The 56612-nt window shown below is 73.1% G+C and carries 46 protein-coding genes and 1 tRNA gene (1 of these 47 cut by a window edge); 20 read left to right on the plus strand and 27 right to left on the minus strand.

Annotated elements, in window-relative coordinates:
• Window positions 1-54: 54 nt before the first annotated feature.
• Window positions 55-543, plus strand: a complete 489-nt coding sequence (locus tag ACFYU9_RS34370; protein ID WP_389215479.1) for a MarR family winged helix-turn-helix transcriptional regulator — start codon at window positions 55-57, stop codon at window positions 541-543.
• A 57-nt stretch (window positions 544-600) separates the two neighbouring features.
• Here the strand turns inward: ACFYU9_RS34370 and ACFYU9_RS34375 are convergent, their stop codons facing one another.
• Entirely contained in the window at window positions 601-2130 is a 1530-nt protein-coding gene (locus ACFYU9_RS34375; protein WP_389215476.1) for an MFS transporter, read from the minus strand.
• A 237-nt stretch (window positions 2131-2367) separates the two neighbouring features.
• Window positions 2368-2976: a TetR/AcrR family transcriptional regulator gene (locus tag ACFYU9_RS34380; RefSeq protein WP_389216043.1), complete on the minus strand. Its 609-nt coding sequence runs from the start codon at window positions 2974-2976 to the stop codon at window positions 2368-2370.
• 477 nt (window positions 2977-3453) lie between these two features.
• Between ACFYU9_RS34380 and ACFYU9_RS34385 the strand changes: the two genes are divergently transcribed.
• Complete coding sequence (locus ACFYU9_RS34385) at window positions 3454-4728, plus strand: M6 family metalloprotease domain-containing protein (RefSeq protein WP_389215473.1); 1275 nt, start codon at window positions 3454-3456, stop codon at window positions 4726-4728.
• Here the strand turns inward: ACFYU9_RS34385 and ACFYU9_RS34390 are convergent.
• From ACFYU9_RS34390 to ACFYU9_RS34410, 5 genes are all read right to left on the minus strand, one after another.
• Window positions 4701-4913, minus strand: a complete 213-nt coding sequence (locus tag ACFYU9_RS34390) for a hypothetical protein (RefSeq protein WP_389347459.1) — start codon at window positions 4911-4913, stop codon at window positions 4701-4703. The two genes, ACFYU9_RS34385 and ACFYU9_RS34390, sit on opposite strands and share 28 nt — an antisense overlap.
• 16 nt (window positions 4914-4929) lie before the next feature.
• Entirely contained in the window at window positions 4930-6618 is a 1689-nt protein-coding gene (locus tag ACFYU9_RS34395; RefSeq protein WP_389347576.1) for a class I adenylate-forming enzyme family protein, read from the minus strand.
• 340 nt (window positions 6619-6958) lie between these two features.
• Window positions 6959-7678 (minus strand): ScbR family autoregulator-binding transcription factor, encoded by a 720-nt coding sequence (locus tag ACFYU9_RS34400; RefSeq protein ID WP_389347461.1) that lies wholly within the window; start codon window positions 7676-7678, stop codon window positions 6959-6961.
• Window positions 7679-7965: 287 nt separating this feature from the next.
• Window positions 7966-8652 carry a ScbR family autoregulator-binding transcription factor gene (locus ACFYU9_RS34405; RefSeq protein ID WP_389215464.1) on the minus strand — a complete coding sequence of 229 codons (687 nt, stop codon included), beginning with the start codon at window positions 8650-8652 and terminating at the stop codon, window positions 7966-7968.
• A gap of 163 nt (window positions 8653-8815) precedes the next feature.
• Complete coding sequence (locus ACFYU9_RS34410) at window positions 8816-9001, minus strand: hypothetical protein (protein WP_389347463.1); 186 nt, start codon at window positions 8999-9001, stop codon at window positions 8816-8818.
• A gap of 105 nt (window positions 9002-9106) precedes the next feature.
• Here ACFYU9_RS34410 and ACFYU9_RS34415 point away from each other — a divergent pair.
• Window positions 9107-9179: transfer RNA gene (locus ACFYU9_RS34415), tRNA-Arg, on the plus strand.
• Between the two features lie 127 nt (window positions 9180-9306).
• Here the strand turns inward: ACFYU9_RS34415 and ACFYU9_RS34420 are convergent.
• Window positions 9307-10500 carry a Dyp-type peroxidase gene (locus ACFYU9_RS34420; protein ID WP_389347465.1) on the minus strand — a complete coding sequence of 398 codons (1194 nt, stop codon included), beginning with the start codon at window positions 10498-10500 and terminating at the stop codon, window positions 9307-9309.
• A gap of 90 nt (window positions 10501-10590) precedes the next feature.
• Between ACFYU9_RS34420 and ACFYU9_RS34425 the strand changes: the two genes are divergently transcribed.
• Complete coding sequence (locus ACFYU9_RS34425; RefSeq protein ID WP_389347467.1) at window positions 10591-11961, plus strand: right-handed parallel beta-helix repeat-containing protein; 1371 nt, start codon at window positions 10591-10593, stop codon at window positions 11959-11961.
• 83 nt (window positions 11962-12044) lie between these two features.
• Here ACFYU9_RS34425 and ACFYU9_RS34430 read toward each other — a convergent pair whose 3' ends face one another.
• Together ACFYU9_RS34430 and ACFYU9_RS34435 are read right to left on the minus strand one after the other, a co-directional pair.
• A complete protein-coding gene (locus tag ACFYU9_RS34430) occupies window positions 12045-12749 on the minus strand; it encodes a hypothetical protein (protein WP_389347578.1) in 705 nt (234 codons plus the stop codon).
• 280 nt (window positions 12750-13029) lie between these two features.
• The gene (locus tag ACFYU9_RS34435) at window positions 13030-15441 is read right to left on the minus strand and encodes an SdrD B-like domain-containing protein (RefSeq protein WP_389347580.1); all 2412 of its coding nucleotides are present in this window, start codon (window positions 15439-15441) and stop codon (window positions 13030-13032) included.
• Between the two features lie 601 nt (window positions 15442-16042).
• Between ACFYU9_RS34435 and ACFYU9_RS34440 the strand changes: the two genes are divergently transcribed.
• A complete protein-coding gene (locus tag ACFYU9_RS34440; RefSeq protein WP_389215404.1) occupies window positions 16043-16882 on the plus strand; it encodes an oxidoreductase in 840 nt (279 codons plus the stop codon).
• Window positions 16883-16963: 81 nt separating this feature from the next.
• Here the strand turns inward: ACFYU9_RS34440 and ACFYU9_RS34445 are convergent, their stop codons facing one another.
• Together ACFYU9_RS34445 and ACFYU9_RS34450 are read right to left on the minus strand one after the other, a co-directional pair.
• The gene (locus ACFYU9_RS34445; RefSeq protein ID WP_389215401.1) at window positions 16964-18775 is read right to left on the minus strand and encodes an MFS transporter; all 1812 of its coding nucleotides are present in this window, start codon (window positions 18773-18775) and stop codon (window positions 16964-16966) included.
• A gap of 158 nt (window positions 18776-18933) precedes the next feature.
• A complete protein-coding gene (locus tag ACFYU9_RS34450) occupies window positions 18934-21327 on the minus strand; it encodes a D-alanyl-D-alanine carboxypeptidase (protein ID WP_389347469.1) in 2394 nt (797 codons plus the stop codon).
• A gap of 188 nt (window positions 21328-21515) precedes the next feature.
• Between ACFYU9_RS34450 and ACFYU9_RS34455 the strand changes: the two genes are divergently transcribed.
• The 3 genes from ACFYU9_RS34455 (at window position 21516) to ACFYU9_RS34465 (ending at window position 23932) form a co-directional block, all read left to right on the plus strand.
• Window positions 21516-22259, plus strand: coding sequence for a GPP34 family phosphoprotein (locus tag ACFYU9_RS34455; RefSeq protein ID WP_389215395.1), 744 nt, complete (start codon window positions 21516-21518; stop codon window positions 22257-22259).
• Window positions 22260-22579: 320 nt separating this feature from the next.
• Complete coding sequence (locus ACFYU9_RS34460; protein WP_389215393.1) at window positions 22580-23464, plus strand: helix-turn-helix domain-containing protein; 885 nt, start codon at window positions 22580-22582, stop codon at window positions 23462-23464.
• A 267-nt stretch (window positions 23465-23731) separates the two neighbouring features.
• Window positions 23732-23932 carry a DUF397 domain-containing protein gene (locus ACFYU9_RS34465; RefSeq protein WP_389215391.1) on the plus strand — a complete coding sequence of 67 codons (201 nt, stop codon included), beginning with the start codon at window positions 23732-23734 and terminating at the stop codon, window positions 23930-23932.
• 159 nt (window positions 23933-24091) lie between these two features.
• On the opposite strand, the gene ACFYU9_RS34470 is transcribed toward ACFYU9_RS34465, so the two are convergent.
• The gene (locus ACFYU9_RS34470; protein WP_389215388.1) at window positions 24092-24925 is read right to left on the minus strand and encodes a hypothetical protein; all 834 of its coding nucleotides are present in this window, start codon (window positions 24923-24925) and stop codon (window positions 24092-24094) included.
• A 93-nt stretch (window positions 24926-25018) separates the two neighbouring features.
• Here ACFYU9_RS34470 and ACFYU9_RS34475 point away from each other — a divergent pair, with 93 nt between their 5' ends.
• Window positions 25019-25801: an SDR family oxidoreductase gene (locus tag ACFYU9_RS34475; RefSeq protein WP_389215385.1), complete on the plus strand. Its 783-nt coding sequence runs from the start codon at window positions 25019-25021 to the stop codon at window positions 25799-25801.
• A 100-nt stretch (window positions 25802-25901) separates the two neighbouring features.
• Here the strand turns inward: ACFYU9_RS34475 and ACFYU9_RS34480 are convergent, their stop codons facing one another.
• The 3 genes from ACFYU9_RS34480 to ACFYU9_RS34490 form a co-directional block, all read right to left on the minus strand.
• Window positions 25902-27020: an ADP-ribosylglycohydrolase family protein gene (locus ACFYU9_RS34480; protein WP_389347471.1), complete on the minus strand. Its 1119-nt coding sequence runs from the start codon at window positions 27018-27020 to the stop codon at window positions 25902-25904.
• A 253-nt stretch (window positions 27021-27273) separates the two neighbouring features.
• Window positions 27274-29865 (minus strand): bifunctional FO biosynthesis protein CofGH, encoded by a 2592-nt coding sequence (locus tag ACFYU9_RS34485; protein WP_389347473.1) that lies wholly within the window; start codon window positions 29863-29865, stop codon window positions 27274-27276.
• A 30-nt stretch (window positions 29866-29895) separates the two neighbouring features.
• On the minus strand, window positions 29896-30726 hold the full coding sequence (locus tag ACFYU9_RS34490; RefSeq protein WP_389347475.1) for a TIGR03619 family F420-dependent LLM class oxidoreductase: 831 nt from the start codon (window positions 30724-30726) through the stop codon (window positions 29896-29898).
• A gap of 93 nt (window positions 30727-30819) precedes the next feature.
• Here ACFYU9_RS34490 and ACFYU9_RS34495 point away from each other — a divergent pair, with 93 nt between their 5' ends.
• Together ACFYU9_RS34495 and ACFYU9_RS34500 are read left to right on the plus strand one after the other, a co-directional pair.
• Window positions 30820-32367: a CehA/McbA family metallohydrolase gene (locus ACFYU9_RS34495; protein WP_389347477.1), complete on the plus strand. Its 1548-nt coding sequence runs from the start codon at window positions 30820-30822 to the stop codon at window positions 32365-32367.
• A gap of 206 nt (window positions 32368-32573) precedes the next feature.
• Window positions 32574-33332 (plus strand): GNAT family N-acetyltransferase, encoded by a 759-nt coding sequence (locus ACFYU9_RS34500; protein WP_389347479.1) that lies wholly within the window; start codon window positions 32574-32576, stop codon window positions 33330-33332.
• A gap of 7 nt (window positions 33333-33339) precedes the next feature.
• Here ACFYU9_RS34500 and ACFYU9_RS34505 read toward each other — a convergent pair whose 3' ends face one another.
• Window positions 33340-33834: a GNAT family N-acetyltransferase gene (locus ACFYU9_RS34505; RefSeq protein WP_389347481.1), complete on the minus strand. Its 495-nt coding sequence runs from the start codon at window positions 33832-33834 to the stop codon at window positions 33340-33342.
• Between the two features lie 65 nt (window positions 33835-33899).
• On the opposite strand from ACFYU9_RS34505, the gene ACFYU9_RS34510 reads away from it, so the two are divergent.
• Window positions 33900-34118, plus strand: coding sequence for a hypothetical protein (locus ACFYU9_RS34510; RefSeq protein ID WP_389347483.1), 219 nt, complete (start codon window positions 33900-33902; stop codon window positions 34116-34118).
• Between the two features lie 70 nt (window positions 34119-34188).
• On the opposite strand, the gene ACFYU9_RS34515 is transcribed toward ACFYU9_RS34510, so the two are convergent.
• The 6 genes from ACFYU9_RS34515 to ACFYU9_RS34540 all read right to left on the minus strand — a co-directional run bounded on the left by ACFYU9_RS34515 (window position 34189) and on the right by ACFYU9_RS34540 (window position 42367).
• The gene (locus ACFYU9_RS34515; protein WP_389215362.1) at window positions 34189-35769 is read right to left on the minus strand and encodes an APC family permease; all 1581 of its coding nucleotides are present in this window, start codon (window positions 35767-35769) and stop codon (window positions 34189-34191) included.
• Between the two features lie 239 nt (window positions 35770-36008).
• Window positions 36009-37490, minus strand: a complete 1482-nt coding sequence (locus tag ACFYU9_RS34520; RefSeq protein WP_389347485.1) for an aldehyde dehydrogenase family protein — start codon at window positions 37488-37490, stop codon at window positions 36009-36011.
• Window positions 37487-39226: an amidohydrolase family protein gene (locus tag ACFYU9_RS34525; RefSeq protein ID WP_389347487.1), complete on the minus strand. Its 1740-nt coding sequence runs from the start codon at window positions 39224-39226 to the stop codon at window positions 37487-37489. Before ACFYU9_RS34525 ends, ACFYU9_RS34520 begins: the two co-directional genes overlap by 4 nt.
• Window positions 39227-39438: 212 nt before the next feature.
• Complete coding sequence (locus ACFYU9_RS34530; protein WP_389215353.1) at window positions 39439-40563, minus strand: LLM class flavin-dependent oxidoreductase; 1125 nt, start codon at window positions 40561-40563, stop codon at window positions 39439-39441.
• A gap of 96 nt (window positions 40564-40659) precedes the next feature.
• Window positions 40660-41421: an SDR family NAD(P)-dependent oxidoreductase gene (locus tag ACFYU9_RS34535; RefSeq protein WP_389215350.1), complete on the minus strand. Its 762-nt coding sequence runs from the start codon at window positions 41419-41421 to the stop codon at window positions 40660-40662.
• A gap of 22 nt (window positions 41422-41443) precedes the next feature.
• Window positions 41444-42367 carry a TIGR03619 family F420-dependent LLM class oxidoreductase gene (locus ACFYU9_RS34540; RefSeq protein ID WP_389347489.1) on the minus strand — a complete coding sequence of 308 codons (924 nt, stop codon included), beginning with the start codon at window positions 42365-42367 and terminating at the stop codon, window positions 41444-41446.
• A 237-nt stretch (window positions 42368-42604) separates the two neighbouring features.
• On the opposite strand from ACFYU9_RS34540, the gene ACFYU9_RS34545 reads away from it, so the two are divergent.
• Both ACFYU9_RS34545 and ACFYU9_RS34550 read left to right on the plus strand, forming a co-directional pair.
• Window positions 42605-43075: a DUF2690 domain-containing protein gene (locus ACFYU9_RS34545; RefSeq protein WP_389347491.1), complete on the plus strand. Its 471-nt coding sequence runs from the start codon at window positions 42605-42607 to the stop codon at window positions 43073-43075.
• A gap of 65 nt (window positions 43076-43140) precedes the next feature.
• Window positions 43141-43617, plus strand: coding sequence for a DUF2690 domain-containing protein (locus ACFYU9_RS34550; RefSeq protein WP_389215341.1), 477 nt, complete (start codon window positions 43141-43143; stop codon window positions 43615-43617).
• Between the two features lie 173 nt (window positions 43618-43790).
• Here the strand turns inward: ACFYU9_RS34550 and ACFYU9_RS34555 are convergent, their stop codons facing one another.
• Complete coding sequence (locus tag ACFYU9_RS34555) at window positions 43791-45008, minus strand: amidohydrolase family protein (protein WP_389215339.1); 1218 nt, start codon at window positions 45006-45008, stop codon at window positions 43791-43793.
• Between the two features lie 177 nt (window positions 45009-45185).
• Between ACFYU9_RS34555 and ACFYU9_RS34560 the strand changes: the two genes are divergently transcribed.
• Together ACFYU9_RS34560 and ACFYU9_RS34565 are read left to right on the plus strand one after the other, a co-directional pair.
• The gene (locus ACFYU9_RS34560) at window positions 45186-48359 is read left to right on the plus strand and encodes a BTAD domain-containing putative transcriptional regulator (RefSeq protein ID WP_389347493.1); all 3174 of its coding nucleotides are present in this window, start codon (window positions 45186-45188) and stop codon (window positions 48357-48359) included.
• A gap of 239 nt (window positions 48360-48598) precedes the next feature.
• Window positions 48599-48814 (plus strand): hypothetical protein, encoded by a 216-nt coding sequence (locus ACFYU9_RS34565; RefSeq protein WP_389347495.1) that lies wholly within the window; start codon window positions 48599-48601, stop codon window positions 48812-48814.
• Between the two features lie 393 nt (window positions 48815-49207).
• Here the strand turns inward: ACFYU9_RS34565 and ACFYU9_RS34570 are convergent, their stop codons facing one another.
• Window positions 49208-50743: a FadD3 family acyl-CoA ligase gene (locus ACFYU9_RS34570; protein ID WP_389347497.1), complete on the minus strand. Its 1536-nt coding sequence runs from the start codon at window positions 50741-50743 to the stop codon at window positions 49208-49210.
• Between the two features lie 95 nt (window positions 50744-50838).
• Between ACFYU9_RS34570 and ACFYU9_RS34575 the strand changes: the two genes are divergently transcribed.
• From ACFYU9_RS34575 to ACFYU9_RS34585, 3 genes are read left to right on the plus strand one after another with little or no spacing between them, the layout of a single operon-like run.
• Window positions 50839-51981 carry a lipid-transfer protein gene (locus tag ACFYU9_RS34575; RefSeq protein WP_389215331.1) on the plus strand — a complete coding sequence of 381 codons (1143 nt, stop codon included), beginning with the start codon at window positions 50839-50841 and terminating at the stop codon, window positions 51979-51981.
• Between the two features lie 9 nt (window positions 51982-51990).
• Window positions 51991-52422, plus strand: coding sequence for a Zn-ribbon domain-containing OB-fold protein (locus ACFYU9_RS34580; protein WP_389215328.1), 432 nt, complete (start codon window positions 51991-51993; stop codon window positions 52420-52422).
• A complete protein-coding gene (locus tag ACFYU9_RS34585; RefSeq protein WP_389347499.1) occupies window positions 52419-53195 on the plus strand; it encodes an enoyl-CoA hydratase/isomerase family protein in 777 nt (258 codons plus the stop codon). Before ACFYU9_RS34580 ends, ACFYU9_RS34585 begins: the two co-directional genes overlap by 4 nt.
• On the opposite strand, the gene ACFYU9_RS34590 is transcribed toward ACFYU9_RS34585, so the two are convergent.
• A complete protein-coding gene (locus ACFYU9_RS34590; protein ID WP_389347501.1) occupies window positions 53182-53781 on the minus strand; it encodes a hypothetical protein in 600 nt (199 codons plus the stop codon). The two genes, ACFYU9_RS34585 and ACFYU9_RS34590, sit on opposite strands and share 14 nt — an antisense overlap.
• A 143-nt stretch (window positions 53782-53924) precedes the next feature.
• Here ACFYU9_RS34590 and ACFYU9_RS34595 point away from each other — a divergent pair, with 143 nt between their 5' ends.
• Window positions 53925-54512, plus strand: coding sequence for a hypothetical protein (locus ACFYU9_RS34595; protein ID WP_389215320.1), 588 nt, complete (start codon window positions 53925-53927; stop codon window positions 54510-54512).
• Between the two features lie 55 nt (window positions 54513-54567).
• Here the strand turns inward: ACFYU9_RS34595 and ACFYU9_RS34600 are convergent, their stop codons facing one another.
• On the minus strand, window positions 54568-56612 hold the 3' portion of the coding sequence (locus ACFYU9_RS34600; protein ID WP_389215317.1) for a PQQ-binding-like beta-propeller repeat protein. 367 nt of this gene lie beyond the right edge of the window; the window shows 2045 of its 2412 coding nt (coding positions 368-2412); its start codon lies beyond the right edge, outside the window — the gene reads right to left on this strand; its stop codon occupies window positions 54568-54570.

Genomic DNA, 56612 nt, shown 5'->3' on the forward strand with positions numbered 1-56612 from the left:
ACAGCTTAGACCGGATCTAGTTCAACTTTCAAGAATTGGTCGTACCATGGCTCCATGACCGAACCCCGCTGGCTCAGCGACGAGGAACAGCGCACCTGGCGCGCCTACCTCCACGCCACCACCCTCCTGGAGGACCATCTCGACCGCCAGTTGCAGCGCGACGCCGGGATGCCCCACATCTATTACGGGCTGCTCGTCCAGCTCTCCCAGGCACCGCGCCGCCGCATGCGGATGACCGAGCTGGCCAAGGACGCCAAGATCACCCGCTCCCGGCTCTCGCACGCCGTCGCCCGCCTGGAGAAGAACGGCTGGGTCGCGCGCGAGGAGTGCCCCTCCGACAAGCGCGGCCAGTTCGCCACGCTGACGGACGACGGCTACGAGGTGCTGCGCCGCACCGCGCCCGGCCATGTCGGCGCCGTACGCCAGGCGCTCTTCGACCGGCTCACCCCGGAGCAGGTCGAGCAGCTCGGCGCGATCATGCGGACGGTCTCCGAGGGCCTCCAGCCCACGGGCCCGGACGCGGACCTGCCCTGGCTCCGCTGAGCGAGGACGCCGAGCGGGGCCAGGGCAGGAGAAGCGCCGAAGAGGTGGGCCTGCGGATCAGTGCGCGATGACGGGGATCTTCACCTCGTCCTCGGCACCGTCGCGGGAGCCCGAGCCCGCCACGACCCCGCCGCCCGGCTTCCCGGTGGTGATCAGGGTCAGCGCGAGGGTCGCGGAGACGGCCAGGATGCCGACGGCCCACCAGATGGCCGCCGAGTAGCCCTCGACCATGCCCTGGAGCTGGAGCAGCTTCTGTGCCGACGGAGTGGTCGCGCCCGCCGCGTGGTCCGCTATGTACGCGGTGGTGGCGGAGGCGGCGATGGTGTTCAGCAGGGCCGTGCCGATCGCACCGCCGACCTGCTGCGAGGTGTTGACCATCGCGGAGGCGACCCCGGCGTCCCGCGGGTCCACTCCGAGCGTGGCCAGGGACATCGCCGGCATGAACGCCGTACCCATGCCGAGACCGAGCAGCAGCTGCGCCGGCAGGATCAGCCCGGCGTAGGACGAACCGATCTCCAGCTGCGTGAGCAGCAGCATGCCGACCGCTGCGGTCAGGAAGCCCGGCCCCATCAGCCAGCGCGGCGGGACCCGGGTCATCAGGCGGGCGCCGATCTGCGTGGAACCGGTGATCATGCCCGCGATCATCGGCAGGAACGCGAAGCCCGTCTTGACCGGCGAGTACCCCTTCACGACCTGGAGGTAGTAGGTCAGGAACAGGAACAGGCCGAACATCGCGATGACCGCGAGACCGAGCGACAGGTACACGCCGCCGCGGTTGCGGTCGGTGACGACGCGCAGCGGCAGCAGCGGCGACTTCACCTTCGACTCGACGAGGACGAAGGCCGCCAGCAGCACGGCCGCGGCGACGAACAGACCGATGGTCACCGGGTCCGTCCAGCCGTCGGGCCGCTCGGCGTGCGTGAAGCCGTAGACGAGGGAGACCAGACCGAGGGTGGACAGGACCACGCCCGGGATGTCGAGCGGCGAGCGGTTGCGGCCGCCGGCCGGCTCACGGATCACGAAGAAGGCACCGGCCGCCGCGATGACCGCGAACGGGATGTTGACGAAGAACGTCCAGCGCCAGTTCAGGTACTCGGTCAGGAAGCCGCCGAGGATCAGGCCCACGGCGCCACCGCCACCGGCGATCGCACCGTAGATGCCGAACGCCTTGGCGCGCTCCTTGGCATCGGTGAACATCACCGCGAGCAGGGACAGCGCCGCCGGCGCGAGCAGCGCGCCGAACGCGCCCTGCAGCGCACGGGCGCCGAGCATCATCGCCTCGCCGGTCGCGGCGCCACCGAGGGCGGAGGCCGCGGCGAAACCGATCAGACCGACGACGAACGTGCGCTTGCGGCCCCACAGGTCGGCTATGCGGCCGCCGAAGAGCAGCAGACCGCCGAAGGCCAGCGCGTAGGCCGTGATGACCCACTGCCGGTTGCCGTCGGAGATGCCGAGGTCCTGCTGGGCGGAGGGCAGCGCGATGTTCACGATCGTCGCGTCGAGCACGACCATCAACTGCGCGAGGGCGATGAAGACCAGGGCTCTCCAGCGACTGGGATCGGCCTGGGTCTGGGGGATTTTAGGCATGGGGGTAGCCACCTCTTGGCGCGAAAGGGTGAAAGAAGATGAAACGGGACTTAGGGGAGGGGGGTTGCGGGGTGCTTAAGAGAAGGGAATGACGGGTCAGGGGCTACGGAGCCGGGGCTGCGAAGCCGGGGGCACGAAGTCGGGGTGCGAAGCCGGGGGTACGAGGTCGGGGGTACGAAGCCGGGGGTACGAAGCCGACGACGGGGCGCGGTCCACCGGCACCGGCACCGACGGGCGTCACTCCCGGGCGGCGCAGGAGCTGGTCCTCAGGTCCTCCAGGGTCGCGGCGACACCGGGGAGTTCGGAGCGGGCCGGCGCCTCCAGGCCGTCCAGGAACACCTGCAGATGACGGTGGACGAACCGGTCCATGTCCAGACAGGCCTTCCCGGGCAGCGGACGGGTCAGCTGCGACACCGCCACCATCAGGTCCCCGACCCCCACGTCGGCGCGGAGCCGGCCGGCCTCCCGCGCCGCGTCGACGAGGCCCTGCACGGCCTCCTCCAGGCGGGCGCGCTCGGTCATCAGGTCGGGGTGGTCCTTGTCGAACGCACCGTCGAGCATCGGGCACAGGGCACCGACCCGCTCGTCGGCGGCGGCGTGGGTGAAGCGGCGGAGCGCGTCGAAGGAGTCACCCTCCTGCTCACCGGCCTCCCGCGCCCGCTCCGCTATCCGGGACATGGAGGAGAGGACGACCTCGCGGACGAGTTCGTCGCGGTCGGGGAAGTTGCGGTACAGCGTGGCGTTGCCGACGCCGGCGCGGCGGGCTATCTCGTCGAACGGCACCTGTGCGCCGAACTCCACGAACATCTCGCGGGCCGCCGTCACGATCCGCTCGCGGTTGCGCAGCGCGTCCGCGCGCGGGCGCGGGACACGACGGGCGGGCGCGGCGGATCCGCCGTCGGCCGGTCCGGCGGCGTCGACCGGTCCGGCGGCCGGCCCGGCGGCGTCGACCGGTCCGGTGGCGTCGACCGGTCCGGTGGCGGTGGCCGGCGCGGCGGACGCGACCGCGGTGTCAGCGGGGCTGATGCTCACTGCCGTACCTCTCCCTGGTGATCCAAGCGATCCACGCGATTCGAGCGATCCGAGTGATCCAAGTGATCCGGGGACCGAGTCCCCACTTCGTCGAACACAGGCATAAACGGGGAACGGATCCCCGGTTATTTCCCGACCCTGATGTGACCTGGGTCACATCAGGGGCCGTCCCCGGTCACGTCCCCCGGTCGGCCCACCCGACGCGCGCCCCCCGACCGCCCGCCACAGGCTGATCGCACTGAAGGAGACGACGGAGCCGACGGAGCTGACGGCGTTCAGAGAGGCGACCGCATGCAGGAGACCCCCCGGCGGATACGCAGACCCATCGCCCTGGCTTCGGCGGCCGCCCTCGCGATCGCCGCCCTGGCAACCGCCAGCACGACCCTGCCCGGCCCGGCCCCCGCCTCCGCGGGACCCGTGGCCAACGGGCCCGGGAAGGCGCCGCTGGGACCGTGCCGGATCGCCACGACGATGGGTGTGCAGATGTCGGAGGGAGTCCCGACCACTCCCGGGTACGCCCGCTCCACCGGCCAGATCAGGGCCCTGAACCTGATGATCGACTTCCCGGACGCGCCCGGGCAGGGCACGGCCATGAGCCGCTTCCGCGAGTTCTTCCCGCGGACGTCCGACTGGTTCCGCGTCAGCTCGTACGGCCGCCTCCGGTACCGCCCCGAGGCCCCGATACCCGACTGGCTGCGGATGCCGCACCCCTTCTCCTCGTACGGCGTCGAGCGCGGCTCACCGTACGAACCGGGTTACCGCAAGCTCGTCGAGGACATCGTGAAGGCCGCCGACACGCGCGTGGACTTCAGCGCCTACGACCTGGTCAACGTCCTCGTCACGCCGAACGCCGGGCCCTCCGCGCTCGACACCGTCCTGTCCGTGACCTTCTCCGGCAACGACGACGCCCCCTACGCGGACGGCGTCCCGCTCTCCAACACGTCCTTCGTCTACAGCCGCCAGGACGACGGCTCGGGCAGCTACGCCGACACCGGCTACCGGGTGCTGCCGCACGAGAACGGCCACGTCTTCGGGCTCCCCGACCTCTACACCGCGGACGGCGGCGGCACGGTCGGGCACTGGGACATCATGTCCGAGGACTGGGGGGCCAACAACGACCTGCTCGGCTGGCACAAGTGGAAGCTCGGCTGGCTCGACGACGACCAGGTCATCTGCGCCTCCCGGCCCGGCGACTTCGAGTACACGCTGACCCCGCTGGCGGCCACCGGCGGCCCCAAGCTCGTCTTCGCCCCGTTCTCCGGCACCTCCGGCTACGCCGTCGAGGTCCGCACCCGCGAGGGCAACGACGAGGCCGTCTGCAAGCCCGGCGTCCTCGTCTACCGCATCGACACGGACGTGGACACCGGGCACGGACCGATCACCGTCACCGACAGCGACCACGAGAGCGGCGGCTGCACCAGGCGCCCCAACGTCCAGGCGGAGCTGTCGGACGCCCCGTACGGACCGGGCGAGTCCTTCACCGACCGCGCCAACGGCATCCGGATCACGGTCCTGGACGAGGACCCGGCATCGGGCGGCTACCGGATCCGCGTCTCGCGGAACTGAGCCTGCGGAGCGTCCCGCGGATCCCGTGGATTCCGCGGATCCCGCGGATCCCGCGGCTCGCGAAGGTCCGGCAGGTCGCACAGCACGCACAGCATGCGCAGGTCCGGCAGGTGGCGCAGCCCGCGCAGCCCGCGCAGGTCAGGCAGGTGGCCCAGCACGCGCGGGTCCGGCAGGTGGCCCAGCACGCGCAGGTCCAGCAGGTCAGCGCAGGCCGCGCAGCTCCGGCAGGTCCCGCAGCTCGCGCTTGAGGACCTTCCCGGCCGCGTTGCGGGGCAGCTCCGCATCCCGCACGACGACGTGCGCGGGCACCTTGAACGCGGCGAGCCGCGTCCCCACGTACGCCCGCAGCTCCGCCGTACCCACCGGACCCGCCGGGCCGTCCGGACCCGCCGTGGCCCCCTCGCGGAGGCGGACCACGGCGGCGACCTCCTCGCCGAGTACGGGGTGCGGAACGCCGAGGACAGCGGCCTCGACGACGTCCGGGTGGTCGAGGAGCACGCCCTCGACCTCGACGCAGTACACGTTCTCGCCGCCCCGGATCACCATGTCCTTGAGCCGGTCGACGATCGTCACCAGGCCGTCGTCCCCGATCCGCGCGAGATCACCCGTACGGAACCAGCCGTCCGCCGTGAACGCCTCCCGGGTGGCGGCCTCGTCGCGCCAGTAGCCGCGGACGAGCGCCTGGCCGCGCAGCCACAGCTCGCCGACGCCGGCCGCGTCCGGCCGGTCGATCCGCAGCCGGGTGGCGGGGGTGGGCCGGCCCACGCTGCCGGGGTCGGCGCGGTAGTCGGCGCCGAAGTTGGCGAGGACACCGCCGCAGGTCTCGGTGAGGCCGTAGCCGTTGCGGGGCTCGATCCGCTCCCCGTACGCGGCGGCGATCCGCCCCGCGAGCCCGGGCGGCGCGGCCGCTCCGCCGGTGTTGAACATCGTGACCGACTCCAGCGGATCGCCGGTGCGCGCGGCGAGGTCGAGGAGCTGGAGCGCGGTGGTGGGGACGCCCGCGTAGTGCGTGACGCGGTGGGCCCGGATCAGCTCCAGGGCCCTGGCCGGGTCCCACTTGCGCATCAGGACGAGGGTGCCGCCGGCCGCCATGACCGAGTAGAAGGAGGTGAAGGCGGCGACGTGGAAGAACGGGTACGTGGCGAGCGAGACCGGCACCCGCCCGGCGCCCGGCCGCTCACCGCGGCGCAGGGCCGAGGCGGCCGCGAAGTAGCCGGGGTTCATGGCCGCGCCCGCCTGCGCGAGGTGGGTGGCGACGGCGCCCTTGGGGCGGCCGGTGGTGCCCGAGGTGTAGATGATCGTGGCGTCGTGCTCCGGGAGCACGTCGACGGGCGGCGGGCCGAGGAACGGGTCGGTGTCGGGGACGTACGCCTCGAAGCCCTCGACCGGCTCCGCTCCCGCGCCGTGGAAGACGATGCCGGGGACGGAGTGCGCGCGAGCCCACGCGGCGACGCGCGGCACCCGCTCGCCGTCCACGAGCAGCCCGCGGGGCGCGCAGTCGTCGAGCGCGTACGCGAACTCCGCCTCGGTCCACCAGGCGTTGAGCGGCACGGCGACGAGCCCGGCGAGCTGGGCGGCCCAGAAGGCCGTCTGCCACTCGGGGTGGTTGCGCATCGCGACGACGACCCGGTCGCCGGGGCGCAGCCCGTGCACGTCGACGAGCCGCCGCGCGAGACCGCAGGCGGCGTCGAAGAAGGCGCGGTAGCTCGTCGTCGCCCCGTCCTCGGAGATGAGGAACGGCCGGTCACCGAAGGCCCAGGTGGCCTCGACGAACTCGCGCAGGGTGCGGGGACCGCCGACGTAGACGCCGTACTCGTCGACGGCGAAGGGGGCGCCGGGGGCGGTGAGGAGGTGGGGGTGGTCGGAGTGGGGGTGGGGAGGGTGGTTGATGGTCGCGGACCTGTCGGCCGGGTCCCGGTCGAGCGGAACCCGGTCGTCCGAAGACTGGCCGTCCGACCGCTGGTCGTGCGAGCCCAGGCCGTCCGAACCCTGGCCGTGCCAGCCCAGGCCGTCCGATCCCTGATCGTCCGATCCCTGGCCGGGAGAACCCTGACCGTCCGACCGCTGACCGTCCGATCCCTGACCGGCCGCGTGCTGGTCCGCTGCCTGCCGGTCCGCCGGCCGGTCATCGTGCCGCTCGCCCACGGTTGCTCCCCTCGTCCCCTCGTGCCGTTTTCCGGCCTTGCCGCCGCCCCGCCTCCGCCGTCGCCCGTACGCTACTCAGCGCCGTTCAGGAGCGCTCCACGGGCCCGCCCCCGCCCTCGCCTCCGCCCTCGCCCGCGTCCTCACCCGGGCCCTCTCCCTGACCTTCGTCCCACGACCCGGCCCCGTCGCCCGAGGCCACGAAGAGCCCCACCCGGGCCGCGCCGACCATCCGTGGGAGCAACAGCGTCCAGAAGCGGGTGAGCGGGGCGCGCTCCAGCCAGCTCGGGTCGTGGTGGCCGAGGGCCGCGTGCCCGGCGGCGACCGCGACGACGGTCGCCGTCACCTCCTCGGCCGTGACGTCCGGGGCGAGGAGGCCCTCGCGCTCGGCCCGGGCGACGACGGACTCGACCCACGCGCACCACAGCCGCCGTAAGTCCGCCGCCGGTGCCCCAGCGGTCGTCCTCCCGGTCGTGCCGTTCGCGGAGCCGAGGGCGAAGCCGGCGCGCAGGACGGCGTCGGAGCGCAGGCCCTCGACGAGTTCGTGGCTGGCGTCGATGAGGGTCTGGAGCGGCAGCGCCTCGCGCTCCCGGGTGATCCGTACGAGCCGCTCGCCGGCCGCCGCGACGACGGCGTCGGCCAGCTCGGCCTTGCTGGGGAAGTGGAAGTGCAGGGCCCCGCTGCTGACCCCGGCGCGGGCGCTGATGGTCGCGAGCGAGGCGACCTCGAAACCGTCCCGGTCGAAGAGCGCGGCCGCCGACTCGACGAGGGCGTTGCGCGTCCGAATCGCCCGCTCCTGCTTGGCCAAGGGACCTCCGTACACAGCGCCAACCATCATTTTGCCAGCACTTTAACAAACCGGCCCAGCGGTATTTCGCGTCACGGAAAGGAGCTTGCCCGCCACAGGGTCACGAGGCGGCCGGATGACAGCCGGAAACAGACCTCAACAGCGCGGCTGGACAGCCGAGTTCATGACCTGAGGACCATGCGGCCGACGGGACCCCCACGGCTCCACACCATGGCCGAAAGTCAGCGGTGAACAACGAACGCGGTCACAACGGCCGACAGCACACCTCACCCTGACAGGCCGTCAATTCAGTGCGCGGGAAGGGCTTGCGATCCCGCCGCGTCGCGCACGCTGATCGCTTCCTCATAGGCGGACTCCGCGCGCGAGGGCGAGAAGTCGAGGCGGACGAGCACGCCGGGGACGGTGATGGCGCTGACGATGGTCCGCATGAGGTCGGAGACCCGCTCCACCATGTCGCCATGCTTGGTCATGATCTTGGAGAGGACCTGCACACCGGTGAAGCTGCCCGTGAAGAGGCTGGCGGTGGCGGGGATGTCGACGTGCGGCAGCAGCTCGCCGGCCGTCTTCGCCTTGGTCAGGATGTCCACGTTGTGGTCGATCCAGCCCTGCATCGGGACCCGGCGGTCCAGGCCGTCGTGCGGCGAGCCCTGGTCGACGGTGAGGCGCACGCTGCCGCGCACCATGGGGTCGGCGATGTGCAGGAGGTGGGCGAGGACGAGGGCCTCGTCGGTGAGGGTCTGGAGGAAGAGTTCACGCTGCGGGACGGGCGGCAGGGCCGAGACCTGGCCGGCGAGGACTTCCTGGGCGAGCTCCTCCTTGGAGGAGAAGTGGAAGTAGAGGGCCCCCTTGGTGACCCCGCACCGCTTCAGCACCTCGGAGATCGTCGCGGCCTCGTAGCCGACCTCGTCGAACAGTTCGGCCGCCGCGAGCACGATCTTCTGACGTGTGCGGATGGCGCGTTCTTGCTGTGCCACTACATCCTCCGTACCTCACGGTGCGAAGTAGACCGTAAGGCTGGCGTTTCCAACCGGATGCTTCACGCGTCCACAATTCGAGAATAAAACCACCCAACCGGTTCGACAAGGAAGCGGAAACAAAACCGGTTGGTCCGTATCGTAAACGTTCGCGTGTGGCAGGTCACCAGCCGCCTTGCGGGGCCGGGCAGTTCGAGCCCGCCCGCGGCGCGCGCCCGGCCCCCGCCCACTTCACCGGCGCCGCCATCGTCTCGGGCCAGTCCGCGGTGATCGCCGGCCCCAGCCCCGGCCCGACCTCGTCCACACCCTCCCCGACGGTCTCCCCGGCGATCTCCCCGGTGATCTCCATCCGGCACGCCACCCGGGTCCGCGCCTCGTGGCCCGCTTCCCCCGGACTCCCCGGACTCCCCGGCCGGGCCGAGTCCACCCGCTACACTGTCGAGCGTTGTATCCCGCCTTCGTAGCTCAGGGGATAGAGCACCGCTCTCCTAAAGCGGGTGTCGCAGGTTCGAATCCTGCCGGGGGCACAAGCGCAAAGGCCACACCTCGACGTTGAGGTGTGGCCTTTGGCATCTGATTCTGACATCGGCTTGTGACATCAACGACCGCGGTCACCCACGGCCGGCGGCCGGCGCTCGCATCCGCCCTGCGCGATCAGCCGAACAGCCCGGCGCCGAGCGGGTGCCGGTCGTCGAAGCCGGGGAGGATCAGGAAGGTCGCGCTGGCCGTCGTCGTGGTGAACGGCAGCAGCGCGTCGGAGGTGTCCATGTGGGTGAGGGTGGCGGTGAAGGTCCGCAGGTCGTTCTGGAAGCTGATGAAGAGCAGGCCGGGGGCGGGGTCGTCGGTGCTGTAGGAGCGGCGGAGCATGAGGCCGGTGCCGACCACGGCGGGGTTCGCCCTGCGCGCGTGGGCGTCCGCGGGGACGAGATAGCGTCCGTCCGGCGTCTTGGCGCCGAGGTCCGGGCCTGACGCGGCGGGGCCGCCCGAGAGGGGGGCGCCGCCGGCCCGGCGGCGTCCGAAGACCGCTTCCTGCTCGGGTACGGACAGGGCGGCGAACCGCGGCAGGTCGAGCTCCATGCGGCGCAGTACGGCGAGGGTGCCACCGGCGACGGCGGGAGGCCCGGCCAGCCAGAGGTCGCGCTGCTGTTCGGCCTCGGTGTGGGGGCCCACGATGCCGTCGATGAAACCGAGCGGGTTGCGGGGCGCGGTCAGGCCGCCACCGACGGGCACGTTCGCACCGCGGCGCGCGGACTGCCGCCAGCGTTCGCGGACGCGGTCGCCGGCCTGGTCCAGGAGCGCGGCGGCCGCGACCGGGAGGAGCAGCGCGTCACCGGCACAGATCTGGATCAGCAGGTCGCCGCCCCGGGCCCGCGGCGCGATCCGCTCGCGGGAGAACCGGGGCAGGCCCGTCGCCCCGGGCAGCGAGGCACCCCCGGCCGTGCGGACCAGCCGGGGGCCCACGCCGATGGTCACGGTGAGGTCGCCCGGCGGCAGGCCGAGGAGTCGTGGGTCGGTCCCCGCGACGAGCGCGCGGACGGTCCGGCCGAGTTCGGCCAGCAGCGGACCGGGAGCCACGCCGGCGCCGACGTCGGCCACCAGCGCCAGGAGGTTCGGCTGGGCCGGTCGGGGGAGCGTGATGCCCGCCTGATGACGGCCGGTCGGCGACACCCGCGCGCCCGACGCGGGCGAAGCGGGCTCCCTCGGCCCGGCCGCGGGCGAAGCGGGACCGCTCGGCCCGGTCGGGGACGATTCGGGCGACTCGCACGCCGCGGTGAGCCCGGTGGCCGCCACCGCCCCGGCGGCACCGATGAACGCGCGGCGTGACGGACGGGAGTCGGCTGGGCGCATGGAGTGCAGAGTGCCACACCGGAATCACCCGTGCCGGTCAACCTCCCTTTTCCGGAGTGGAATTGGGAGGTGTCGTGCCAGACTGGGATCATGCCTCGATTAGCTCTCCGCGCGCTGGCGACGGTCTTGGGCACGCTGACACTGGTGGCCGGCTGCAGCGACGGCGGCGGTGACGGCGACGCCGACGGCGGGGCGGGCAAAGGCCGGCGGCCGAGCGGTGCGCGGGTGACGATCCGGGTCCCCGGCGACGCCCCGACGATCTCCGCCGCGGTGTCGTCGGCACGCCCCGGTGACCTGGTACTGGTCGCTCCGGGCGTCTACCACGAGTCGGTGAAGCTCTCCACGCCTCGCGTCACCCTTCGCGGCGAGTCCCGGGACAAGGTCGTCATCGACGGACGGCTGCGGCAGCCGAACGGTGTCGTCGTCGCGGCGCCCGGAGTGGCCGTGGAGAACCTGACCGTACGGAACAACACGCAGAACGGCGTGCTGGTCACCGGTTCGGCGAAGGCGGCGGACGCGGGGCTGCCGGGGCACGGCGGCGGCTACGACACCGGCGACGAGCCCGTCACCTTCCTGAAGTCGTTCCTGGTCTCGTACGTGACCGCGACCCGCAACGGGCTGTACGGCATCTACGCGTTCTCCGCGCAGAACGGTGTCATCGAGCACTCCTACGCGTCCGGCGGCGCCGACTCGGGGATCTACGTCGGACAGTGCAAGCCCTGCCGCATCGTGGTGCGGGACAACATCGCCGAACTCAACGCGGTCGGTTACGAGGGCACCAACGCGGGCGGGGACATGTACGTCATCGGCAACCGCCTGGTCGGCAACCGGGTCGGCCTGACCACCGGCTCCAACCACCAGGAGAAGCTGCTCCCCCAGCAGGGCGCCGTCTTCGCCGGCAATCTGATCGCCGCCAACCAGCAGCGCGCCACCCCGCAGCAGGCCGACGGCGGGTGGGGCATCGGCGTCGGCGTCGACGGCGGCAGCGACAACCGGTTCGTCCGCAACCGCATCGCCGGCAACGGCAACGCCGGGCTGGTGATCACCGCGACCGCCGACATCCCCTCGATCGGCAACCAGATCACGGACAACACGTTCACCGGCAACGGCCTGGACGTCGGCTGGACGTTCCCCACCGCCGCGCGCGGCCGGGGCAACTGCCTGCGCGGCAACGAGCTGCGCAGCACCGTGCCCGCCCGGCTCACGACCACCTCGCCCTGCCCGCTCCCCGCCACGACGCTCTCACCGGCCGGCCGCTGGGCGATGCCGACGGCCCCCGGCGGCATCCCGTTCACCGAGGTCGAAGCACCCGCTCCCCAGCCGCAGTTCCCGCACGCCCGCACCACGGGCGCCACCGCCGTCCCGGCCGTACCGGACCTGCCGGAAGCGGCGGACCTGGCGGGCGTCCCGCTCCCGTCGCCGTCCCTGCTCGCCGCGGGCGCGCGGGTGCGGACACCCTGAGCGCCAGGGTTCCATGGGCTCGCGCGGCTCTTCGGGCGGCGAGTCCCGCAGCCACTGGAGTCCCTGCGGCTTCGAGCCGTTTGCTACTGCTTCGGCGTGACTCCGGGTACCGGCGCGACCGGCACGTACTTCTGGGTGTCGAACGCGATGTCCACCGGCCGGGGCGCGGAACCGACGGTGACCCGGACCCGGTACATCGTGCCGTCCGGGCCCACCCAGTAACGCACGTTGCCCGCCGTGCCGGAGCGGTCGGGTGAGGACGGTCCGGTCATGACGTCCACGGGACGCCCGTCCACCTGGTCCCGCCCCCACCAGGCGGCGCCGTTCTGCGGCAGCAGTTCGGCGTTGTCCGGCCGGTCGCTGCCGAGCCCGAGCGCGATGGTCAGCGAGGTGTCCAGCGAGCTGCCGGAGGACCGCAGCGGACGGCGGAACCAGCCCGTGCGCGGCGGCGCGGCGGGCGCCTGCGCCGGGGCGTCCGTCATCGGGTGGATGTACACCGAGTCGGCCGTCCACTCGATCAGCCCGTCGCTGGACGCGTCCCGTCCGGTGCCGTGCACCACGCCGTAACCGATCTTGCCCCGGTAGTCGACGGACCCGGTGACCGTCAGCGCGCCGGCGGTGCCCGGCACGGTGATCGTCACCGCGCGGCCGCGCGCCTCGTAGTTGCGGAACCGCGTGATCGCCAGCCGGTTCGCCTCGTCCGGGGTCAGGGCACGCGGAGCGTCGGGCTCGGAGCCGCCGCCGGTGATCAGGACCGCGGCCCCCGCCGCGAAGGCGGCCGCCGCGATGCCAATGGCCGCCCGGCGCGGCCACGTCCATCGGCGCCGGCCGCCGGTCCCGAGGCCGGCCGCACGGCCGGCCGAACCGCCGGGCACGCGGCCCGGCACCCGCCCCGGCCGGGCTTGCCGGGATCTCCCGCTCCGCACGCGGCTCGACGCTGACACTCTTCTCCCCACCCCTCTCGGACGCGATCCGCCCGGCCGCGCCCTCCTGATCACGGCCGGGCGGATCACCGCAGATCACCGCAGATCACTGCGGATCACTGCGGATCGCTTCTGTTCGGTTCGCTCAGTGCCTACGGACCCGGCGCTTCCGGCTCATGTACGCGATGGCCAGTCCCGCGGCCAGCAGCAGACCGACGAGGCCGATCAGCTGCGCCACCCCGGACGCACCGGTGTTCGCCAGCGAACCCGAGTCGTCCCCACCGTCCGGGCCGGTGTTGTCGGCGGGCGGCGTGTGCGACGGCGGCGTCGACGCGGACGGTGAGCTCGGGGTCGGCGTCGGAGTCGGCGTCGGAGTCGGGGTCGCCTTCGGGACGTAGACCCCGGCGTCGATCGTGTGATCGACCCCGCCGGGCTTGTCCGGTGCCGTGACCGGTGCGGACCCGTTGCACAGCCGTCCGGTGGTCGGCGGGGTCACGTTGGAGTCGTGCGCCCGGTCGGCGCCGGCGCGCGGGAGCGTGAACCGCAGCCGGTCCGCCGTGGGCCGGCCCGGCACCCCGCTGGTGTCCGCGGTGCACACGTCGAACTGCACCGTGTACTTCGCACCGGGTGTGAGCTGGTACGCGGCGCCGACGCCACCGAAGTAGTACTCGCCGGCGTCGTCGGTCCTCGTCGTGGCGACCTGCTTGCCGTCCGCGTCCAGGAGGTTGATCGTGGCCCCGGGCAGCAGCGGTTCCGCCGGGTCCTGGATGCCGTTGTGGTCGCCGTCGAACCAGACGAGGTTGCCGATCTGGATCGGGGCGTTCGCCGCCGCGTACGCGATGTCGCCGAGCCCGCCGGCCTTGCCGAACCCGTTCTGTTCCTGGCCGACGAACTGGTAGGCGTTGGCGTTCGGGGCGTTGCCCGGGCCCTGGCCGGTCGTGATGTGGTGGTAGCCGGTGCCGGCCGTCTCGATGTTGACGGTCGGGTCGAACTCCGTGCTGACGACCCAGTCCTGCTGCGGGATGTAGGCCACGGAGCCCAGGGCGGTCTCCTGGTGCGGGCCCTGGAAGAAGTCGCCGGGGAAGTACTCGACGACATCGGCGTCCTGGCCGCCGTTGTTGGCGGGCGTGGCGTGGTTGGGGCAGCTTCCGGTGCCTTCCCACGCGTATCCGCCGGCGGGAAGGGCGCAGGCCATGGTGATGTCGCCGCCGGACATGCCGAGTTCCGGCGTGTTGTTCCCCGGGCGGGGGTCCAGGCCCTTGGCGCTGAGCACGTCCATGAAGCGGTCGCGGAAGCCCAGGATCATCGAGCCGTCGCGCCCGAAGGCGAGGGAGGCGAGCTCCGGCTGCGGGTCGATGAAGGCGTTGCCCGCCTTGCGCTCGTCCCACGTCGCCAGGCTGGTGTTCCACGGGTTCCAGTGAGTGGCCTGGACGGCGGCGCCCGCGGCGGTGAAGACGGTGCCGCGCTTGTCGGTGAGCGTGTGGGTCAGCACCGTGGTGAACCGCCTGCCGTCGTAGGCGTAGACGACGGCCTTCAGGTCCCCGCGCTGCTGTGTGCTCTCCGCGCTGCACACGCCGCCGACGTAGAGCGTGGCGTCGTGGACGTCGAGGCCGAACGGCCGCCAGTCACCGGCGCTCGCACACCCCGGGTCGGGGATCGGCGTCGTCGCCCGGGGCGCGGGGGCGGTGGCCCCTGTCGCGTCGAAGCTCACCAGGCTGCGGGTCAGCAGGTTCACCGCGTACAGCGTGGCGCCGTCCTCCGACAGGGCCAGGCCGCCGATGCTCTCCTTGCCCGGTGCGTCGGTGAAGCCGGGGTCCTTCGTCATGTCGGCGGTGTCGTGCGGTGTGGTCGCGGCGCCCGGAACCTGCGCGAACAGCTCGGGCGCGCCGGATCCGTCGACCGGCACGGTGTAGATCGCGCCGGGTCCCTTCGGCCCGTACGGGGCGTACCGGCGGGCGAAGGCGCTCTGGAACAGCCGGGTGCGGTACCTGTCGTAGGCCAGTCCGTACGTCGTGCCCACCTGGGCCTGCGTGGCCAGCACGTCCGGACACGCCACGCCCGCGGGGCAGCTGCCCCGGGCCTGCGTCCCGAACGCCACCAGCGCCCGGGTGTCGTTTCCGCCGGCGCCGTTCTGGACCGGCACGAAGTACCGCGTGTCCGGCAGGGCGTAGTCGGCCGGGTTCCACACCCCGGTCACCACCGAGGCGTCCTTCCCGCCCGAGACGTCCACGAACGAGGTGAAGCTGTCGAAGTGGTTCTCCGCGGTCGACGCCGGCGCCGCCCGCAGATGGCCGCTGTACGGCTCCGGGATGCTGACGTCGACGCGGTAGCGGCCGCCGCTCAGCGCCGCCGACCGCTCCACCACCACCTTTCCGGTGGTGTCCGTGACGCTGGTGACGGCGTGTCCGGCGGGGTCGGAGACCACCACCTTGATGCCGCGCTGCGGCACGTCCATCGTCGTGTTGATCACGCCGGTGCCGAAGAAGTCGCGCAGCACCTCGACCGTCAGCGTGCCGTCCTCGGCGGAAGCGGCGGCCGGTCCGGCCGTCGCTCCCAGGACGCCGCCCGCCAGCAATAAAACGGATAACCCCACGCGCGCCAGCGGCCCCGCAAGCTTCGGGGCCGCAGGGCGCGGGGCTCTGTCGACTCGGTTCATGGCATCACTCTCCACGCACGGGAAAGGAAAAGGATCCACCGCTGCCGCGTGGACCTCTTCGTGATGATCGCTTGAGGAAATTGCGGGCGAGCCGTCAGGGTCACAGGTCAGGAATGGTGAACGTGCGTCCGGCGCCCTGGGCGGGGCCGCCCGGCACATGCGCGTATCCGCAGTTCAATCGCGGCACCCCCACCGTCGACCCGGCCGACCGCCATCGCGAGCAGCGCGCGATATTCTAAGCGCGGAAGTCTCACCGTCACCAGCAGAATCATGAAATTCCTCGGAATCCGCAATATTTCCCGAGCACCCGGAGAATGGCAGCCGAATGGGTATGCGAATTCGAGGCGATGGCCAAATCCGGCCATCTTGGCCGTGAATTGCCCTCGGGCACCGGAAGCCGGCCGGAGCCCGGTCCACCGCCTTCCGGGCTTGATCTAGAGCGCACTCCAACACCTAGCGTTCGAGCCGTCAGACAGTCGAACGACGGGGCAGGTGGACCGATATGGGCGTGTGGTTCGTTACGGGGGCGGCGCGAGGGCTCGGGGCCGCGATCACCCGGGAGGCGCTGGAGCGGGGGCATCGGGTCGTCGCCGTGGCGCGGGACGCGGCGGCGGTGTCGCGGGCGTTCCCGGAGCGGCCGGCGGGACTGCTCGCGGTGCGGGCGGACGTGACCGAACCCGGCGAGCTGGCGGAGGCGGTGAAGGCCGGTGTCGCGGAGTTCGGGCGGATCGACGTCGTGGTCTGCAACGCCGGTCACGGGCTCGTGGGCGCGGTCGAGGAGACCTCCGACAAGGCCGCCCGGGAGCTGTTCGACGTCAACGTGTTCGGCGTGCTGAACACCTTGCGGGCGACGCTGCCGACGCTGCGGGCCCAGCGGTCCGGGCACGTCCTGAACATCAGCTCCGTGGGCGGGTTCGCCACCGCTCCGGCGGTGGGGCTGTACGGGGCGTCGAAGTTCGCCGTCGAGGGGATCTCCGAGGCGCTGCACGGCGAGCTGGCGCCGCTGGGCGTGCGCGTCACGATCGTCGAGCCGGGCGGTTTCCGCACCGACTTCCTGAGCGGCTCCAGCATCAAGGTCGAGCCGGCCTCCATAGACGACTACACCGTCGGCGCGGGGCCGGTGCGCGAGGCGCTGGCGCACAACGACGGGCGGCAGCCGGGCGATCCGGCGAAGGCCGCCAGGGCGGTCGTCGACATCACCGAGGCCGACGAGCCGCCGCTGCGGCTGCAGCTGGGCGCGGACGCGGTCGAGCGCGTCGAGGCGAAGCTGGACCTGGTCCGCCGGGAGCTCGACCAGTGGCGGCACGTGGCCCTGTCCACGGCCCTCGCCAGCGACCGCTGACGGCTGACCGCCGACCGCCGACCGCCGACGGCTGACCGCCGACCGCTGACCGCTGGCCGCTGACCGCTGACCGCCGACAGATCAGCGCAGCTCCTCCGGGCAGGCCGTGCCGCGCGGGAAGAGCTTGTACGGGGCGCCGAGGCGGTAGGTGCCGGGCTTCGGGGCGAGCAGTTCGGTCCATTCGTCGCCGTCGGCGTCCGGCGGGGACTTCATTAGGCAGCCCTGCTCGTTGGCGAAGACCTTCGCGGGCTCGATCCCGGAGTCCGCGGCGGACTCGCGGGCCTTCTTCGACGCCTCGGTCTCCTGCGGCGGTTCGATCTTGCCGCCGTGGGCGTCGAGGAGGGCCAGCCACGGGGAGTAGGGCACGCGGATCAGGACGCGGCCGGGGGCGTCGAGGTGGAGGACGACCTCGTTGGCCTCGGCGCGCTCGACGCGGGCCGGCGGGTCGGCGAGCGGGGTGGGGTCGGTGACCTCGTAGAGGCGCCAGTTGTCGTCGGACCACACCTGCTTGAGGTACGGCAGGCCGTCGTCGACCAGCTCGGCCTCGCGCTGCGCGCCGGAGTCGGGGGCGCCGGTCGGCAGGACGACGTAGTGGACGGCCCAGCGGTCGAGCCACTCGTGGTAGTTGGCGGCGTTGAGGGTGTCGTCGTAGAAGAGCGGGTTGCGCTCGATGTCGGCCTGGCGGTTCCAGCCGCGGGCCAGATTGATGTACGGGGCGAGGGCCGAGGACTCGCGGTGGCTGGAGGCCGGCACGACCTCGACGCGGGCCTGTTCGGCGTCGCGCACCTGGAGCTGGTTGATCAGCGGGGCGACCTCGCGCGCCCAGGAGGCGTCCGGGGCGGTGCGGATCACGTCGTCGACGCCCTTGAAGCCGATCCACACGTTGAGGCCGACGAAGGCCAGCACGATCGCGTACCAGCGGCGCGTGCGCGGGCGCGCGTACGGCAGCGCGGCGAGCAGCACCACGCCCGCGAAGAGCATCGAGAGCCGGGAGACGTTCGAGCCGATCTGGGAGTCGATCAGCCAGGTCAGCAGCGTGCCCGCGGCGTAGACCGCGGCCGCCGTCCGGACCGTGCGCCACTCCTTCGGCACCAGGACGAGCACGAGCACGCCGAAGAGGAACGGCAGGCTCATCGACATCAGGCTCATCGGCTGCGTGCCCGAGAACGGGAACAGCCAGGCCGACAGGGCCACCACCGCGACCGGCGCCAGCCCGAGGGCGTACGCGCCCGGGCGCCGCTTGTTGAGGAAGAGCGCCGCCGCGACGACGCCCAGGAACAGCCCGGCCACCGGGCTGCACGCCGTCGCGAGTCCGGCGAGCGGCGCGGCGACCGCGGCCTTCGCCCAGCGCCGGTAGCGCCAGCGGTGCGGCCAGCAGAACACCGCCGCGACCGCCCCCAGCGCGAACATCATGCCGAGCCCGAAGGTGACCCGCCCCGACAGCGCGTTGCACAGGAAGGCGAAGACCCCGGCGAGCGCGCACGCCAGCGGATTGCGCACCGCCCGCACCCGCACCAGGATCAGCGCGGTCAGGGCCGCCGACAGCGTTCCGGCGATCATCATCGTCGTCCGCACGCCGAGCAGGGACATGACGTACGGCGACACCACGCTGTACGAGACCGGGTGCATCCCGCCGTACCAGGCGAGGTTGTACGCCGAGTCCGGGTGCCGCCCGACGAACTCCGCCCAGGCGTCCTGCGCCGCCAGGTCCCCGCCGCTGTTGGCGAAGAAGAAGAACCAGAGCAGGTGTGTGAGTGCGGCCGCCGCCGTCGCCACGAGGACCGTGAAGCGGCGCCGCTCCCGCCAGGAGGGGGGCACGGCGTCCGCGGGCGCGGGTGGCCGAGGGGACGGCAGTTCTATTCGCGATGGCGAAGATGGTGAAGCGGAATCCATGGGTGCGGCCCCGGTGGCGCGTGTCGGCTCGACGGTGGTCAAACTCCGGCCCTCTCCCCTGTCTCCTGCCCCGGCTGCCTTTCTCTCGCCCCCACCGAACGCTAACAGGCAGGCGCCCGGGCAGCCCCCGGACGCCTGTCCCCGTCGGTCCGGACGGGTCAGCCCAGGCGGGTCAGCTTCTTGTCGAAGCCCGGCTCCACCAGGTCCTTCTCCAGCGCGACCGGCGCGCTGACCTTGCCGGCGCCCGTGCCGACCGACACCTCGCCGACCACGTCCCCGGCCTTGCCCTTGTGCGGTACGGCCTTGCCGTCGCCGCCCAGCGCCAGGTCGACCTTCAGGCCCGGCCAGCCGACCGCCTTGACGTCCTTCGTCGCCACGACCGGCGTGCGGCCGCCGAGACCGTCGTCCACGTAACCGACGACCTGCCCCTTCTTGACGACGACGGCGGAGGTCACGTCCTTCTGGGCCTTCTGGATGACCTTGAGGCTGTACGCGATCGCCAGGTCCAGCTTCTGGTAGAGCTGCGGCGCGTCCTTGGCACCCATCGTGACGCCGACGATCCGGCGCTTCTGGCCGTCGACCACCGTGTACGCGGCCCACAGCAGGTTGCCGCCGGCCGGCGTCGACGAACCCGTCTTGATGCCCGCCACGCCCGGCTCCAGGAGGATCGTGTTGTTGTTCTCGATCCGGCCCGGGATGCCGTCGACCTCCACGTACGGCATGTCCACGATCGTGCGGAACACGTCGAACTGCATGACCGCCTTGCCCAGCTTCAGCTGGTCGAGCGGCGTCGACATGGTGGTCGACTGCAGACCGGACGGGTCGGTGTACGTCGAGTCCGCCATGCCCAGCTCCTTGGCGGCGGCGTTCATCTTCTCGACGAACGCCTGCTCCGAACCGGCGTCCCAGCGGGCCAGCAGCCGGGCCACGTTGTTGCCCGACGGGATCATCAGGAGCTCCAGGAGCTCCTTCTCCGAGTAGCTCTGGCCCTCCTTGATCGGGGCCGTCGACTCGTCCTTCGCCTTCGCCTGCTCGCCGGCGATCTTGTCGACCGGGATCTGCGGGCCCTCGTCCTTCCCCTTGAAGGGGTGGTCGCGCAGGATCACGTACGCGGTCATGGTCTTCGCCATGGACGCGATCGGAGCCGGCTTCTGCGCTCCGTACGTACCGAGCGAACCGACGCCCTCGACCTCGGCCGCGCCCTGTCCCTCGGACGGCCACGGCATGGCCGCCTCGCCGCCCCCGAAGGTGAACTGGGGGGCCGCGGACAGCACCAGCTTGGTGTCCGGGAGTGGACGCACGATCTGTACGACCGCAAAGATGACGAGGAGGAGCAGGACCAGCGGGGTCCAGATCTTCACCCGGCGCACCGTCGTGCGCATCGTGGTCTCCGGCGGCGGCGGAGTGTTCGTCAGCTCGGCCAGGATCTCCAGCGGCGGACGCGGCGGCAGCGGCTGCTGCTTGGTCCGCTCGGGCTCGGTGAGCGACGCGGGTACGGGCGCGGGCGCGACCGGCGCGGGCTTGGCCGCGGCCTTCGGCTCGGCCTTCGGCTCGGCGGCGGCCGCCGGCTTCGGCTGCTCCTGGGTGATGTCGCCCTGGAGCGGGCGGAAGGTGGACTTCGGCGGCAGCTTGAGGGCGGTCGTCGGCTGGTCGACGACCGGCGGCTTGACCGCCTTGAAGACGGCGGTCGGCTGGTCGACGGGCGCGGGCTCGGCGGCCGGCTTGACCGCCTTGAAGACGGCGGTCGCCTGGTCGACGGGCTCGGGCTCGGCGGCCGGCTCGGCCTCGGTCTTCACCTCGGACGTGGCCGCCGCGGGCTTCGACGCAGGCTTCGCCTCGGGCTCGGGCTCGGGCTCGGCCTGAGGCTTGGGCTCGGGCTCCTGCGCGGCCCCGGCCTTCGGCTCGGTCTCCGGCGCAGGCTTCGCCTCGGCCTCCGGCTTCTCCTCCGCCTTCGGCTCGGCCTTCCCGTCGGCCTGCTCGCGGGCCTTCTCGTCGGCCTTCTCGTCGGCCTTCTCGTCAGCCGCGGACGCCGGCTCCGCCTCGCGCGCGGCAGGCTTGCGCACGGCGAACCACGACTCGCTCGCGGCGGGCGCCTTGGACTCGGCCTCGGGCGCGGACTCCTCCTGAGCGTCGGACTCGGCGTCCGTCTCCGGCTCCGGCTTCGCCCCGGCCTTCGTCTCGGCCTCGGCCCCAGGCTCGGGCTCGGCCCCAGGAGCCTCCTCCTCAGCCTCAACGACCTCGGCCTCGGCCTCGTCCGCCGCCGGCACATCCCCCGCCGGCCCCTCGGCCTCGTCCGCACCGTCCGCCCCGTCCGCGGCCTCCGCCGGCTCCGCGGCCTCCACGACCGCCTCGGCCGCCTCAGCCGCCTCGGCCGCCTCCGGCTCCCCGGGCTCCCCCGGCTCGTCCTCCGGCGCCGTGCGCGGGGCCAGAGCCTTGAAGACCGCCGTCGGCTGGTCTACCCGCTCGCGGTCGCGGTCGCGGTCCTGGACGACCGACAGCCGCGGGTCCCGGCCCGCACCCTGCTCCGCCTTGTCGGGGGACTCGCCCGCCACCGTGCCTCCTCCGTGCCTTTACATGACTTCTACGAACGAACAACCAACAGTGTCCTGTGTGAACCCCTCGGCTCCCGTGCTAGACGAGAACGACATACCTACTGGTTCCCGGACGAAGCGCCCAGGCACTCTCGACAGATGAATGTGAGAGGGGTCACCCTGTCATTCATCCACGCGGGGAGGCATGGATGGGCAGGAGCCGCAGAACTATTCCGGAGGAGCTTCTGCTGCTCGCTCTGGACCCGGCCACGGGTACCACAGCGCAGCCGCAGTCGCTCGACCTCGGCCTGGCCGGAGCACAGCTAGTGGAGCTGGCTCTGGCAGGACGGATAGCCCCTGACGGGGATCGTATCGCCGTGGTGATGCCACGGCCGACAGGAGATCCGACTCTGGACTCCGCACTGGAACTGCTGCGCAGGCGCGGCAGTCCGGTACGGGCCGTCCACTGGATCGGCGGGCCCCGACTGGGGCTGCGCCAGACGTATCTCTCGCATCTGGAGCGGTGCGGCATGGTCCATGCCGTCGAGAGCCAGATGTGCGGGGTGTTGCCGACGACTCGCTACCAGGCGACGGACACGGCCATCAGCCGGGAGATCAGGGCCCGGCTGGACAGTGCGATCCGCACCGGCGTACCGCCGGACCCGCGGACCGCGGCGCTCGCCGCTCTGGCCCACGCGGTCGGTCTCGGCAAGCACCTGTACCCCGGCAACGAAGGACGGTCGTCGCGGTCCCGGCTGCGCGACCTGATCCGGCACGACCCGATGGGCGGCCTCGTGGCCCACGCCGTCCTCGACGTACAGAACGGCGCGGGCGCGCAGCCCCGCCGCAGCACCACGGGTGCCACCGGCAGCGCCGGCGGCACCGGCAGCGCGACCGCGGGCGGCGTGCCGTCCCAGCCGCGCCGCGGAACCATGGCGCGCGTCGCCATGTGACCGCGGGACCGCACCCGAACCACCGGTCCGACCCGCACCAACCCCAGGCCCCAGGCCCCCGGCCCCGCCCCCACGCGGTCGCCCGGACCTCGGGCCCCGGACCCTCTCACCACCGGTCACCACCGGTCCGCACCGGTCACCCACCGGTCCGGCGCCGGTCCCTCACCGGGAGCCGCATACGTGTGCGGGGCGGTCGTCCTCACGACCGCCCCGCCCGCGCATCTCTGGTCGTTTCCCAGCGCACACCGCACCTTTGGTGGCAGTCTGCCAAGCAGTAGATACTCACAGCTACGCAGCCGACAGCCGGAGGTGCAGTTTCCGTGGCGTCCAGTGTCAACCCCACCGTCAGGCGACGCCGATTGGGCCAGGAGCTGCGCCGGCTCCGGGAGGCGAAGAACATGACGGCCGAGCAGGTCGCCGAGCGCCTGCTGGTCTCCCAGTCCAAGATCAGCCGCCTCGAGAACGGCCGGCGCTCGATCAGCCAGCGCGACGTCCGCGATCTGTGCGGGGTGTACGAGGTCGAGGACGAGCGCGTGGTCGACTCGCTCATGCAGATGGCCAAGGACTCGCGCCAGCAGGGCTGGTGGCACGCCTTCGGCGACATCCCGTACAGCGTCTACATCGGCCTGGAGACGGACGCGGAGAGCCTGCGGGTGTACGAGCCGCAGATCATCCCGGGGCTGCTGCAGACCCACGCGTACGCGGAGGCGGTGATCGCCGGCGCGCTGCCGGAGTCGACGCAGGCCGACATCGAGAAGCGGGTCCAGGTCCGCACCCGCCGCCAGGAGCGGATCAGGGAGGACGGGGAGCGTCCGCTGCGGCTGTGGGCGGTCATCGACGAGGGCGCGCTGCGCCGGATGGTCGGCGACCGGCAGGTGATGGTGGCGCAGCTGGAGCATCTGGTCGAGCAGTCGCACCTGCCGCACGTGACGGTGCAGGTGCTGCCGTTCCACATGGGCGCGCATCCGGGCATCAGCGGGCATTACGCGATTCTGGAATTCCCGGACACCTCGGACTCCAGCGTGGTCTACATCGAGGGCGTGACGAGCGACCTCTATCTGGAGAAGGCACAGGATGTCGCCAAGTACAGCGTGATGTACGAGCACTTGCGGGCGCAGGCGCTGAATGCGGACGACACCCGGGCGTACGTCATGAAATTGGCGAAGAGGTACGCCGACGCGACGGACGGGGAATCGGACGAATGAGGGTCAGCCGGCCCGAATGAGGAACACCGCGGGCGTCCCGGCCTGAATGCCGTCATTCGACGGCTGTTCGACCGGGGCGCGGGGGAAGAGGCCGGTACGGTACACCCCCGACTCGTTCCGGCGGAAGCGCAGTTGGAATATGCCATCCGGTCGAGTGAACGCCAGTCCCGCAGGACGGGGCCGGGGCAGTAGCGTCGATCACGCCAAGCGGAAGCAACACCGCTGGCGAGAACCCGACGACCCCTCGTGGAACCGGAGTTGAGAAGAATGGCCATTATCCAGGGCGCGCTCGACAGCTGGACGAAGTCCTCGTATTCCGGCGGAAACGGCGCCTGCGTCGAGGTCAAGTCGCCCGTCGTGAACGCGATCGACGTGCGCGACTCGAAGGCGCCGGAGGGCCCTTCCCTCTCTTTCGGACCGGCCTCGTGGAACGCGTTCGTGGGCGAGGTGGGCGCCGGGTCCGTGTGACCCCGGGCGCACGACACACCGCATCACCGCACCACCCCGGCACCGCACCAGCACGTCACGACGGTGCCGGATTTCGGAAATGAGCCCTCTCGACCGGTCCGCCGTCCTGGCCGAGGGGGCTCGGCCATTCCCCGGAAGAGGCCAGGGCCCGTCCGACCCCTATGCGCCGGACGGGTCCTGGCGCAGCTCGTCCACATAGCGGTCGGTGCCCGGCACCGTCGGGACGAACGGCGCCACCAGCTCCACCCGGCCGCCCCACTGCGCCGCGGCGAGACCGGCGAAGTGCGGCTCCCAGCAGGTGCGCGGGTCGGCCTCCAGGAACCACAGCAGGGTCAGCCGGGTGTCGACGCCCTCGACCTGCTTCACGTACGTCATGCGGTCGCCGGGCAGCGGCGTGGGCCGGAAGACCGTGACCATCGCGGCCGGCGATCCGGCGAGGAGCCCCGGCAGTTCGCGCGAGCGCAGCCGCTCGACCAGTGCGTCGCGCTGCTCGGGCCCCTCGGTGTCGACGACCTGGAGGACGAGCCCCCGGTACGGGTGGTCGAGGGCGTGGAAGTCGCGCGGTCCGGCGGCGCCGTCGCGGTAGACGGTCACCTCGTGGTCCTGGAACGAGGTGAAGACGTGGGTGCGGTCGTGGTAGACCCGGGCGTCGCGGTTGAGGCGCTTGTTGATGGCGACGGTCCACTTCATGTGCTCGTCGTAGCGGCCGTCGGTGATCCAGTACGTGGAGAGGTAGCAGCCCGCGGTGACGGGCTGGGCGACCGCGGACTTCTCCGGGCCGCGCAGGAGCTGGAGTTCGCGGGTGGCGACCCAGCGGCGGCCCGCGTACATCCAGGGCATGGCCATGGCGCCCGCGTAGTAGTGGTCGTCCTCGTACCAGCGGTTGTACGCGTACTCGTGGCCCGGGTGCGGCTCCACCATGGTGATCAGGGCGTGGCCGGGGCGCACGCCGTACGGTCCGACCGCGGCCAGTTCCCCGTACGTCTCGCTCATCGTCGATCCCCTTCCGCTCGCCTTCCCTTGTGGGCGGCTCGGACCTACTCTGACGGGTCGTCAGATGGATGGCCAGGGTCGAGGAGGGCGTCGATGCTGCTTCAGGGAAAGACCGTCGTCGTGTCGGGCGTCGGCGCCGGGCTCGGGCACCGGGTGGCCGAGACGGTGCTGCGGGACGGGGGCCGGGCGGTCCTCGGGGCGCGCACCGGGGCCAACCTGGCCAAGACGGCCGCCGAGATCGACCCGGACGGCACCAGGACCGCCCACCGCGCCACCGACATCACCGACGAGGCCCAGTGCGAGGCGCTGGCCGCACTCGCGGTGGAGCGCTTCGGCGGGATCGACGCGGTGGTGCACGTGGCCGCCTGGGACTCGTACTTCGGCGGTCTGGAGGACGCCGACTTCGCCACCTGGCAGGGCGTGCTCGACGTCAATCTGCTCGGCACCCTGCGGATGACCCGGGCCTGCCTGCCCGCCCTCAAGGAGCGGGGCGGCTCGGTCGTCCTGATCGGCACGCAGTCCGCCGTCGCCGCGCCCTCGCAGGTGCGGCAGGCGGCGTACGCGGCCTCCAAGGGCGCGCTGACGTCCGCCATGTACTCGCTGGCGCGCGAGCTCGGCCCGCACCGCGTCCGGGTCAACACCGTGCTGCCGGGCTGGATGTGGGGGCCGCCGGTGCAGGCGTACGTGCGCTTCGCCGCGGACGCCGAGGGGGTCCCGGAGGCGGAGGTGCTGGCCCGGCTCACCGAGCGGATGGCGCTGCCGGAGCTCGCGACGGACGGCGACGTCGCGTCGGCGGCGGCCTTCCTGGCCTCGGACCGGGCGCGGGCGATCACCGGGCAGTCGCTGCTCGTCAACGCCGGCGAGCTGATGCGATGAGCGCGGGGAGGGTTCGGGCCCTCGGGGTCAGGCGCCCTCGGGTAACGGGCCAGCCGATGCGATGACCGCGATGAGCGCGGGGAGGGTTCGGGCCCCGGGGTCAGGCCCTCGGGTAGCGCGCCAGCCAGCCCGGGGCGGCGGCCGCAGGGCCGTGCAGCGCCGGGCCCTGGGTCATCTCCAGGGCGAAGTCGTCGGCGAGCGCCAGGACGGTGGCCCGGCCCTCCAGTTCGACCAGCCAGGCCGGCGGGAGCGCCGTCTCGCCGTGCAGGGCGCCGAGGAGCGCGCCGGCGAGGGTGCCCGTGGCCGCGGACGGGCCGTCGTGGTTGACGGCGAGGCGCAGCCCGTGGCGGACGTCCTCGGCGACCAGGGCGCAGTAGACGGCCGTGGCGAGCTGGGCCTCGGCGCGGTCCTCGGCGGCGCCGAGGGCCGTGATCCGCCCGGCGTCCGGCGCGCCCTCCCGTACGGCGGCGAGGGCGGCCGTCAGGGCCTCGGTGACGGGCTCGTGGCCCGGGCGCGGGGCGAGCTGCGACTGCGCGGTGCGGACGGCGCCCTCGACGCTGTCGCCGCGGGCCAGGCCGTGCACGACGACGGCGAGCGCGCCGGCCGAGAGGTACGCGGCGGGGGCGCCGTGGGTCTGGGCGGCGCACTCGACGGCGAGCTGGCACACCAGCTGCGGCTCCCAGCCGACGAGCAGGCCGAAGGGCGCCGAGCGGACCAGCGCGCCGGAGTCGGCGGCCTCCGGGTTCTTGGGCCGGTCGAGGGTGCCGAGGACGTCGTCGCCGAGGCCGCTGAGGCAGGCCCGGGCCGGGTCCCGGCGGGCGTACAGCCACTCCTCGCGGGCCAGCCAGCCGAGGTCCGGGCGCCGCTCGTCGGGGCCCCACTCGCGCTGGGTGGCCGCCCAGCGCAGATGGGCGCGGTGGACGTCGGTGGGCGGGTGCCAGACGCCGGAGTCACGGCGGACCTGGGCGCGGATCAGGCCGTCGACGGTGAACAGCGACATCTGGGTGGCGGCCGTGACGGCGCCCCGGCGGCCGTACGCGGGGACCAGGTCGGCCAGGCCCTCGGGGCCGTGGGCCTCGCGCAGGGCGGCGAGCGTGCGGCCGGCCGCGCCGGCGCCGAGCGCGTCCCCGATCGCCGCGCCGAGCAGGGCGCCGCGGACCCGGGCCCGGAAGTCCTGCTGTTCGGTGCGGCCCCACACGGCCGCGGCTGTGGTGGTCACGTCGCGCCCTCCCCGTATGCCGGTCACCGGTCCGTCCAGCACTGTAATAGACCGCATGCGCTCGTTCGGGGCCCGGAACGTTATGTGATCCGACGCCCGTCGGTCCGCTTTTGACCGGAGTTCACCCGAAGTTCCGGAGCGGTCGGAACCGTCCGCGCCATGAGCTCCGTTACACGAGTCACGTCCCGCCCCGCCGCCGTCCCGCTCAGGGACGGCCAGGAGCTCGAGCGCGAGCTCCCGGCCTGCTGATCCCCTAGCCCTTGACGATCGGCAGCAGCTCGGGCAGGTGCCCGTCCGACGCCCGGGCCGCGTGCTGCCGCTCCTGCGGGACCTCCCCGTAGAGCGTGGTGCGCGGCCGGGACGGGCGGCCGGCCGCCTCGGCGATCGCCTCCAGGTCGCGGATCGAGCGGTACGAGCCGTAACTCGACCCGGCCATACGGGAGATGGTCTCCTCCATCAGCGTGCCGCCGAGGTCGTTGGCGCCCGAGCGCAGCATCTCGGCGGCGCCCTCCGCGCCCAGCTTCACCCAACTGGTCTGGATGTTGGGGATGTACGGGTGGAGGAGGAGGCGCGCCATCGCCGTGACGGCCCGGTTGTCGCGGACGGTCGGGCCGGGCCGCGCGATGCCCGCGAGGTAGACCGGCGCGTTGGTGTGGATGAACGGGAGCGTCACGAACTCCGTGAAGCCGCCGGTCCGCTGCTGGATGCCGGCCAGGGTGCGGAAGTGGCCGAGCCAGTGCCGGGGCTGGTCCACGTGCCCGTACATCATCGTCGACGAGGACCGGATGCCCAGCTCGTGGGCGGTCGTGACGACCTCGATCCAGGTGGCGGTGGGCAGCTTGCCCTTGGTGAGCACCCAGCGGACCTCGTCGTCGAGGATCTCGGCGGCCGTGCCGGGGATCGAGTCGAGCCCGGCCTCCTTGGCGGCGGTCAGCCACTCGCGGATCGACAGCCCGGTGCGGGAGGCGCCGTTGACGACCTCCATCGGCGAGAAGGCGTGCACGTGCATGCCGGGCACCCGCTGCTTCACCGCCCGCGCGATGTCGAAGTACGCGGTGCCGGGCAGGTCCGGGTGGATGCCGCCCTGCATGCACACCTCGACCGCGCCGACGTCCCACGCCTGCGCGGCCCGGTCGGCGACCTGGTCGAGGGAGAGGGTGTAGGCGTCGGCGTCGGTGCGGCGCTGGGCGAAGGCGCAGAAACGGCAGCCGGTGTAGCAGACGTTGGTGAAGTTGATGTTGCGGGTGACGATGTACGTGACGTCGTCGCCGACCGCGGCGCGGCGGACGTCGTCGGCGATCCGGGTCAGCGCGTCGAGGGCGGGGCCGTCGGCGTGGAGCAGGGCGAGGGCCTGCGGGTCGGTGAGCCGGGTCGGGTCGTCGGCGGCGACGGCGAGGGCCTCGCGCACGTCGGCGTCGATCCGCTCCGGCGCCATGCCGGGCGCGGCGGCCTCGCGCAGCGCCTCCCAGTCCCCGTACACGTCGTCGAAGTCCTCGCGGCGGTCGCCGGTGCGGCCCTCGGTGTCGATGGTGCGGTGCAGGTCGGTGCGGCCGATGGCGGTGAACGCCTCGTCGGGCTCCTGCCAGGGCAGGCCGCGCACGGGCGCGTCGGGGTCGGCGAGCCCGGTCTCGGGGTCGGCGAGCGCGCGGACGTGCGGGAGCAGCCGGGGATCCAGCCAGGGCTCGCCGCGCCGCACGAACTCCGGGTAGACGCAGAGCCGTTCGCGCAGCTCGAAGCCGGCGGCGCGGGAGCGTTCGGCGAGTTCGTCGATCTGCGGCCAGGGGCGCTCGGGGTTGACGTGGTCGATGGTGAGCGGCGACACCCCGCCCCAGTCGTCGATGCCGGCGGCGATCAGGCGCTCGTACGCGGCGTCGACCAGGTTCGGCGGGGCCTGCAGGCAGGCGCCGGGGCCCATGATGAGCCGGGCGACGGCGACGGTGGCGACGAGGTCGTCGAGCTCGGCGTCCGGCATCCCGCGCATGGCCGTGTCCGGCTTGGCGCGGAAGTTCTGGATGATCAGCTCCTGGATGCCGTGGTAGGCCCGGCCGATCCGGCGCAGCGCGAACAGCGACTCGGCGCGCTCCTCGTGGGTCTCGCCGATGCCGAGCAGCAGCCCGCTGGTGAAGGGCACGGAGGACCGGCCCGCGTCCTCCAGGACGCGCAGGCGCACGGCGGGCTCCTTGTCGGGCGAGCCGTGGTGCGGCCCGCCCGGCTCCTCCCACAGCCGCTGCGAGGTGGTCTCCAGCATCATCCCCATGCTGGGCGCGACGGGCTTGAGCCGCTGGAAGTCCGTCCACGACAGCACCCCTGGGTTGAGGTGCGGCAGCAGCCCGGTCTCCTCCAGGATCCGGATGGCCATGGCCCGTACGTACGCGACGGTGTCGTCGTAGCCGTGCGCGTCGAGCCACTCCCGCGCCTCGGGCCAGCGGTCCTCGGGCTTGTCGCCGAGGGTGATCAGGGCTTCCTTGCAGCCGAGTTCGGCGCCTCGGCGGGCGATGTCCAGGACCTCGTCCGGGCTCATGAACATGTCATGCCCGGCCCGGCGCAGCTTGCCGGGCACGGTCGCGAACGTGCAGTAGTGGCACTTGTCCCGGCACAGCCGGGTGAGCGGTATGAACACGCTCTTCGAGTACGTGATGACTCCCGGCCGCCCGGCCTGCGCGAGCCCCGCGTCCCGCACCCGCCCGGCCACCGCGACCAGCTGCTCCAGATCCGCCCCGCGCGCCTGCAGCAGCACGGCCGCCTCACCCGCGTCGAGCGCCACCCCGTCCCGGGCCCGCCTGAGGGCGCGGCGCATGGCGTTCTCGGTGGGGGCGGAGTTGCGTGGTGCCTGGTGATCCGTCATGGACCGAGCATACGAGCGGGTCGGTGCAGGTCACAGATACCGGGCGAAGTCGTCCAGGACGCCCAGCACCTCCGCCTCGCCGCCGGGAGGCAGCTGGAGCACGACCTCCTCGCAGCCCAGCTCCTCGTAGTGCGCGAGCTTGCCCGCGGAAGGCAGGACCGCGTACGGGACGACCTGGAGGGTCTTCGGGTCACGGCCGGCGGCCTCCCAGGCCGCGCGCAGGACCGGGAGGGTCTCCGTCAGGCCGCGGCCGCCGACGGGCATCCAGCCGTCGGCGCGGGCCGCGATCTCGTCGAAGAGCCTCGGTCCCGCGGCGCCGCCGAGGAGGGTGCGCGGGGCGCCGCCGGCGGGCTTGGGCCAGGCCTCGGAGGGGCGCAGCGAGGGTCCGGAGGCGGAGGTGTGGCCGGTGGGTACGGGAGCCCACAGGGCCCGCATCAGGTCGAGGCGGTCGGAGGTGAGGGCGCGCCGGGTGGACCAGGTGACGCCGTGGTCGGCGGCCTCCTCGCGGTTCCAGCCGTAGCCGACGCCGAAGGTGAAGCGGCCGCCGGAGAGGTGGTCGAGGGTCGCGACGCGCTTGGCGAGGGCGATCGGGTCGTGCTGGGCGACCAGCGTGACGCCGGTGCCGAGGGCGAGGCGTTCGGTGACGGCGGCGGCCTGGCCGAGCGCCACGAAGGGGTCGAGCGTGCGCGCGTACTCCCGCGGGAGTGGGACGCCCGCCGGGTGTGCGGTGTCGCGGGAGACCGGGATGTGGGTGTGCTCGGGGAGGTAGAGCCCGGCGAAGCCGCGCTGTTCGAGCTCGCGCGCGAGGCGGACGGGCGTGATGGTCTCGTCGGTCAGGAAGATCGTGGTCGAGATCCGCATGGGGGCACGGTAGGGCGTCCGGGGCGCGTTGTCTGCAGCTGTTCCCCCGCGCGGGGTTCCGCCGTTCACGCGACCGGCCGGACAGTCGTGGGCATGACGAATTCCTCGGGCCCCTCGGGTCTTTTGGCCGGCACCACGCGCCGCGCGCTGCTCGTGACCGGGGCCGCCGGCGCGCTTACGCTCGGCAGCGTGAGCTTCGCGCACGCGGACGAGAACGACGCCGGGGCGGACGGCAGGGCGGACGGCGGGGCCGACGACGGTGTCCTCACCCGCACCGTCACGGGCACCCTGCCGCCCGGCGCCCCCGACTTCGCCTACCTCCCCGTCGAGCTGCCGCCCGGCGTCCGCGAGCTGCGCGTCTCCTACGCCTACGACCGCCCCGCCGTCCCCGCCGGCACCCAGGGCAACGCGCTCGACATCGGCCTCTTCGACCAGCGCGGCACCGCCCTCGGCGGCCGCGGCTTCCGGGGCTGGTCGGGCGGCGCCCGCACGGAGTTCTTCGTCCGCGCGGACGACGCCACGCCCGGATACGTCGCCGGGCCGCTGCACCCCGGCACCTGGTACGTGGCCCTCGGCCCGTACACCGTGGCCCCGCAGGGGCTCACCTACACCGTGACCGTCACCCTCCGCCTCGGGCCCTCCGCCCCGCCCGCCGCGCCGCCCGCCTATCCGCCCGAGCGGGCCGCCGGCCGCGGCCGGGACTGGTACCGCGGCGACTGCCATCTGCACACCGTCCACTCCGACGGCCGCCGCACCCCCGCCGAGGTCGCCGCGCTCGCCCGCGCCGCCGGGCTCGACTTCATCGCCGGCACCGAGCACAACACCCACGCCGGGCACGGCGCCTGGGCCGGCAGCGCGGGCGACGACCTGCTGATCCTGCTCGGCGAGGAGGTCACCACCCGCACCGGCCACGTCCTCGCCCTCGGCACCGACCCCGGCACCTTCGTCGACTGGCGCTACCGGGCCCGCGAGAACCGCTTCGGCCGCTACGCCCGCGAGATCCGCCGCGCCGGCGGCCTCGTCGTCCCCGCCCACCCGCACGCCACCTGCGTCGGCTGCGCCTGGAAGTTCGGCTTCGGCGACGCGGACGCGGTCGAGGTGTGGAACGGGCCCTACACGCCCGACGACGAGGTCTCGCTGGCCGGCTGGGACGGCGCCCTGGCCCGGGGGCGCTGGACGCCCGCCATGGGCAACAGCGACGCGCACCGGGACCCCGACCGGGTCGGCACCCCGCAGACCGTCGTCCTCGCGGACGAGCTGAGCCGCGCGGCCATCCTCGACGGGCTGCGCGCCGGGCGCTCGTACGTCGCCGAATCCGCCGCCGTCTCCCTGGACTTCACGCTCACCGACGGCCGCGGCCGCACCGCCGGGCTCGGCGAGCGCCTGACCGTCCCGGCCGACGCGCCCGTGACCGCCCGGCTGCGCGTCACGGGCGCCCCGCGGGGCGGCACGGTCCGCTTCGTCACCGACCAGGGCGTGCTCTTCACGGCCGAGGTCACCGGTGCGGGCGGCGCGGAGTGGACGACGACCGCCGCCAACGCCGCGTACGTACGGGCCGAGGTCCGCCATCCGGCCACGACGCCGCCGCTCCCGGGCGCGCTGGCCGCCTTCACCAACCCGGTGTTCCTGGAGGCCGGTTAGCCGCGAGTCCGTCAGCCCGCGAGTCCGTCAGCCCGCGAGTCCGTCAGCCCGCCGCCCGCTGACGCGCCGCCGGTGCGCCGTGGCCGCCCCGACAGGACGCGGCGGGCACCGCCCGCACCAGGTCGCCGTGCCCGCAACCCGGGCAGGCGTGACCGCCGCTCGTATTCGTGTTTCCCCCGTTGACCGGCTTGCGTACGGTGACCCGCATGCTGACGCGCCTGGAGTCCTACTACGACTCCGTACCCCGATCCGCCGCCCGCGCCGAGGAGTTCGGGCCGCTCACCCTCTTCGTACGGGAGGGGGCGGGCTGGCCGTACTACGCGCGGCCCGCGCTCGGGCACACCGGCGAGGTGCCGGTCGAGGCGGTGGAGAAGGTACGGGCCCGGCAGCGGGAGCTGGGCGTGCCCGAGGCGTTCGAGTGGGTGGCGGAGACGACGCCGGGGCTGCGGGCGGCGGTGGAGGCGAGCGGGCTCGTGGTGCACGCGCACCCGCTGATGGTCCTGACGGAGGCGGCGGAAGAGCCGCCCGTCCTGCCGGAGGGCGTCACGGTACGGATGGTGGGCGCCGCCGACCCGGCCCTGGAGTCCGCCGTCGCCGCCCCGTACGCCGCGTTCGGCGCCACGCCCACGGCCGGCGCCGCCGCCCAGGTCGCCGCCCGCCTCGATGCCGGCCTCACCCGCCTCGCCGCCGCCCTCGACCCCTCCGACACCGCGCTCGCCGCCGGCCAGCACCAGCCCGTCGGCCCGGTCACCGAGGTCGTCGGCGTGGGCACCCGCCCGGAGGCCCGCCGCCGCGGCCTCGGCCTCGCCGTCACCGCCGCCCTGGTCGCCGACGCCCGCGCGCACGGCGCCGAGACGGTCTTCCTGTCCGCCACGGACGCCACGGTGGCCCGCCTCTACGCCCGGCTCGGCTTCCGCACCATCGGCACGGCACTGATCGCGGAGCCGGCAGGAGAGGCCGGATAGCCCCCGGTCACCCCTCGGTGGGCCGCTCGCCGAAGAGTCCCGGCGCCGCCGGTTCCCGCACCATCAGGACGTCGATCGGGTCCTCGGCCTCGACCGTGAAGCCCTCGCGCTCGTAGAGGCGGCGGGCGGCGCTGCCCTGGACCACGGTGAGCCGGACCGGGGCCGGTTCGGCGTCGGCCCGGGCGAGGAGCGCGCGCAGCACGGCGGTGCCGAGGCCGCGGCCCTGGGCCTCGGGGGCGAGGTAGAAGTGCTCCAGGTAGCGGCCGGGGCCGTGCGGGTACGGGCCGAAGGCCACGCAGCCGACGAAGGCGCCGTCCTGTTCGATCACCGAGGTGTGCGCGGGGCGGAAGCCGTCGCGGAGCCGCTGCCGGACCCGGTGGTCGTCGTAGCGGCCGAGCCGGGTCAGGTCGTCACGCATGACGACCGCCTTCAGCTCGGCGACGGGCTCCACGTCCTCGTCCCGGGCGGGCCGCAGCGACCAGCCCTCCCCTGCTGCATCCATATGCAGAGAATCGCATATGGATGCAGAATCCGTAACCCCGGTCCCCTCTCCGCCGTTCTCGCGGCATGAAGAAGATCCTCACCGCCGCCGCCCTGACCGGCCTCGCCCTCACCGGCGGGCTCTCCGCCGCCGGCACCGCCGCGGCCGACACCGGCGGCGCCAACCTGCCGTCGGTCGTCCCGCTGAGCGGTGTCCTCGCCCCCAAGGCGAAGCCGCCCGTCGCCGACCAGATGCCCGCCGCCAACAAGATGGTCGAGAACCTGCTCCCCCTCCCCAAGGGGTGAACGACGAAGGTGGCGGGACCCCCCACGGGCCCGCCACCTCGCCGTTTCCCTCACCGGGTCGAGGAGTCCATCAGTCCTCGACGACCAGCGACGGAGTCTCCTTGGTGAGCACCTCGCCCCGGAAGAACGCGGGGCTCCTCCGCTGCATCACCAGCATGATCACCACGCCGAGGAGCAGCAGCCCGACGCCGATCACGAACACCGAGCCGACGCCGAACACCGAGGAGCCGGAGCCGTAGGCCGGGTCCCACATGTCGTACAGCGTCTTGCCGAAGACCGCCGCCAGGAGCGCCCCGCCGAGCAGCGGGAAGAGGCCCTTGAAGACCAGGTCGCGGGCGGAGCGGGTGAGCTCGCGGCGGAAGTACCAGACGCAGGCGAACGCGGTCAGCGCGTAGTAGAAGCAGATCATCAGGCCGAGCGCGTAGATCGTGTCGACCAGGACGTGCTCGCTGGCCAGGGTCATCACCGTGTAGAAGACGCCGGTGGCGACGCCGGCCACGATCGTGGCCTTGCCGGGCGTCTTGAAGCGCGGGTGGACCTTGGCGTACGAGGCGGGCAGCGCCTCGTACGTGGACATCGCGAGGACCGTGCGGGCCACCGGGATGAAGGTGGTCTGGAGGCTCGCGGCGGCCGAGGCGAGGACCGCGACGAAGAGCAGGATGCCGAGCGCCGGACCCATGACCGGGCCGGCGAGGGCGGCGAAGACGTTGTCGGAGGTCTCCGGGTTGCCGAGGCCGAGGCCCTGGTCGCCCGAGCCGACGACCATCTGGGCGGCGATGGCGGTGGCGAGGTACGAGCCGACCAGGACGACCATCGCGATGAGCGCGGCGCGGCCGGGCGTCTTCTCGCTGCCGATGGTCTCCTCGTTGGCGGTCAGGCAGGTGTCCCAGCCCCAGTACATGAAGATCGACAGGGAGAGTCCGGCGGTGAACGCGGCGAAGGACTGCACCGCGAACGGGTTCATCCAGGACCAGGAGAAGTGGACCGAGCTCTCGAAGTCGCCGGCCTTCGACAGCGCCATCCCGACGAACACGGCGAGGACGAGCAGCTGGAGGCCGACGAGCGCGTACTGCACGCCCTTGGTGGCGGTCATCCCGCGGTAGCTGATGGCGGTCGCGGCGCCGATCAGGGCCAGGCAGGTGACGATGTGGACGGCCTTGTCGTCGTCCAGGGCGGCAATGGACGGACTGCCGCTGATCTCGCCGGCGAGCAGCCAGAAGTACGAGGTGGCGACGCCGGCCAGGTTGGAGAGAACGATGATCGTGGCGATCACCAGGCCCCAGCCGCACATCCAGCCGACCCGGGGGCCGAACGCCTTCACGGTCCAGGTGAAGGAGGTGCCGCAGTCCGGCATGGCCTTGTTCAGTTCGCGGTACGCGAATGCGACGAGCAGCATCGGCAGGAAGCCCGCGAGGAAGACGGCGGGCATCTGGAGGCCGACCTCGCCGGCGGTGGAGCCGAGGGTCGAGGTGAGGCAGTAGACCGGGGCGACCGTGGAGATGCCGATGACGGCGCTGCCGAGGAGGCCCACGGAGTTGCCGCCGAGGCCCTTCCGCCGCATGCCCGGCGCGTCGGCCGGGGCGGCGGCCGAGGCGGCGGGAGCGTCCCGCAGCGCGTCTCCGGCCTGGGGCCGCACGTCCACCTGAGTCATGAACTCGACGTTAAATGCTGCGATTTCCACATCTGGAAGATCGGATTCCGCTCGCATTCCGCTCACTTGAGCGATCAATGCCTTGTATTGCGCGGGTCGAATCGGACACTAACCAATGATTGAAAGATCGACAACTGCGGCGGGCCGACCAACCGGTAGGTCCGCCGCCGAGTGTCCGATATGCGGGAACCGCAGCCCCGCCCGGGAATGTCCGATTTCAAGTTTCCGTGTGACGTGCGTCACCCCGGCCAGACGACCGCCTGCACCTCGCTGTACGCGTGCAGCGCGTACGACCCGACGTCCCGCCCGACCCCGCTCTTCTTGAAGCCGCCGAACGGCGCCTCCATGTTCCGGCCGATCGTGTTGATCCCGACCCCGCCGGCCCGCAGCCGCGCCGCCACCCGGAACGCCCGGGCCACGTCCCCCGACCACACGTAGTCGATCAGCCCGTAGTCGCTGTCGTTCGCGAGCGCGATCCCCTCCTCCTCGTCGTCGAAGGGCACCACCACGACCACCGGGCCGAAGATCTCCTCCCGGACCACCCGCAACTCGCTGGTGCAGTCCGCGAGCAGCGTCGGCGCCACGTAGAAGCCGCGCTCCAGCCCCGGACCGGACGGCCGCTCGCCGCCCACGACGAGGCGCGCGCCCTCCTTGCGGCCCAGCTCCACGTACGACTCCACCCGGTCGCGGTGGGCCGCCGAGATCACCGGGCCGACCACCGTGCCGCGCTCCGCCGGGTCGCCGACCTTCAGCAGGCCGGCGTACCCGGCCAGCTTCCCGACGAGCCGCTCGTAGATCCCGCGCTGCGCGAGCACCCGGGTCGGGGCCGTGCAGATCTGGCCGCTGTAGAAGGAGAAGGTCGTCCCGATCCCCATCACGGCCGCGTCCACGTCGGCGTCGTCGAAGACGAGGGCCGCGCCCTTGCCGCCCAGCTCCATCAGCTGCCGCTTCATCGCCCGGCCGCACACCTCGCCGATGGCCTGGCCGACGGCCGTCGAACCGGTGAAGGAGACCATGTCGACGGCCGGCGAGTCCACGGCCGCCTCGCCCACGGCGGGCGAGGCGCCGGTGACCACGTTGACCACGCCGGCCGGGACGCCCGCCTCCGCGAGGGCGCGGGTCATCGCGTACACGGAGAGCGGGTCCTGCGGGGCGGGCTTCACGACGACCGTGTTGCCCATGGCGAGCGCCGGGGCGATCTTGCCGGCCGGGTTGGCCCAGGGGTTGTTGTACGAGGTGATGCAGGTGACCACGCCCACCGGGCGGCGTACCGCCACGGCCCCGAACACCCCGGCCCTGCCCATCGGCCCGGCCTCGTTGATCTGCGGCGGCAGCGCCTCCTCGACCGGCTCCAGGGCGCCGCGCGCGTACCGCCGGAAACGGGCCGCGCCGACCGCGACCTGCATGCCGCGGGCCGTGGCGGTGGTGGCGCCGGTCTCGGCGCGGGCGAGCAGGGTGTTCGCCTCGGTGTCGCGGGCCATCAGGTCGGCGGCCCGGTCGAGGATCGCGGCGCGCTCCTCGGGCCTGGTGCGGGACCAGGACGCGAAGGCGGTACGGGCGGCCTCGGCGGCCTCGTACACCTGGCGCCTGCTCGCCTCCGGCGCGAACCCGACGACCTCCTCGGTGGCGGGGTTCATCACGGCGTAATGACCACCCTCGGGCTCGACCCACTCTCCCCCTATGTACAGCCGCTCCGTGGTCTGCGAAGTCCCCTGGCTCATCGCGTGCTCACCGTCCTCGTGTCCCGGCCCGAGCGCAGCACGCGCCCCGGGATCGCGCCCGTCACCTCGTCGTCCCGCACCGTCTCCACTCCGTTGACCCGCACCGACACGATGCCGACGGCGCGCGAGTGAAGGCGCGGGCTGTCGCCGGGCAGGTCGTGGACGAGGGTCGCCGGGCCCGCGTCGATCCGCTCGGGGTCGAAGAGGACCAGGTCGGCGTGGTGGCCCTCGGCGATCCTGCCCCGGTCGCGCAGGCCGAAGAGGCGGGCCGGGTCGTCGCTGAGCATCTTCACGGCCTGCTCCAGCGGGACGAGCCTGCGGCCGCGCAGGCAGTCGCCGAGGAAGCGGGTGGTGTACGGCGCCCCGCACATCCGGTCCAGGTGCGCGCCCGCGTCGGAGCCGCCGAGCAGCACGTCCTCGTGCTGCCAGGTCTCGCGGCGCAGCGCCCAGGAGGCCGGGTCGTTGTCGGTGGGCATGGGCCACAGGACGGTCCTGAGGTCGTCGTTGGCGCAGATCTCGACGAGGGCCTGGAAGGCGTCCTGGCCGCGTTCGGCGGCGATCTCCCCGACCACCCGGCCGGTCAGGCCGCGGTTCTCGCGGCTGTACGTGTCGCCGATGACGTAGCGGCCGAAGTTCGCGAGCCGCCGGAAGACGCCGGCCTCCTTGGAGTCGGCGCGGCGCAGCATCGCGGCGCGGACCTCGGGGTCGTGGAGCTTCGCGATCCGCTCGGGGACGGGCAGGCCCAGGATCTCGCCCCAGCCGGGGATGAGGTTGAGGGCGCAGAAGGTGCCGAGCGACATGTTCATGGGCGTGAGGATCGGCATGGTGAGCGCGACGATCCGGCCGCCGGACTTGCGGGCCCGTTCGGAGGCGAGGAGCTGGCGCGGGACGCGTTCGGGGACGGCGGCGTCGACGGTGAGGACGTTCCAGTTGAGCGGGCGTCCGGCGGCGGCCGTCATCTCGACGAAGAGGTCGATCTCGGCGTCCGAGAACTGGTCGAGGCAGCCGGCCAGGATCGCCTCGATCTGCGTGCCCTCGTGCTCGCCGACGGCCCGGGAGAGGGCGATCAGCTCGGCGGGGCCGGCGTGGCGGGAGGCGACGGGGGCGCCGTCGCCGTCGGAGTGGGTGGCGGACTGGGTGGTGGACAGGCCCCAGGCGCCGGCCTCCATGGCCTCCTTGAGCAGCCGCACCATCCCGGCGAGCTGCTCGGGCGTGGGCTGTCCGCCGACCGCGTCCGGCCCCATCACGTACCGGCGCAGCGCGCAGTGCCCGACCATGAAGCCCGCGTTGACCGCGATCCGTCCTTCGAGCGCGTCGAGGTACTCGGCGAACGAGGACCACGACCAGTCGACGCCCTCCTCCAGGGCGGCCAGCGCCATGCCCTCGACCTTCGACATCATCAGGCGCGTGTAGTCGGCGTCCTCGGGGCGGTCGGGGTGCAGCGGCGCGAGCGTGAAGCCGCAGTTGCCGCCGGCGACGGTGGTGACGCCGTGGTTCATGGACGGGGTGGCGTACGGGTCCCAGAACAGCTGGGCGTCGTAGTGGGTGTGCGGGTCGACGAAGCCGGGGGCGAGGACGAGTCCGGTGGCGTCCTCCTCGCCGCGGGCCGGCTCGGCGGTGGTGCCGGGCTCGGCGATCACGGCGATCCGGCCGTCGCGCAGGCCGACGTCGGCGGTGAAGGCGGGGGCGCCGGTGCCGTCGACGACGGTGGCGCCCTTGATGAGGTGGTCGAGCATGACGTTCCGATCCCTTCCTGCAGAGCTTCCCGCTGGGTGCGCGAACGGGCCCCGGACGGAGGCCGCCGCGGAAACGGTCTCCGGCCGGGGCCGTGGGGGTGTCTCGTCGTTTCGGGCCGGAGACGGGGCCGCAGGGCGCCGGGAGCCCGGCCCGAGCGGCGGGACACCCCACGGAGCGGCGGTCCGGGAAGACGCCGCCCCGGGCTCGTGGGTCAGCTGCCCGCCGACTGCCGGAAGCGGGTCGTGCGGTGCACCGGGTCGGTGTCGATCTCCGGGATGACGTGCTCGCCGATCAGCTTGATGGTGTTCATCGTGTCCTCGTAGGAGATGCCGATCGGCAGGCCGAAGGACAGCTGGTCGGCGCCGGCCCGCTCCCAGCGCCTGCACTGGGCGAGGACCTCGCTCGGGTCGCCGCAGATCATCAGCTCCTCGGCGATGAGGAGTTCGATGATCTCGGCCGAGTACTCCGGCAGGAGCTCGGGCCACTCGGGGACGCCCTCGGGCCGCGGGAAGGTGTCGTGGTAGCGGAAGAGGAGCGACTGGAGGTAGTTGAGGCCGCCGCCGACGGCGATCTCGACGGCCTTGTCGTGGGTCTCGGCGCAGATCGCGGTGGAGGTGACCATGACGTTGTCGTTGACGAAGTCGCCGACCGCCTTGGCCTCCTTGATCGCGGTCTTGTAGGACTCGACGACCCACTCCATGTCGGAGACCTTCTGGACGCTGAAGCCGAGGACGCCGAGGCCCTTCTTGCCGGCCATGGCGTACGAGGACGGGGAGCCGGCCGCGTACCACATGGCGGGGTGGGACTTGCCGTACGGCTTCGGGAGCACCTTGCGCGGCGGGAGCGACCAGTGCTTGCCCTGGAAGCCCTCGTACTCGTCCTGGAGCCACATCTTGGGGAACTCGGAGATGGTCTCCTCCCAGATCTCCTTGGTGTGGTTCATGTCGGTGATGCCCGGCATGAACCCGAGGATCTCGTGGGAGCCGGCGCCGCGGCCGGAGCCGAACTCGAAGCGGCCGCCGGAGAGGTGGTCGAGCATGGCGACCTTCTCGGCGACCTTCACCGGGTGGTTGACGGGCGCGAGCGGGTTGAAGATGCCGGAGCCGAGGTGGATGCGCTCGGTGGCGTGGGCGAGGTAGCCCAGGTAGACGTCGTTCGCGGAGAGGTGGGAGTACTCCTCCAGGAAGTGGTGCTCGGAGGCCCAGGCGTACTTGAAGTTCGACCTGTCCGCCTGGATGACGTACTCGGTCTCCTCCATGAGTGCCTTGTGCTCGGCTTCGGGATCGGTCTCGGCGCGCTTGCCGACGTATCCCTGTACGAAGATCCCGAATTCCAAGGAAGTTCACCGCCCTTTTCCAGCTTGCCCGTTCGAGTTTCTGACGTGTCGTCAGATTCTTTGATGCGCCCGACCGTGTCAATACCTGACGATGCGTCAGAACAGGCTCACGCCCGCCAGCCAGCCGCCGTCGATCACGAACGGCTGACCCGTGATGTACGCGGACTCCTCGCCGGTCAGGAAGAGCGCGAGCGCCGCCACCTCGTCCGGCCGGCCGATCCGGCCCAGCGGCACGAGCTTGCGGTACAGCTCCGCCGTCGCCGCCGGGTCCACGCCCTCCGGGTTGCTCATCGCCGTGTCGATGGCGCCCGGGCAGACCGCGTTGACCCGGATGCCCCTGCCCGCCAGCTCCAGGGCCGCGACCCGGGTGAGCCCGAGGACGGCGTGCTTGCTGGCGGCGTAGGCGCCGACGCCCGCCATGCCCGTCACACCGGTGTACGAGGCGGTGTTGACGATCGTGCCGCCGCCGGCCGCCTCGATCTCCGGCGCGACCGCCCTGATGCCGAGGAAGCAGCCGACCTGATTGACCTGCACGATCGCCTGGAACTCGGCCAGCGGCGTCGACACCAGCTCGTTGAAGCGCAGGATGCCCGCGTTGTTGACGAGCCCGTCGATCCGGCCGAAGCGCTCCTTCGCGGCCGCCACGGCCGCCGCCCACTCCGCCTCGCTCGTCACGTCCAGGTGCACGTACGCGGCCCGGTCGCCGCCCAGCTCCTTGGCGAGCGCCTCGCCCCGGTCGTCCAGGACGTCGGCGAGCACGACCTTCGCCCCCTCGGCGGCGAAGAGCCGCGCCTCCTGCTCGCCCTGTCCGCGCGCCGCGCCCGTGATGACGACGACGCGGCCGTCCAGCTTTCCCATGTCGGTACTCCTCGCTTGTCGGTCACGTCGAGAGGTGGGGTGCGACCTCGGCGGCGAACGCCGCCATCTGGTCGGTGAGTTCGGTGCGGCCGCGGGAGCGGAAGCGCACCTGGATCTGGTGCACGCCCATCTCGCCGTACGCGCGCAGCGACTCGGCGAGCGCCTGCGGCTTGCCGTGCAGGGTGCGCCGGCCGGTGTCCCAGCCGGGCTCGCCGACGTACAGCGCCTCGGTGATGGCGCCGACGGTGATCGGCGCCTCGATCCCGGCCTCCTCGCGAAGCCGCGTGAGCCGCGCGATCTGCTCGGGCAGCCGGCCGCGCGGGTCGCCCTGCGGCAGCCAGCCGTCGCCCTTGAGCGCGGCGCGCCGCACGGCGGCGGGCGAGGAGCCGCCGACCCAGACCGGCACCCGGTCCTGGGCGGGCCGGGGCCGCTGGCCGAGGTCGCGGAAGGCGAAGCGGGGTCCTTCGTGCGCCGGGTACTCCTCGGGCCCGAGGGCCGCCCGGAGCGCGTCGATCGTCTCGTCGAGCACGCCGCCGCGCCCGTCGAAGTCCGCCCCGACCGCGTCGAACTCCTCCCGCACGTGCCCGGCGCCGACCCCGAGGACGAGCCGGCCGCCGGAGAGGTGGTCGAGCGTCGCGTACGCCTTGGCGGTGACCAGCGGATGCCGCAGGCCGACGACGGCGACGTGCGAGAGCAGCCGGACGCGCTCGGTGGCGGCGGCGAGGTAGGCGAGGGTGGCCACCGGGTCGTACCAGACGGTGCTCATCGCGGCGGCGAGCCGGCGCGGGATGGCGACGTGGTCGCAGCACGCGAGGTAGTCGAAGCCGAGGGCGTCGGCGGCGCGGGCGACCGCGAGCAGGTCGGCGGGGCCGGCGGCGGCCTCCCAGGACTCGGCGTAGAGGGTGCTCTGGGACTGGACGGGCAGCTGCATCCCGTAGACGACCATGGGACTCCCCTGATCTGACGATCTGTCAGTTACGGTGCGGCCCCATGCTGGCTCCTGACGGCCCGTCAGGCAAGGCCCGCGACAGGCACCCCCGTCCGCCGCCCCGGACGCCGCGCTCCCCTGAATCCCGGATTCCGCGGCTGATGTGCGCATTCGTCCAATACGGCGGACCGGGCCGCCCCGCACCCTGGTCGCCTACCCCCCACGGTCGACCCTTCGCACGAACGGATCCCCTCCATGCGTACCCTCCTGCGCCGCACCGCCCTCGCCGGCACCTCCCTGCTCTTCGCCGCGGCCGGCCTCGTCGCCACCGGCGGCTCGGCCCAGGCCGCCACCTACGACGGCTGGGACCCGGCGAGCAGCGGCTGCAGCGGCATCAGCACCGTCTCCTCGGCCGCGATGACCGACCCGCACGGCAACCACCTGGGCACCCTGGAGCTGCGCTACAGCTCGGGCTGCCGCACCACCTGGGCGCGCGTCACCATGGACTACACGCAGGGCGCCTGCGGCACCTCCTCGGCCGGCGTCGCCTGCGCGAAGGGGTGGATCATCCGCAACTCCGACGGCGCCAGCTACTCCTGCACCGTGACCGAGGGCCGCAGCTCCTGCTACACGCCGATGGTCAACGACGCGGGCGTCTCCTCGTACGCGCAGAGCTACACGGACACCGCGGGCGGCGACAAGTACACCCGCACCGCCAGCTACTGATCCGCCCGGCCCACCGGCTCCACCCGCTCCACCCGCTCCACCCGCTCCACCCGAGAGAGAACCCGATGCGTACCCTTCTGCGCCGCACCGTCATGGCCGGCACCTCGCTCCTCTTCGCCGCGGCCGGCCTCGTCGCCACCGGCGGCTCGGCCCAGGCCGCCACGTACGACGGCTGGGACCCGGCGTCCGCCGGCTGCGGCGGCACGACGAGCACCGTCTCGTCGGCCGGCCTGTACGACCCGTACTTCGGCACCTACCAGGGCTCGATCGAGCTGCGCTACAACTCGGGCTGCCGCACGGCCTGGGCGCGCATCACCCTGAACAACACGCAGTCCGCCTGCGGCAACGCCTCCGCCGGCCACGCCTGCTCCCAGGCGAAGATCATCCGCAACTCGGACGGCCGCAGCTACTCCTGCACCGTGACGGCGGGCAACAGCTCCTGCTACACGCCGATGGTCAACGACGCGGGCGTCTCCTCGTACGCGGAGGGCATGGTCGACGGCGCGGGCGGCCTGAAGTACACGCGGACCGGCAGCTACTGACCGGCGACTGCCGACCGGCGACTGCTGTCCGGCAGCTACTGACCGGCGACTGCTGAGCGGCGGCGGCTGACCAGCGGCTGCCGAGTCTCGGCTGCTGACCGGCGGCCGCTGACGGTCTTCGTGTGGCCCCCCGTCGCGGACGGGGGGCCACACGCCTTGCGCACCACCGGCGCTCACGGGCGCCAGAGGCCGTCCTCCGTCAGCCCGAGCAGCCCGATCGCGTTGCCGCGGACGATCCGCTCGACGACGTCCGGCGCCAGATGGCCCATCTGGGCCTCGCCGACCTCGCGGGACTTGGGCCAGGTGGAGTCCGAGTGCGGGTAGTCCGTCTCGTACAGCACGTTCCCGACGCCGATCGCGTCCAGGTTCCGCAGGCCGAAGGCGTCGTCGAAGAAGCAGCCGAAGACGTGCTCGGCGAAGAGCTCCGACGGCGGGCGCAGCACCTTCCCGGCCACGCCGCCCCAGCCGCGGTTCTCCTCCCAGACGACGTCCGCGCGTTCCAGGATGTACGGGATCCAGCCGATCTGGCCCTCGGCGTACATGATCCTGAGGTTCGGGAAGCGCTCGAACTTGCCGCTCATCAGCCAGTCGACCATCGAGAAGCAGCAGTTGGCGAAGGTGATGGTGGAACCGACGGCGGGCGGGGCGTCGGCGGAGGTGGACGGCATGCGGCTGGACGAGCCGATGTGCATGGCGATCACGGTGCCGGTCTCGTCGCAGGCGCGCAGGAACGGGTCCCAGTGGTCGGTGTGCACCGACGGCAGCCCGAGGTGCGGCGGTATCTCGGAGAAGGCGACCGCGCGGACGCCGCGGGCGGCGTTGCGGCGGACCTCGGCGGCGGCGAGCTCCGGGTCCCACAGCGGGACGAGGGTGAGCGGGATCAGCCGCCCGTGGGCCTCGGGGCCGCACCACTCCTCGACCATCCAGTCGTTGTAGGCCCGGACGCCCAGGAGACCGAGTTCACGATCGGAAGCTTCGGTGAAGGTCTGTCCACAGAAGCGGGGGAAGGTGGGGAAGCAGAGGGCCGACTGGACGTGGTTGACGTCCATGTCGGCGAGCCGGTCGGGGACGCTGTACGAGCCCGGGCGCATCTGCTCGTACGTGATGACCTCGAGCCGGATCTCGTCCCTGTCGTAGCCGACGGCGGTGTCGAGGCGGGTGAGCGGGCGGTGCAGGTCCTCGTAGACCCACCAGTCGCCGATGGGGCCTTCGTCCCCCTTCTCCCCCATCACGGGGGCGAACTTTCCGCCCAGAAAGGTCATTTCCTTCAGGGGTGCGCGGACGATCCGGGGGCCGGTGTCGCGGTAACGGGACGGGAGCCGGTCCTGCCAGACGTGCGGGGGCTCCACGGTGTGGTCGTCCACCGAGATGATCTTGGGGAAGCTCTCCATGCGTTTCACGGTAGCGCTGATCTGACGATCCGTCAGCTTTGTGGTCGACCGTCACCCTGCCCCGAGGGCCCCATCGGCCGGTTCGATGCCGGAGATCGACCGACCCGATGCTGACGCACCCCCTCCGGACAAGGCAGACTGTCTCGGGCGAAACCAGCGGTACGGGCAGGGGGAGCTATGGACCGTGAGAACGGGCCGCGAGTTCCGGGGCAGCGGACTCCGGTGGCGGGCTCGGCGGGTACGACGGGTTCGACCGGTTCGGCGGGCGGCGGGCCGCGCGCCGAGGCGGGCGCGGACGCGACGGCCCGGACGGACGTGACACAGGCGGCGGACGGGACCGTTCCGACGGAGGCGGCGGACGCGGCGGCTGCGGCGGACGCGGCGGTTCCGGCAGGCGCCCCGCGCGACGGCGGCGCCGGCGCGAGCCCCGACCAGGGCTCCGGCCAGGGCTCGGCCGCCCGCGCCGGCCTGCGCTTCGGCGTGCTCGGACCCGTACGCGCGTCCCGCGGCGAGACGGCCCTGCCCACCGGTTCGCCCCAGCAGCGCGCCCTGCTCGCCGCCCTGCTCCTGCGCGACGGCCGTACCGCCACCGCCGCCGAGCTCATCGACGCGATCTGGGGCGAGGAGTCACCCTCCCAGGCCCTGGCCGCGGTCCGCACGTACGCCTCCCGGCTGCGCAAGGTCCTCGACCCGGGCGTCCTGGTCAGCGAGTCCGGCGGCTACGCGATCCGCACCACCGCCCTCGACCTGTCCGAGGCGCAGGACCTGGCCGCCGAGGCGGAGAAGCTGCGCGCCGCCGGACGGCGCGGAGTGGCCCGCGAACGGCTGAACGAGGCGCTCGCGCTGTGGGACGGCGAGGCGCTCGCCTCCGTACCGGGGCCGTACGCCGAGACGCAGCGCACCCGCCTGGAGGAATGGCGGCTGCAGCTCCTGGAGAGCCGGCTCGACCTCGACCTGGAGGTCGGCGCGCACGCGGAGGCGGTCTCCGAGCTGACCGCGCTGACCGCGGCGCACCCGCTGCGCGAGCGGCTGCGCGAGCTCCTCATGCTCGCCCTGTACCGGTCCGGCCGGCAGGCGGAGGCCCTCGCCGTGTACGCGGACACCCGCCGCCTCCTCGCCGACGAACTGGGCGTCGACCCGAACCCCGAACTCTCCCGGCTCCAGCAGCGCATCCTGCAGGCGGACGCCGAGCTGGCCCGCCCCGTCGAGGAGCAGGCCCCGGCCGCCGCGCCCCTCGCCCGCCCCGCCCAACTCCCGGCGACCGTGCCGGACTTCACCGGCCGCTCCACCTTCGTACGGGAGCTGAGCGGCCGGCTCGCGACCGCCGAGGGCTCCGTCATGGCGGTCTCCGCGCTCGCGGGCATCGGCGGCGTCGGCAAGACCACCCTCGCCGTGCACGTGGCCCACGCGGCCCGCCCGCACTTCCCCGACGGCCAGCTCTACGTCGACCTCCAGGGCGCCGGCGCGCGGTCCGCCGCCCCCGAGACGGTCCTGGGCGCCTTCCTGCGCGCCCTCGGCACGCCGGACTCGGCGATCCCGGACTCCCTCGACGAGCGCGCGGCGCTCTACCGCTCCACGCTCGACGGCCGCCGGGTGCTCGTGCTGCTCGACAACGCGCGCGACGCCGCCCAGATCCGCCCCCTGCTCCCCGGCACCGCCGGCTGCGCCGCGCTCGTCACCAGCCGCATCCGCATGGTCGACCTGGCCGGCGCGCACCTCGTCGACCTGGACGTCATGTCCCCCGAGGAGGCGCTCCAGCTCTTCACCCGCATCGTCGGCGCGGAGCGCGTCGGCGCCGAGCGGGAGGCCGCGCTCGACGTGGTCGCCGCCTGCGGCTTCCTGCCGCTCGCCATCCGCATCGCGGCCTCGCGGCTGGCGGCGCGGCGCACCTGGACCGTCTCCACCCTCGCCGCCAAACTCGCCGACGAACGCCGCCGCCTCGACGAACTCCAGGCCGGCGACCTCGCCGTCAAGGCCACCTTCGAACTCGGCTACGGCCAGCTCGAACCGGCCCAGGCCCGCGCCTTCCGCCTCCTCGGCCTCGCCGACGGCCCCGACATCTCGCTGGCGGCGGCCGCGGCCGTCGTCGACCTCCCGGAGTGGGAGACCGAGGACCTCCTGGAGGCCCTCGTCGACACGTCCCTCCTGGAGTCCGCGGCGCCCGGCCGCTACCGCTACCACGACCTCGTCCGCCTCTACGCGCGTGCATGCGCGGAGCGCGACGAACACCCGCCGGTGGAACGGGAGCTGGCGCTGTCGCGGCTGCTGGACTTCTACCTGTCGACGGCGGCGCGCGTGTACGCGATCGAGCGCCCCGGCGACCGTCTCGTCGACCACCTGGAGCCGGCCGAGTACCAGGGCCTCACCTTCACCGACCGGCACGCCGCGCAGGACTGGCTCTACGCCGAGGCCAACTGCATCCTGGCGTGCGTGCGGCAGTCGGCGACGACGAGGGGGACGCTGCGCAGGGCGGTGGACCTGCTGTGGGCGGCGCTGGACCTCGGCGAGTCCGGTGCCAACGCCAAGGAGTTCGAGATCGTGGGCTCCCTGCTCCGGGACGCGGCCCACGAGCTCGGCGACGCGCGGGCCGAGGGCCGGGCGCTGACGGCGCTCGCGGGCGTGCACCACACCGCCGGACGCTTCACCGAGGCCGATCGCGACGCCGAGCTGGCCCTTCCGTACGCCGAGGCGGCGCACGATCCGCTGCCCGCCTGCTGGTCCGCCAACGCGCGCGGAATCATCGCGCTGTACCAGAACCGCTTCGACGAGGGCGAGGTCCATCTCGCCCACGCGATCGAGCGGTTCCGCGGCATCGAGGACCGGCCGGGCGAGGCGAGCGCCCTGTGCAACCTGTCCCGGATCCACCTCGCGACCGGGCGCACGGCGAAGGCCATAGAGCTCGCTCAGGAGGGCACCCGCATCTACGACTCGATGGGCCACGCGCTGCGCGGCGCGAACGGCCGCTACGCACTGGGCCTCGCCCTCACCGAGGCCGGGCATCTGGACGAGGCCGTGGAGCGACTGAGCGAGGCGCTGGAGGTCTTCCGGGACAGCCGGCAGCGGCTGTGGGAGGGAATGACCCTGTTCCGCCTGTCGGAGGTGGACATCGCGGCGCGGCGCCACGCCCAGGCGGCGTCGAACGCCGAGATGGCGCTGACCGTCCTCCGCGGGATCGGCGGCGAGTGGCGGCGAGGCAACGTCCTGACCGTGCTCGGCCGCGCTCTCCAGGGCATCGGCCAGTCCGGCCGCGCCCAGGTCTGCTGGCAGGAGGCCCTCGACACCTTCGAGTCGCTCGGCGCCCCGGAAGCCTCCGACGTACGGCAGCTGCTGGCACCCGCGGCGGCGGCCTAGGAGTCCGGCGGAGCCGGACTCCGTCGGCCCTTCGGCCAGCGCGTTCATCGTTCGTTTATCGCCGCCCGGCATGCTTTTCCTTGTCGATCCGTCGCGTCGGGGGGCACACGGGTCGCCGGCACAGCCGTCACTCCTGACAACTAGGGTGAGCGGCCATGAGCGATCCGTCCGGCTGGTCACGGGGGAGCGGCCGGACGGATCGCAACGGATTCCAGTCACCAGACGCAGGAGTTGACAAGATGAGCAACCCGATCGAGAAGGACGCGGTCGTGACGCCCCAGGACATGCACGCCACGGGCGGCACCGAGGAGATCACCACCAAGGACATGCACGCCACGTCCGAGCCGGCGGTCGACGCGATCACCAAGAAGGTCGTGGGTGCCGGTGCGGGCGAGGAGCTCATCACCACGGACATGCACGCCACGTCCGAGCCCTTCAAGCCGCAGCAGGTCTGAAGCCGTCTCACCACGGGGGTAACGGGGGACGGTTCCGGAGGCGCCATCGGGGGAGTCGCCGGGATCGTGCGGGACCGGACGGAAGCGCGGGGCTCGGGGGACGCCCGAGGGGACCGGGGGGAATCCTGGGGCAGGGCCCACGCGCACCGAACGGACCCGAAGAGGAGGGGCCGGGCCTGAGCGCCCGGCCCCTTCCGCATGCCTGTGCGCGACCTGACGAAGTCGCCCGGCCGGGTCGTCGCCGGGGCCCGGGCGGGCGGATGATCGGCTGGCCTCGTGCGGCGGCTGGTGGGGACCGGTCGTCGCCGTGGGGGAACGCACGCCACGCGCGCGCAAAGGGGGGAAGGGCCCGGACCGGGTGACCGGTGCCGGGCCCTTGTCATGCCGCGCACGCTAGCGCGCCCGCAGCGCCCCCTTCACCACCTTGCCGCTGGCGTTGCGCGGCAGTTCCGCCAGGAACTCGACCTCTCTCGGGACCTTGTAGTTGGCCATCTCGCGGCGCGACCACGCGATCAGGTCGTCGGCCGTCAGGCGGGCGCCCGGGCGGCGGACGGCGAAGGCCTTGCCGACCTCGCCGAGCCTCGGGTCCGGGATGCCGATGACGGCGACGTCGGCGATGTCGGGGTGGAGGCCGAGGAGCTGTTCGATCTCGGCGGGGTAGGCGTTGAAGCCGCCGACGATGAACATGTCCTTGATCCGGTCGGTGATGCGGAGGTTGCCGGCGTCGTCGAGGACGCCGATGTCGCCGGTGTGGAGCCAGCCGTCCTCGTCGACGGCGTCGGAGGTCGCGGCCTCGTCCTCGTAGTAGCCGCGCATGACGTGGAAGCCGCGGACGAGGACCTCGCCGGTCGGGGAGAGGCGGAGTTCGGTGTCGGGGATCGCGCGGCCGGAGGTCGTGGCGATCACCTCCGCCGGGTCGCCCTGGCGGCACATGGTGACCAGGCCGCTCGCCTCCGACAGGCCGTACGCCGTCAGCACCGTGGCGATGCCGAGTTCTGCGCGCAGGCGCTCCACCAGCCGCAGGGGCACGACCGCCGCGCCCGTCACGACCAGGCGGAGGGAGGAGAGGTCGTGGGCGCCGCGCGAGGGATGGTCGAGGAGGGACTGGTGGAGGGTCGGCGGGCCGGGAAGGACCGAGATCCGTTCCGCCGCGATGTTGGCGAGGACGGTGTCGACGTTGAACACGGGCTGCGGGACCATCACCGCGCCGCGCTGGAGGCAGGCGATGATGCCGGCCTTGTAGCCGAAGGTGTGGAAGAAGGGGTTCACGATCAGGTAGCGGTCGCCCTCGCGCAGCCCGGCCAGCTCGCTCCACACGGCGTAGCAGCGCAGGGTCTGTTCATGGGTGATGACCGCACCCTTGGGGCGGCCCGTGGTGCCCGAGGTGTAGATGATGTCCGAGGGGAAGAAGGGCTCCACGGCCGCCGCCCGCGACCGCACCGCCGCCTCCCCGACCTCCGCCCCCTCCCCGAGGAACTCCTTCCACGTCGCGTAACCCGCCTCGTCCGGTGCCGTGTCGCCGAAGACCACCACCCGCTCCAGGTCCGGCAGGGCGGCGCCGGCACGGCGCAGCGAGGCCACGTACGAGGTCCCGAGGAAGGTACCGGTGACGAAGAGCAGCCGGGCGCCCGAGCGGGCGAGCACGTCCGCGGCCTCCGTGCCCTTGAAGCGGGTGTTGAGGGGGACCAGGACCGCGCCCGCCGTGACCGCACCCAGCGACGCGACGATCCAGTCGGCGGTGTTGGGCGCCCAGATCGCGACCCGGTCCCCCACCCGTACCCCGGCGGCCAGGCAGGCCGCGGCCGCCCGTTCGACGCGCGCGCCCAGTTCCGCGTACGTGATCCGGGTGCGGCCGTCGACGACCGCCTCCCGCCCCCCGTACCGCTCGGCGGACCAGCGCACCAACTCCCCTATCGAGCCCCACTCCATGACCGCCCCTTCCGGCGCCGCCCCGTAGCTGACTATCCGTCAGATTAGCTGTAGCCTGACGCGCTGTCAGCCATCGGGCCAAGCCAGGGGGCGCCGTGCTCAAGGACCGCACCGCCATCGTCGGAATAGGGCAGACACCCTTCGCCAAACACCTACCCGAGTCCGAGAGGACCCTCGCCTGCCGGGCGATCCTCGCCGCGCTCGACGACGCCGGCATCGCACCCGCCGAGGTCGACGCCTTCGCCTCGTACACCATGGAGGAGACCGACGAGGTGGAGGTGGCGAAGGCCATCGGGGCCGGGGACGTCACCTTCTTCAGCAAGGTGGGCTACGGGGGCGGCGGTTCCTGCGCCACCGTCGGCCACCTCGCCGCCGCGATCGCCTCCGGCCAGGCCACCGTCGGCGTCGCCTGGCGGTCCAGGAAGCGGGGCTCCGGGCCCCGGCCGTGGAAGAACACCGCCGTCCAGCTCCCCACCCCCGGGCAGTGGACCCGGCCCTTCGGGCTGCTGCGGCCCGCCGACGAGATCGGCATGCTCGCCCGCCGCTACATGCACGAGTACGGCGCCACCCGCGACCACCTCTTCAACGTCGCGCTCGCCTGCCGCAACCGCGCCAACCAGAACCCGGACGCGATCATGTACGACCGCCCGCTGACCCGCGAGATGTACATGACCTCGCGCTGGATCAGCGAACCGCTCTGCCTCTTCGACAACTGCCTGGAGACCGACGGCGCGCTCGCCTGCGTCCTCGTCTCCGCCGAACGCGCCCGCGACTGCCGCCAGAAGCCCGTCTACGTCCACGCCGCCGCCCAGGGCCTGCCCGCCCAGCACCACGGCATGGTCAACTACTGGAACGACGACCCGCTCTCCGGCCCCGCCTGGACCGCCGCCCGGCACCTGTGGAAGAGCTCCGACCTCACCCCGGACGACATCGACGTCGCCCAGATCTACGACGCCTTCACCCCGCTCGTCCCGCTCTCCCTGGAGGGCTACGGCTTCTGCGGCCGGGGCGAGGGCGCCGCCTTCACCGAAGGCGGCGCCCTGGAGATCGGCGGCCGGCTGCCCCTGAACACCGGCGGCGGCGGGCTCTCCGAGGCGTACGTGCACGGCTTCAACCTCATCAACGAGGGCGTCAAGCAGCTCCGCGGCGTCTCCACCGCCCAGGTCCCCGACGCCGCCAGCTGCCTCGTCACCGCCGGCGAGGGCGTCCCCACGTCCGCGATCCTGCTTCGAGCCTGAGGAGCCCCGATGCTCGTACCCCTCGTCGACGAGGACGGCGCGCCCTTCTGGGAGTACGCCGCCCGGGGCGAACTGCGCGTCCAGGCGTGCGCGCGAGCGGATTGCGGCGCGCTCCGCTTCCCGCCCCGCCCCTGCTGCCCGCACTGCCAGTCCTTCGACAGCGAGTGGCGGCTCATGTCCGGCCGCGGCCGCATCTGGTCCTTCGTCGTCCCGCACCCGCCGCTGCTCCCCGACTACGCCGAGCAGGCCCCGTACAACGCGGTCCTCGTCGAACTCGCCGACGCCCCCCGCATCCGCCTCGCCGGCAACGTCGTCGCCGCCCCCGACGCGCCCCTGAACTCCGTCGACCCGGCCCGGCTGCGCATCGGCGCCGCCGTGCAGGTGGCGTTCGCCGAGGTCGACGGCGTCACCGTGCCGCGCTGGCTCCTGGAGCGCGCATGAGCATCCGCGTCGAGCGCGACAAGGAGACCGGGGTCGCGGTCGTCACCCTCGACCGGCCGGAGAAGCACAACGCGATCACCCTGGAGATGGCGAGCGAACTCGGCGCCGTCTGGCGCGGCTTCCGGTACGAGGACGAGGTCCGCGCGATCGTCGTGACCGGGGCCGGCGGGCAGGCGTTCTGCACCGGCATCGACCGGGCGGACGCCGGCCGGGTGCCGCAGCCCTCGTCCCCGTACACGATCGACGATCCGCTCGTCGCCATCGGCCCCAAGGCCAACGACCTGTGGAAGCCGGTCGTCGCCGCCGTCGAGGGCATGGCCTGCGGCGGCGCCTTCTACCTGCTCGGCGAGGCCGAGTTCCTGGTCGCGGGCGAGGGCGCCGAGTTCTTCGACCCGCATACCGGCTACGGCATGGTCAGCGCCTTCGAGACCATCCACATGGCGCAGCGGATGCCGTTCGGCGAGGTCGCCCGGATGGCGCTGATGGGCAGCGCCGAGCGGATCTCCGCACGGCGGGCCCACGAGACGGGCCTGGTCTCCGAGCTGACGGCGCGCGGCGGGGCGGCGGCCGCGGCGCGGGAGGCGGCCGCGGTCATCGCCGGCTACCCGACGGAGGCGGTGCAGGGCACCGTGCGGGCCCTGTGGTCGGCCAAGGAGGCCGCCCGTGCGCAGGCCCTGGCCCACGCGCCGCACCTGGTGGCGCTCGGGAACCTGCCGCCGGAGCGGCAGGCGGAGCTGTTCACGCGGAGGGGGACGGGGTTCAGGACGCGCTAGGGGAGGGGGACACGGTGGCGGCGAGCGGTGTGCCGTACTCGTCGTTCACCTCCGCCACGACGCACTTCTTCACCTGGGCGACGGTGCCGGGGTGGTCCATCGGGACGTCGTAGAGCCTGGCGCCGCCGTTGCCGTCGATGTCGACCTTGATCTCGCCCCGGTCGACCCGTGAACCGTCGGCCCGCTCGAACTCCAGGACGACCTCGATCGTCTGCGGCGCGCTGTCGCGGGGCGTGACCCGCACCATCGCGATGGTGTCCGCCTTGCGGGCCGGCTTGCCCTTCTGCTTCGTCCGGGCGGGGTCGACGCAGTCGACCACCTCGACCGAGATGTCGGAGGCCGGGGAGGCGGACGGCGAGGGCGTGTACGTGGAGTCGTCCGAGCTGTTGCCGGAGCCGCCCGAGCCGCCGCCGTCGTAGTCGTCGTAGTCGTGGTTGCTCTTCTTCGAGCTGGAGCAGCCGCCGCCACCGCTGCTGCTACTGCTCTTGCCGTGGCCGCCATGGCCGCCCTTGCCCGTCTGGAAACCCGTCAGCGCGAGCACCACCACCGTGAGCGTCGCCGCGAGCCTGAGCCGTGTGCGGACCATGACCTGTTCCCCCTCCGGATGGACGTGTCCGCGTCACCCTAGCGGTGCCGCGGCCCGCCCCGCCGCCGCGTGGCGGGGTCCGAGCGCCCGGCGTAGCGTCGTGACCAGGAGCCCGACCGAGGCCGACCGAAGGAGGCCGTTCGGTGATCCGTAACCTCGTCGGCTCGGTCCTGGCGCTCGCAGGAGCGACGGCCGCCGTCTGGAGCCCCTTCCGTGCCTGGTACGACGGCCGTCCCGGGCACGACTACCGCATCGAGGACCTGTTCGGCGCCGCCGGCATCACCGACGTCAGGGCCCAGGTGATCGGCTCGGTCTTCCTTCCCATGGCGTTCGCCGCCGTGATCGCCCTGGTCGGCGTCGTGCTGCGCTCGCGCGTGGTCGTCGCGGTCGCCGGGGTGGTCGTCCTGGGCTTCACCATCCTGTGGATGGTGCGGGTCGGGCAGGCCGCGGGCGGGCTGAGCGTCGGTTCGGACGGGCGCGGGCTCGGCAGCGGGGTCGCGATGGCCCTGGGCGGCGGGGTGCTGCTGCTGGTCGGGGCGGTCGTGATGTCCGGCCGGCCCGAGCCGCACGTCACCCGGGTGGACCAGCTGCATCCGCCGGCGCACCGCCACGAGGGCCTGGAGCGCCTGGAGCACCCGCAGCCGCCCGGGGAGGCCCCTGAGCCGTCCTCGGACGTGCCCTGGGACCCGGGGCGCGACGAGACTCCGCCGTCCCCCGAGCACCGGGCCTGATGCCGGCCTCGACGAGGCTCGCGGCGTCGTACGAGGTGCGGTTCGTGGCCGTTTCTTACGAGGTGCGGTTCGTGGCCGTGCCCTTCACCGCGTCGAGCGCGTAGACGCAGCGGTCCTTGCTGCACGCGTACACGACGCCGTTCCTGGCGACCGGCGAGCCGGTGATCTCGCCGCCCGTCGCGAGCTTCCAGCGCAGCTGCCCGCCGCTCGCGTCCAGCGTGTAGAGGACGTGGTCGGCGGAGCCGAAGTGCACCCGGCCGTCGGCGACGACCGGCGTGCCGATCAGCTCGCCGCCGGCCGCGAAGCGCCACTTCGGGGTGCCGGTGACCGCGTCCAGCGTGTAGAGCGCGCTGCCGCTGCCGACGTGCACGTTGCCCGCGGCGACGAGCACCGGCTCGGTGGACTGCCGGGGCTCGGTCGCGATCCGCCAGCGGTCCTTGCCGGTCGTCGCGTCGAGCGCGTACACGGTGCCGAGGTGGTCGGCGAGGTACACGCCGCCGCCGGTGACGGCCGGGCCGGGCGCGAAGGCGGGCGGCGAGAGGAAGACGGCCGGCGCCTCGAAGTGCCAGCGCACGTGCCCGCTCGCGATGTCCACGGACAGCACCCGGGTCCCGGCCGACACGTAGACGCAGCCGTCCTCGGCCGGGGCGACCCGGACCGGGACATGGGCGCAGGAGGCGGCGTCGCCGACCGGGTACGACCAGCGTTCCGTACCCGTACGGGCGTCGAGCGCGACGAGGCGGGCGTCGCGCCACACGTACACGGTGTCGCCGTGCACGGCGGGCCCGCCCTCGGGCGTCTCGAAGTCCGTCTGGGCGCCGCCGATCTCCCACAGCTTGGCGCCGTTGGACGCCTCCCAGGCCTGGACGCCTCCGCCGCGCGTACCGGTGACGACGGTGCCCCGGTCCACCCGGAGGGAGTACACCCAGGCGTCGGTGTGCAGCCGCCACCGCTCGCTGCCGTCGTGGGCGTCGAGCGCGTAGAGGGTGGGGCCGTCGGAGCCGTGGATACGGCCCTGGGACACCGCCATCGACCAGGCGACGTCCCGCGTCTTGAACTGGCGCCGGCCGCTGGCCGTGTCCAGGGCGTGCACCTCGAAGGAGGTGACGTAGAGCAGGTCGCCGTCGACGACGGGCGTGCCCCACACGTCGTTGGACATGCGGAAGCGCCACGGCCGCCAGTGCGCGGGGCCCGCGGCCGTGTCGGGGGCGGGCGTACGGGCCTCCGGCAGCGGGCGGGCGCCGGGCGGCGGCGGGGCGGGCTCGGCACCGTGCGGGCCGACGCCGGGCGGCCGGATCCAGCCGGTGGCGGTGCCGGCAGCGGCCCCGAGGCCGACGCCGACGGCCGCGCGGGTGTCGGCGACGCGGGGGCCGGGGCCGATGGGCACGGCGGCGCCGGCGAGCCGGACCGGGCCGCCGTCGTTGCCGGTGGCCCCGACCGGTTCGGCCGCGGGACCGGCGTGCCGGCCGCCGCCGGGCCGGTCCGCGGCGGGCCGCTCGCCGCCGCGCGGGTCGGCGGGCGGGCCGGGCGGCATCGGCGGCGCGGCCGGGGGCGGCGGGCTGCTGGGCCGGCCGCCGCGGCGCGACTCGATCATGGCCGTGGCGCGCTGCGGCAGCCAGGCCGCCGCCGTGCCGGTGTCGTCGCCGCCGTCCGCCGATCCGAAGAGGTGCGGGGCGAGCATCGCCTGGAGGTCGGCCGGGGTGGGGCGCTGGGAGACGTCCATCTGCATGCAGGCGTCTATCAGCGGCCGCAGCTCGTCCGGCAGCCCCTCCAGGTCCGGGCCCTCGCGCAGCAGCATGAAGACCGTCTCGACCGGGTTGGCGCCGTGGTACGGGGCGTGGCCGGTGGCGGCGAAGACCAGCATCGAGCCGAGCGAGAAGACGTCGCTGGCGCCGGTGACGCTGCGCGAGTCGCGGGCCTGCTCGGGCGACATGTAGGCCGGGGTGCCGACGGCGACGTTGGTCATGGTCAGGCGCGTGTTGGAGACGCCCGACGCGATGCCGAAGTCGATCACCCGGGGGCCGTCCTCGACGACGAGGACGTTGGACGGCTTGAGGTCGCGGTGGACGAGCCCGGCGCCGTGGATGGACTGCAGGGCCT

Origin of the sequence: Streptomyces sp. NPDC004327 (genome assembly GCF_042873935.1) — a bacterium.
Lineage (GTDB): Bacteria > Actinomycetota > Actinomycetes > Streptomycetales > Streptomycetaceae > Streptomyces.

What these genes read in the sequence shown, in the direction of transcription:
- ACFYU9_RS34550 (WP_389215341.1), top strand. Translation starts at nt 43,141, where the DNA reads ATGCGTACCCTTCTGCGCCGCACCGTCATGGCCGGCACCTCGCTCCTC.
- ACFYU9_RS34445 (WP_389215401.1), bottom strand. Translation starts at nt 18,775, where the DNA reads ATGGATTCCGCTTCACCATCTTCGCCATCGCGAATAGAACTGCCGTCC.
- ACFYU9_RS34485 (WP_389347473.1), bottom strand. Translation starts at nt 29,865, where the DNA reads ATGACGGATCACCAGGCACCACGCAACTCCGCCCCCACCGAGAACGCC.
- ACFYU9_RS34490 (WP_389347475.1), bottom strand. Translation starts at nt 30,726, where the DNA reads ATGCGGATCTCGACCACGATCTTCCTGACCGACGAGACCATCACGCCC.
- ACFYU9_RS34470 (WP_389215388.1), bottom strand. Translation starts at nt 24,925, where the DNA reads ATGAGCGAGACGTACGGGGAACTGGCCGCGGTCGGACCGTACGGCGTG.
- ACFYU9_RS34510 (WP_389347483.1), top strand. Translation starts at nt 33,900, where the DNA reads ATGAAGAAGATCCTCACCGCCGCCGCCCTGACCGGCCTCGCCCTCACC.
- ACFYU9_RS34565 (WP_389347495.1), top strand. Translation starts at nt 48,599, where the DNA reads ATGAGCAACCCGATCGAGAAGGACGCGGTCGTGACGCCCCAGGACATG.
- ACFYU9_RS34500 (WP_389347479.1), top strand. Translation starts at nt 32,574, where the DNA reads ATGCTGACGCGCCTGGAGTCCTACTACGACTCCGTACCCCGATCCGCC.
- ACFYU9_RS34585 (WP_389347499.1), top strand. Translation starts at nt 52,419, where the DNA reads ATGAGCATCCGCGTCGAGCGCGACAAGGAGACCGGGGTCGCGGTCGTC.
- ACFYU9_RS34425 (WP_389347467.1), top strand. Translation starts at nt 10,591, where the DNA reads ATGCCTCGATTAGCTCTCCGCGCGCTGGCGACGGTCTTGGGCACGCTG.
- ACFYU9_RS34535 (WP_389215350.1), bottom strand. Translation starts at nt 41,421, where the DNA reads ATGGGAAAGCTGGACGGCCGCGTCGTCGTCATCACGGGCGCGGCGCGC.
- ACFYU9_RS34520 (WP_389347485.1), bottom strand. Translation starts at nt 37,490, where the DNA reads ATGAGCCAGGGGACTTCGCAGACCACGGAGCGGCTGTACATAGGGGGA.
- ACFYU9_RS34420 (WP_389347465.1), bottom strand. Translation starts at nt 10,500, where the DNA reads ATGCGCCCAGCCGACTCCCGTCCGTCACGCCGCGCGTTCATCGGTGCC.
- ACFYU9_RS34525 (WP_389347487.1), bottom strand. Translation starts at nt 39,226, where the DNA reads ATGCTCGACCACCTCATCAAGGGCGCCACCGTCGTCGACGGCACCGGC.
- ACFYU9_RS34505 (WP_389347481.1), bottom strand. Translation starts at nt 33,834, where the DNA reads ATGGATGCAGCAGGGGAGGGCTGGTCGCTGCGGCCCGCCCGGGACGAG.
- ACFYU9_RS34560 (WP_389347493.1), top strand. Translation starts at nt 45,186, where the DNA reads ATGGACCGTGAGAACGGGCCGCGAGTTCCGGGGCAGCGGACTCCGGTG.
- ACFYU9_RS34495 (WP_389347477.1), top strand. Translation starts at nt 30,820, where the DNA reads ATGACGAATTCCTCGGGCCCCTCGGGTCTTTTGGCCGGCACCACGCGC.
- ACFYU9_RS34375 (WP_389215476.1), bottom strand. Translation starts at nt 2,130, where the DNA reads ATGCCTAAAATCCCCCAGACCCAGGCCGATCCCAGTCGCTGGAGAGCC.
- ACFYU9_RS34465 (WP_389215391.1), top strand. Translation starts at nt 23,732, where the DNA reads ATGGCCATTATCCAGGGCGCGCTCGACAGCTGGACGAAGTCCTCGTAT.
- ACFYU9_RS34570 (WP_389347497.1), bottom strand. Translation starts at nt 50,743, where the DNA reads ATGGAGTGGGGCTCGATAGGGGAGTTGGTGCGCTGGTCCGCCGAGCGG.
- ACFYU9_RS34555 (WP_389215339.1), bottom strand. Translation starts at nt 45,008, where the DNA reads ATGGAGAGCTTCCCCAAGATCATCTCGGTGGACGACCACACCGTGGAG.
- ACFYU9_RS34515 (WP_389215362.1), bottom strand. Translation starts at nt 35,769, where the DNA reads ATGACTCAGGTGGACGTGCGGCCCCAGGCCGGAGACGCGCTGCGGGAC.
- ACFYU9_RS34545 (WP_389347491.1), top strand. Translation starts at nt 42,605, where the DNA reads ATGCGTACCCTCCTGCGCCGCACCGCCCTCGCCGGCACCTCCCTGCTC.
- ACFYU9_RS34370 (WP_389215479.1), top strand. Translation starts at nt 55, where the DNA reads ATGACCGAACCCCGCTGGCTCAGCGACGAGGAACAGCGCACCTGGCGC.
- ACFYU9_RS34410 (WP_389347463.1), bottom strand. Translation starts at nt 9,001, where the DNA reads ATGGAGATCACCGGGGAGATCGCCGGGGAGACCGTCGGGGAGGGTGTG.
- ACFYU9_RS34475 (WP_389215385.1), top strand. Translation starts at nt 25,019, where the DNA reads ATGCTGCTTCAGGGAAAGACCGTCGTCGTGTCGGGCGTCGGCGCCGGG.
- ACFYU9_RS34590 (WP_389347501.1), bottom strand. Translation starts at nt 53,781, where the DNA reads ATGGTCCGCACACGGCTCAGGCTCGCGGCGACGCTCACGGTGGTGGTG.
- ACFYU9_RS34580 (WP_389215328.1), top strand. Translation starts at nt 51,991, where the DNA reads ATGCTCGTACCCCTCGTCGACGAGGACGGCGCGCCCTTCTGGGAGTAC.
- ACFYU9_RS34540 (WP_389347489.1), bottom strand. Translation starts at nt 42,367, where the DNA reads ATGGTCGTCTACGGGATGCAGCTGCCCGTCCAGTCCCAGAGCACCCTC.
- ACFYU9_RS34385 (WP_389215473.1), top strand. Translation starts at nt 3,454, where the DNA reads ATGCAGGAGACCCCCCGGCGGATACGCAGACCCATCGCCCTGGCTTCG.
- ACFYU9_RS34440 (WP_389215404.1), top strand. Translation starts at nt 16,043, where the DNA reads ATGGGCGTGTGGTTCGTTACGGGGGCGGCGCGAGGGCTCGGGGCCGCG.
- ACFYU9_RS34455 (WP_389215395.1), top strand. Translation starts at nt 21,516, where the DNA reads ATGGGCAGGAGCCGCAGAACTATTCCGGAGGAGCTTCTGCTGCTCGCT.